This window comes from Vibrio sp. SS-MA-C1-2, from assembly GCF_021513135.1.
Lineage (GTDB): Bacteria > Pseudomonadota > Gammaproteobacteria > Enterobacterales > Vibrionaceae.
This window is the reverse complement of sequence record NZ_CP090980.1, coordinates 749,729-807,399: the sequence shown is the minus strand read 5'-3', so window position 1 is coordinate 807,399 and position 57,671 is coordinate 749,729. Positions and strand designations below refer to the sequence as shown.

The window sequence follows — 57,671 nt, the reverse complement described above, 5'->3', positions numbered from 1 at the left end:
CATTAAAAGGTAAACATTTCCTTTGCGCAATATCCACCGGCGGTAAAAAAGAAGATTACCAAACAGGTGGCAGTAATAATTATCCACTTGAAGAGTTGTTACGACCTTTAGAACAGATGGCGAATATGACCAAGATGACCTACTGTAACCCTATCGTTTTATACAGCGCTCGGGCACATAATCGTGATGAAAAGTTAGATCGTCATCAAGATAAGTGGCAAGCACTATTAGAAATCATGGTTAAAGAAGGAGTTCAGCGATGACCGGCTATTTTTTATATGCCTTTATTTACCTTGCCGCAGCCATCATTGCTGTACCTATCGCGAAAAGACTAGGGTTAGGCTCCGTCTTAGGTTATTTGATTGCAGGGGTCGTGATTGGCCCGATTATCGGCATCGTTGGTAATGAAGCCACCAGCATCCAGCACTTTGCAGAATTTGGTGTTGTAATGATGCTTTTCTTGGTTGGTTTAGAGTTAGATCCTAAAATGCTCTGGGCAATGAAAAGTCGATTAATTGGCCTTGGTGGATTGCAAGTAGGTTTGACGATTGCTGCTGTCATGGGCATTGCACTCTTTTTTGATCAGCCTTGGACGATTGCTTTAACCATTGGTTTAATTTTCTCTCTTTCTTCAACCGCGATTGTTTTACAAACCTTTAATGAAAAGAGACTAGGAAAAACAGAAGGCGGAAAAAATGCATTCTCGATCCTTCTTTTTCAAGATATTGCCGTCATCCCGATGTTGGCATTTATTCCGTTACTTGCATTACCCGAATTAATCGAGAAAGCAGCTAAAGTCGTCGAAGATAACCACGCACAACTCAGTTTAGTGGCAGGTTTGCCAGGTTGGGCTTATGGGCTCGCCATTATGGGTGCAATTGCGGTTGTCGTTGTGGGTGGGCATTATCTTAGTCGTCCCCTGTTTCGCTTTGTTGCAAGCTCAGGGCTGCGTGAGATTTTCACCTTAACCGCGCTAATGTTGGTGATTGGTATTGCAGCCTTAATGAGTCTCGTTGGATTGTCTCCTGCTTTGGGAACTTTTTTAGCGGGTGTTGTACTCGCCAACTCAGAGTTTCGCCATGAATTAGAGTCAAATATCGAGCCATTTAAAGGCTTATTATTAGGGCTTTTCTTTATGACCGTTGGCGCCAGCATCAACTTTACCCTATTGTTTGATCAAGCGGCGACGATTGTAAGCTTAACCATCACAGTGATGGTCGTGAAAGCAATGGTTCTGTTTCTACTTAGCCTTATCTTTAGAGTGAAGAAAAGTGATGGCTGGTTATTAACATTAAGCCTTGCTCAGGCAGGTGAATTTGGTTTTGTATTGTTAAATTTCTCATTACAAAGCAATGTATTACCGAGTGACCTCGCACAGATGCTCTCTTTAGTTGTTGCCCTCTCAATGTTTGCGACACCGGGACTGTTTATTCTGTTTGATAAAGTGATTTTACCTCGCTATCAAGTTCAATCAAATAACCGCGAAGCTGACAGCATTGAAGAGCAAGGGAGCGTCATCATTGCTGGTATTGGGCGATTCGGTCAGATCACTAACCGTTTATTAAAAAGTAATGGCGTGAAAACTGTCGTACTCGATTTTCAGGCAAATCAGGTCGATAATATGCGAAAAGTGGGGACTGAAGCCTATTTTGGCGATGCATCAAAACCGGATTTACTCCATACCGCAGGGATTGAAGAAGCCGAGCTATTTATTATTGCCATCGATAATCCTGAAACCAGTGTTGAGTTGGCTCACTATGTCAAACATACTTACCCTAAAGTCAAAGTATTGGCACGCGCTTTTGATAGAGGACATGGTTACCTACTTCGTCAAGCGGGCGCAGATGTGATCGAATCTGAAACCTATCACTCGGCATTAGAGCTGGGATCGAGTGCCATGCAAAAACTGGGTAATCATCCTTTTGATGTTGAGAAGAAAAAATCAATATTTAAAGAGATAGAAGCCAAGCAATCTGAAATATTGTATCAAGCATGGAGTAGCAGTTCAGAAGAAGATAGATTTGATAATAACTATATTGAGCTATTTTCCCAACTAGAGCAACAGATGTTAGTCGGTATGAAGAAAAACCGATTTGATATTGATGCGATTAATGAACGAGGCTGGTATCCACCTCCCGTCGATTACACTGAAAAAAGCTAATTTACCCCCTTCATATACCCAAAGTAATTGGCGTTGCTAGTAGGCGGCAAGTGAATGAGGCCCCATGAGTCTAGGTTTTCTATATGATTGGGGCGAATGAATATCACCAACAACCTAGCAACTTCAAGTAAGACAGGTATACTCTCCGCAGCCTTTGGGTTGCGAGAGTATAAAGTGATTGAATCAAGTCACCTAGAGACTACTCATCCACTTTAATACGATAACTCACTACCCCTTCCTCAGACGGTTTCAACTCATCATCTAACTGCCAACAAATTTTACCTCGGTAACCGATGTCGTTATCCTGCTTTAAAGGTAGGTTCAATTGACATTCGAGGCTATTCGATAAGCCACAATCTGACACCGGTAGCAAATTTGAAATTAATTGGCTATATTCAGGTACCGAATCAAAAATCCGCACATTTGAAATAGGATGTTTAGATAAGTTAGAAAAATAAATCTTATACTCTAAAATATCTCCGGGCTTTGCGCTATTATGGGTGGTTTCTTTGCCATTTTCAGTAATGTTCTTTACCGTCGTACGCAGCGTTAACTTACCAAAATTATTCGCCGTTAATCGATCTTGATTCTCTAAATTAAATGTTAATCCACTCTCTAATTCTTGGCCTGTTTCTGAAATATCACCAGAATCAGCGATCGCTTGATGGTTAATCGGTGAGACTTGAGCAGCGAGATAATAGAGGAAATCAAAAGCAACACCATGGCTCGGAAAAAACAACTCAACTTTACTGACGAGACAAATTTTCCGTTCAGGCTCAGTCACAATGATGGGTGTTGAGATGATCGGTTCATCTTGAGTCAGTTTTCCATCACAATTAAGATCTTGATAGATCGTAACAGGCCAAGGCGCGCTTTTTTCAACAATATTAAAGGTGACGATAGAAGGCGAGTGGAGAGATAATCGATGAGCAAAATAAGCCGTTGTTGCCTCCCCTTCAATACTTTTATTATTATTTTGATCTAAAATTGGGGACTTAATCTGACCAAATTGATAATGATCTTCCGCCTCTCCATTTTGCCCCCCATCGGTACTCGTAAAACTCAGATCAACGTGATGGTTTAATGATTCACTGACATTGTCCCACCCCGCCTTAGGTTTCACTGTTACGGTTACCGTCGAATCATGCCAAGAGTCAGGCAAGAGAATGGAGAACTCCCCCAACGCATTGGTTTGAGTGACGCGTTCCTCAATGCCATCTGTAATGATAATCGTCCGAGTCGCTAGCCCTTTTTCGCCTTGATCTTTTTCACCATTATGAGGGGCGTTTTTACTGTTGTCGTTAAACACCACACCAGTGAGCGGTGCATTAGGCTTAGGCGGACGTAGGCCAAATGTAATGGTGGCTGAAGAGGTTCCACAAAACGTCTCACCACTCTCATCTAATGCACAAGAGCGATAATAAAAGAGATCCTGATCGCCGGGTTGTTTACCAACAGGTGGACGATACTCAACTTGCCGATACTTTCCAGATCCAACAACTCGCAGCTCTCCTCCCTCTTTTGACACCCAATCATAAACGCCGTTATTAACGTCAATCAGATTGTCCCCAACACCATCAATATAAAGCGGAGCATCAAACAGATGAGTTGAATCATTATCTAAAATCGAATTCATTGGGTTATCTCTAAAACGAGAGCGAGGATCAACCAATAACGCATCAGTAATCAAGGCATCATCATGCTCAGCAAAGACCGCCATCACCTCAGCATAACATCCCCCGCCTGGGGCAATAACTTGAGATAAAATTTCTCTAAACTTCTGTTTATGCTTGTTATAATCTGTGATTTCCACATTTAAAATATTGTCTGTCATCAAGATAATACATGACGCTTGCCGAGTCTGTTCAGTGGCAGGATCTAAATAGTGAGTTTCATTAAATCCGAACATAAGCCCAAAACTTTCACCCTCATCGGTCATAAACATTTTATTTTGGATATGATCACCAATAATGGATTGGTAGGCGCTGAAATAGATTGGACTAGTTTTAGGATCATCAAGCACCACTCCATAAGGGCTCTTTGAATTGGCATGACCCACAAGATCATACTCTTTCTCAACACGCCGGCCCGGAACTAAATGATAGGGTAATACTTCATTTAGCTTATCTAAGGCTTTGGTTAAATTTAAGTCCGTCAAATCCGTGGTATTTTCAGACAAAACCAGCATAAATACTTCGGCTCGTTTCTCTTTAATACCTTTGGCAATCGTTGGCCAAACGGAATCATGAACATCGCCTTCTAAATGAAAAACTAACGCTCGCTTTCTGCCTAGAAAACTCAAGGAAAAATTATCACTTAATGCGCGCCACATTGAGTTAATTTCAGTATCACTTTGTGAAAAAATCGTTTCGAGCATGATTGAGTTGCCCGTTAACGCCTCCCCGTTACGAAACTTGGTACCAAAAATTCTCACATCATCGTTGGGTAGAGCGCCATAACTAACCGAACACGGCGCGATCAGCAGTAGCATCAATATACATAGTTGAAGTAGGTTAACGCTTTTCATCGACCATAAGCTGACGCTGTTGATTATATTCATTTTATTCATAGCGGATAGCGGATAGCGGATAGCGGATAGCGGATAGCGGATAGCGGATAGCGGATTAAGACTAAAATCCAATTAAAAAAATACAAGCACTTAACCATCTTTTTGCTCCTTATTTTTTTAAATTCTCATTTATTAGATAAGAAAACCCACTAAACTAGAATAAAAACTTAATAAATCATAACGTTAAATATCATAATCGAATAATGAATAGTATGAGGAAACGGTATAATCTGACAACCGCTAAGGAGCATTAATAATCTTATTTAATTTACCTGAATATCAATTAATTAAAAACAAAACCATTCACCACACTGACCAACCCTCTTTTAAATGCGCATAAAAAGGATTAAATCACATTAATATCCGCATAAAAATGTAATCAATCATCATAAAATTGCGCATGAATGTGACAAAATATACCTAAAGTCATTGGCGTTGCGAGTTTGACATGCTCACTGACTATTATTTTGTTGGTGGAATGCCGGAGGCTGTTAAAACTTGGTTATACAGCTGATTAATATCAATATTTATTTCGAGATAAAGAAAAACCTCACTATAACGACACATGCCAGAAGTTTGCAGACAACCCTCTGGCATTCATTATTATCACCTTACATTAAAGGAAGGTTACTTAGAAAAATCAACCGTTAACCAGACCATACGATGATCAGATGAAATATCTTTACCGTCACCATAATTACCAATGCGTTCATCGTTCATCAGTAATCGACCTTGTTCTGATTCACTCGGCCAAAATACCGCAGAATCAACAACATTAAGATCATGGGATGGAATAACATGGTCAACACGTAAGCCAAATGTACTGGTCACACGTTCAGGATAAGATTTTGAGCCATCTTCCATCACATTCGCTTCATAAGCCCCTTTACTTTGAGGAGCATGTTGACCAATGCTCGCTTCAATATTGACTTTCTCATGTCCCAACAACGCAGCTACCGTTTCTATATAACCATCACCATCAACAGGATCGGCATTTAAATCGCCCATAATAACGAAAGAAGCATTATTTTTCAGCCCACCCTTTTTACCATGGTCATCATAAATGAATTTTTTACCATCGATGTACTCAGCCCAGAACTGAACTTCATCACGATTAAGTAGTTTATTATGCTGTGAAACTGTATCGAACACAGGTGGCGTAGGATGAGATAGTAAAAGGTGTACCGTTTTATTCCCTTTCACGGTAGGAATGATCACAGGGACATCAACATGATTCTTTGACGATAAGCGGCGCTGTTCCCACTCTGCATCGGTGTACCAATTATCACCACATTCCATCCCTTCTGGAATTGGATTTTTCTCATCATCACAATTGGTAATCGTTGGGTTGATTGAACCCGGCAGATCTTTCCATAAAAACTGTTGGAAAGTACGAATTTCCGTTGTATCAAGTTCATAACGAGACATTAGGGCAAACGCATATTGTCCATGATAAAAACCAAAGCCCCACGCATCACCAGGACCACCACCAGCTTGACCATCATTATCTAAGTCTAAGCCACTATTCAAACCGGTATTAGTTGCAAACGACTCCATGAATGGGTACATAATTGGCTCTAGCAGATCCCCGCCATCAATACTATTGAGACTTTGAGGTACGCTTAAGTAATTATTTTGAAAGCCCTTTAATGCCGTTAAATCTTTACCCGTACCATCATTATTAAATTCACCCATTAACATCACATCAGGGCGATTTTTTTGAATGATTGCCGCAACATTACGGATTTGAATCACTTTTTCCGCTTTAATTCGAACCGACTCTTCCATTGCTATTTTGTCTTTTTTATATGCGGCAACTAAAGTGTCTTGTTCTGCTTTTATTGTTGTCATTTCATCGCTTAACTGTTCGAAAGTTGAACGATCAAAAGAAAGATTAAAAGAGGCAATTTTCAGTGTATCAACACGAACTTGCTCCTGTTGATGAGATGGATTAGATTTAGCCATCACTGGTGCTACGCCAGATAAAAGAGCAGAACCAATTAATAGAGCAGAAAGTGTTTTATTAAATTTCATTTTATATGTCTCTCAAGTGATATTCGCAGTAAATTCTAACCACTTAATTTTCACATACAATGAACTAGCAACAAATTCTAACAATTACATAGATTTACAATCAAATACATAATCTAACCGCTATTTTTAAAATATAACAATGGAAAAGCCTTGATTATAAAACAATAATAAAGCTAGAAAATCACGTTTCCTACCGTCTTGGTTATGCGATGCTTAATCATGATTTATAAATTTCACAGTCATAGTAAGAAACGGTACAATACTCAAGTTGTGTGATAACGCATCATAAGAATTCATTCATAGAGACCGTAAAGTAGCCAAATATGACCAAAGATTTTAATTTCACCACAGAATATATTCTCAACAAGACCTTTTTTGCTGAGTGCTATGATCAAACAAGCCTTCCGACTAAATTTCCAAAAGCGTATTTGAAAAGTGTTCTTTTGTTTATTTTTGGTGTGGTGTTATTAAAATTTGAGCTAGCACCAAGCAGTTATGTCGGTTGGTTCTTTATCGCGTTGGGTGTTATCGAAGCGTTAAGTGTCTATTTTAAGAGAACCTGGTGGTTATGGCGACAAAACCTGAGTATGGGCTCTGGCAGTACAGTAACCTTTAAAGTCAGTAATACGGGTGTGAGTTATGACAGCGGTAAAAACAAGCGTGATATTACATGGTGTGAAATTGATAAACTTGAACAGAGTGATTTAGGTTTTATTTTACACATGGGTAAACAACGTCAGTATGTGAGTAAATCTTGCTTAAATGATGAAGTCATTACATTTATGACGGAACAACACGCCGCCTCTAAAAGCGACGAGCATTAATACCTAAAGTAACTGATGCTGCTAATGCCCTAAAGTGTGTTAAATCAATAAAAAAGAGACTACATTAGGGCAAGCAATTACGCTTTCCTGTGGTAAGTTTTTCATGTTGAGCCTTCTATACGCAGTTAGCGTATAAATCTGCCATTTGTACGCTAACTGCGTATGATTGATAAATGAAAAGTATATTTATTGAATCGACCATGGTTCTATATGATTGGGGTGAACGAGCGACGCCAACAAACCTAGTAGCTTCAAGTATGAGGGGTATATAGATTAATCATTATAACTAAAAAACACATGGGTAATAATTAGGAGAAAAAATGCAAATAATCATTGATGATTTATGTGACGGAAAAGTCATAGGGCTATTAAATCAACACCTCAAGAAGATGCATGAATACTCACCACCAGAAAGCATTCATGCATTGGATGAAAATAAACTAAAAGATCCAGCTATTACATTTTGGTCTGTTCGTATTGATGGTGACATTGCTGGGTGTGCAGCATTAAAGGAATTAACACCTCATACTGCAGAACTCAAATCAATGAAAACAAGTGACAACTTCTTACGTTGTGGGATCGGCTCTACAATTTTACAAGTCATTTTATTCGAGGCGAAAAAACGCGGTTATCAAACGATAAGTCTTGAAACTGGTACGAATAAAGCGTTTGATCCTGCTGTTCGATTATATGAAAATTTTGGTTTTAGACAATGCGCTCCATTTGATAACTATAGTTCTGATCCATACAGTCGCTTCTATTCAGTAACCATCTAATTTTATTGATTAAAACTCATTAAAGAAACAAGCGTTAATTTCTTATCATTTCAAGGATGACCTATGAGCGATTCAAAAGTAGTATTAATTACCGGTGGAGGCAGGGGGATCGGCGCGGCTACGTCAAAATTATTTGCAGCCAAAGGATACTCTGTATGTATTAATTATAAATCTAATTCAGTTGTAGCTGAAAAACTTGCTCAAGAGATTACTAATACCGGAGGAAGATGCATGACAGTTAAAGCTGATGTATCAAAGGAGGCTGATGTTTTAAGAATGTTCAAGAAAATTGACGAACAACTGGGTTGCCTATCTGTTTTAATTAATAATGCAGGAATTCTCCACAAACAATCTCGTCTAGAAGATATGACAGCGGATCGTATTAATACTATCTTATCAAATAATGTAACTAGCTACTTCTTATGTAGTCGAGAAGCAATCAAACGCATGTCTACTCGTCATGGTGGGGATGGCGGTGTGATTATAAATATTTCTTCAGGCGCATCGAGATCAGGCTCTCCTGGAGAGTACATTGATTATGCAGCATCAAAAGGTGCTATTGACACATTAACAAAAGGTTTATCGTTAGAGGTGGCCGCAGAAGGGATTCGAGTTAATTGTGTACGCCCAGGTTTTATTTATACAGAGATGCATGCTGATGGTGGAGAACCAGACCGCGTGGAAAGGTTAAAAAGTATTATTCCCCTTCAACGAGGAGGGGAACCGAAGGAAGTAGCAGAAGCTATTTTTTGGTTATCATCTGAAAAATCATCATTCTCAACAGGTAATTACTTAGACTTATGTGGTGGGTTATAAAACCCCTATTGGTTACTATGCTGTTTCTCACCAGTTATAAGTTAGCCTCTTTGTTGGCGGCTAACTCATTTGTGTCCCAATGTGAGTTAGCCATTTATATTGTTGAAGCTTACTTGTAAACATTTATCATGTTCGGCTTTTCTATTTGTTGATTTGGAAATATTCATCATTGATGAATTAAAAATCAAAAATCTTTGCTATAGATCTTATAATACCCTTTATGGAATAAACACTTCAAAAATGATAACTTACGCTTATTAGTGTAATAGAGGTGTATTTTGCACTCTAATAAATGTTATATGCCAGTCGAAATGATAAGGAACATCATGCAGTTAGAATTAGATAATTATTACTTGAGATCGCTGGAAATTTCAGACAGTGATTCATTTTACAGGTGGTCGCGAGATCGTGAAGTCACGCTATATAGTCTATCTTCTTATGCTTACCCTCAATCGAAATCCGATATAGAAAAATGGTTGAGCACCATCAACTCAAGCTCCAAGACCGTATCTTTTGGTATATGCTCTAAATCCAATGACCAACTAATTGGGTATGCCGGTATATCAGCCATAAGCTCTCTCAACCGAAGTGGGGAGTATTTCATCTTAATTGGTGAAAAGGAATATTGGGGTCAAGGTATAGGCACTGAAGTGACAAGGGTCGTAACTGATTATGCAATTCAAACTCTTGGTTTACATAGAGTTCAGTTAACAGCAAGTTCACGAAATGAGGGGGCAATAAAGGCTTACGAAAAAGCTGGCTACGAACATGAAGGTCTTATCCGTCAGTCTGGTTTTCGTAATGGAGAGTTTGTCGATAAGGTCTTAATGTCAGTCCTATCTAGTGAGTGGAAAGGCATATAACAGACTAATTGTTGTCCATTTTCGAGTTAGCTGGAGAGATCTTAGCTAACTCGTTTTTGCCCAATAGTTTGTTAGAGAAAAAAGGGCTATCTACCATTTAACCTAGTATTTTAGTAAATATTTTTGATGTCTCGATAGAAGTTTTCATGGGGGCCAAAAGCCATTAATTCAAGGGTCACAGTACCATCTTCATAGCTATATCCGATTAAAGTCAATTGCTTAACCATCTTGAATTTATACACTCGCAAAAAGGACAGATCCCCTTTTTTCTGTTCACCGATATAAGGGTCTTTAAGTAATTGACGAATTATATCATCTAAATCAGATTTCTGATTTTTATGTAATTTCTTTACGGCCTTCTTAAAACTTGGTGTTTGAAGAACATGAGTGATCTTAGTCAAAGGTGTAAACCTCTAGTTTACCCGCCTCTTTTTCTGCTTTAGCAATTATTGCTTGCTTAACCAACTCATAAGGTAAATCGGGATTATCTTCCATCATTTCGCCTATCTTAGCCCAGTATTCAATTTGTTTTGGTGTTGTACGATTCAGCGCTTTTGCTATGATCGCTGCTTTATCAAAAAGCTCTTGGTCAATACGCACACTTGCAGTAGCCATAATAATTCTCTTAGTTTGTTTATTATCCCACAACTGTAGCAAACAACCACAATTGTAGCAAGTAGCGCAAAACCTATTGGTATCTGGATAGTTTAGTTAAAAGTGAATCTGTATTCACTCTGAGCAGGATATTCTTAATCACTCAAACCCTATAACACGCTTCTGTCCAAAAGTATGTTAGACCTAATTTAAATTCATGGCATTCTTCGTAGCCTACGTATGATAAATTTAATTGGTGTATATACCCAAAATAATTGACGTTGCTAATAGGCGGTAAGCAAGTGAAACCCCATGAGTATAGGTGTACGATATGATTGGGGCGAATCAGCGACGCCAACAACCTAGCAACTTCAAATAGGAAGGGATAAATCAAAATCACAGCTAGGCAATCTTACATTCTATTTTTGATGGCTCAATTTCTCAAATTAACAGATATAGTTTTCTTATATTTCTATTTGAGTAAAAAGATGCACTATTTAAAACTCGCTATCAAAGATGTTTTTTCATCACTACCAAACAATGAAAAAATACTACATGGATTCACTCTCGCTTGGGTCTTGTTCCAAATATTATCATCTGGATTGATGCATGTTAGTCACCATGGTCGTTGGGATAATATTTCCACCTTAGATTTAATTCATATTTATAGTGGTATCTTACTTCTCCCTCTGAGCTTGATATTTATGACGATTGTTATCAAACGTCGTAAATTCAACGATCTGTTTCCATGGGTGTTTAAAGATTTCCATCAATTACGCCTTGATTTAATGTTATTAAAACAACGTAAATTACCACCAGCTCATCCAAAAGGCTTAGCTGCCATTGTTGAAGGATTGGGGATACTCGCGTTATTAATGGCATTATTAACGGGGTTATTGTGGTTTATTACCATAAAAGCAGGATCAGATGCATCTCTTCTCCTTAGTATCCATAAGTCTTCAGTGGGATTAATAGAAACCTACTTTTACGCTCATGGTTTTATGGGGTTGTTACATATTTTCTTCGCATGGAAGAAAGTTAAAAACTAAAAAAGGCCAACGTCAGTTAGCCTTTTGGGGGTTGCTTTTATTGCTTATCTTTTATGTGGTGGCCAACTTAATCATCTAATTTTATTTGATAAGTCACACTGCCGCCTTCACCCGCTTCAAGTACGCCAATTTCCCAATGAATAAGGCCTTCATAACCCTTTTTATTGTCTGCCGCAGCCGGGGTAACAAGGGTGCAGGCACCGGTAAGATGTTCGCCATTACAATCAACGGTAGCATTCAATTTAGAAAAGGCAGGAACACTATCCTTAATCACCACATCTCTAATTTGATAGATAGAGGGGTTATTGTAGGTCATGCGGTAGGTTAAGACCTCACCCGGTTTGGCTTGATTATTTGTAGTGAACACGGTTGAATCTCCCCCTTTCACCTCTTTATAGAGCGTCAACTCTCCCTTTTTGAACTCATATTTAATGGTCGCTTGACGGGTTAACGTTTCGCTCACATCATGATAAGTCGGAACGGGATCGGTGGGGGTTACCGTGGCTTGTAAGGTTGAAATAAAGTGCGGGGTTTTACCATTAATTAGCTGAGGTACATCAACGCCAATTAAAATACAGACCTCTTCTTGCTCGGTTGTTGTGGTGATTTGGGCTGAGGATAATTCAGGATCTCCCCCCACCTCTTTTTTTCCATCACAATTGAGATCTTGATAGAAGGTAGATGTCCACGCGGGAGTCGGATTGATGATATCCAGCGCAAAGTCCACTTCTGAAGGCGAGTTAACCATTAACTTAAATGGGAAGTACTCAAAATGGTCATATTGATATCGTTTATCGCCATCTATAACCGATGTTTTAATTTGACCGAAAAGGAACTGGGTTTGCTGATCTAATAAACCGCTAAATTGGCTATCGGTAGTCTCAACGCCTTCATTCCCTGCACTATCTTGGGTTGATACACCGTCGATAGATTCACTGATCGCTTGCCAGCCTGCGGTAGGTTTAACGGTTAAGCTAATGGTTTTGGTTTTCCATTCGCTAGGTAAGGTATAAGAAAAATAGCCACGTCCATCGGTAACGGCACTTAAGGTTTCAGTGGGGTTATCTGTATTCGTTAAAGTCACAACGCGGTTGGCTAACCCCTCTTCCCCAGCCTCTTGTAAACCGTTATGGGGGGCGGTGGTACTATTGTCGTTAAAGGCATTGTCATTGAACACATAACCGTCAAGGGTGATGCTTTGATCTGGTGGCGTCCCAATAAAAACAGTAATCGCGGAAATACTACATAATGTACTGCTTTTCGAGGTCACAGATTGGTTTGGGGGTTCGCCAACCAGATATGAAACCGTATTCTCAGAGCAAACCTGATAAAAAATACGATCCTCACCTGTAATTGAACCTGGGGTATAAATGATATTTCCAGAGTTTCCGACTTTAACGGTTCCACCTTTTTCACTTTGCCCATCATTTCCAACCTCTATATCACTGACCCCTTCAACTGAGCGTTCAACCTTATCAATCACCTTAGGCGAAGATGCCGACTCAGCAGAAAAATTAGATTGAATATCATTAGCCACAATCGTCGCAGATTCAATCTCAAAGTCTCCGCTAAAGGGCTGCGAAATAACTAACTTGTCGAGGTGGTCTTTATAGTGATCAGGGTAAGCGACGAAGGAAGGGATCGGTGCACTACAACCTTGTTCAGGGGTATTGAGTAATAAATCAATATACTGTCGCATATCTCCTTTATTGTACTCGTAAGCTTGCGAAGCCCCCCCCCCATTACTTTTATATTCAGTAAAAAGATCAGCAGACAGTAACACCATCACACATGCTCCTTGCGTCGTGGTATTTGTAACAGGATCATAAAACTTGTTTTCACCATAACCCCACATCTGTAAAACTGCGTTACGGTTAAGCTCTAGTATTCGATTTTGATCGGGAACATGAGGGTCATAATAACCAGCAGGACTCCACCCAGATAATAATGTAGGGTCACCAGCATCAAAAAGTGGTTGAGTATAAATAGATCGCTCTACACGTGTTACCTGTACTGACCTATCGGCTGTGTAGTTCATTCCAACAGGCTTGCCAAGAGCCGAAGGCGGATAAGCAAATAATTGCCTCAGTGCATCTAGGCCATCCTTAACATGTCGATGGTGTGTAGCACCCGATGTTGGTGGATCGTATCGTTGATCAAAAATAAAAAAGTAAAGTCTGATACTACCTTTTGGATCTCTAATCCCTCTCCTTATCGGCTCCCAAATATTAGAACCTACCGGAGTCCCAGCAGAAAGATAGATGATATTCACTTCTTTCCCCTGAATACTTAAATCAGCTTCAGTAAAACCACTAGCCCCCCAAGCCCCCCATCACCTAATATTTGACGAGGTACTATGACGTTATCGTCAGACTCAGAAAACTCTTTAAAGATGTTGTTATTAATGGTGTTATTACCTAAAGTGTTTGAATTATACAAACGATTTGTCATGAAATTAATTTTATCATTCGGGATGGCTGAAAAAGCCGAGGATACCCCCATCATCAATAGGCCAAAAAACAGCGCCCCCAGTTGAAGCCCCTTATAACGAATGAGGGTATTTTCCCGCCTGTTTCCATTAACCCCCATGGGGAGCCGAAGGGAATAATCAGGTAATAATAATTTGGTTAAACGATGCGGATGTCTGTCACTGACGGCAGAACTCGCTATCGCTTTATTAAAAAAACTCAAGAACTTATTCATTAAATTCCCTCTTTTTTGTTCTCAATTCTCAATATCAACACATTCCTAATCCATTGATACGCAATGAAATATTTTGTTTTTACTGTTTACAAGAGACCTAGTATGCGACGTTAAAGAGGGATTACAAGAGATGGGGAGATTAATAAGAATTGATAATAATCACTGATGATAAAAAATAATTCATATATCATACAAATAGAGCGTATATCTATTTGAGTATGAGTAATGAGCCGTGAATCAACAATAAAAAAACCAGAAATTCTCCAATTTATTGATCGAGAAAATTCCGCTCATCATACATTACGAACCTTAACGTTATTTGGGAAAAACTCGGCGACGTATAAATTTGCCCTTTCTCATTCATTAATGCAATTATCAGGCAGTGAGAGTAAGGTTCACTATTCAGATCTGCAACACAACTTTCTTAAAGAAGTGGTTAACCATTACGCGATTAACCCTCATCAATTTGTTAAACGAGAGAACGAATTAACTCGCCACATTGACCTTTACTTACACAGCGAACAGACCGATGCGGATTGGCAACAGTTAAATAAAATGGCAGAAAAGAAAATATTTAACGACGTATTTAAAGCGTTTCAAAATGTGGGTTCTGGCACGATTGCAGAAAGCCATCGACTGTTTATTGACCATAGAAAAGAAAAAGCCATTACCTTAACAGACAATTTGTTATCGCTGTTAGAACAACCTAATTTAAAGCAAGTCATCACGGATGAGAACCAAGCAAGATGGAATATTGTTGAAGAGGCATGGCGAGCAGGGTTGTCTCCCAATATGTTGGTGTATAATAGAGAGGATCAGACCTTCTCCTCAGAAACCCAAAATCAACGAATTAACTTACGTTCGGCTGTGGATACATTATTACCATATCAGAATGGTTGCTGTTTTTATTGCAATCGTAAGGTGAGTAAGTTTGTTTTAAGCGATGATGATGACTTTGCAGATGTTGACCACTTTTTACCACACTCACGATTACGCAATAGCCAACTTTCTCCTGATGGCGTTTGGAACTTGGTGATTGCCTGTAAAAAATGCAATCGTGGCAGTGACGGTAAGTTTGATCTTCCACCCGCTACGCCATTTTATGATAAGTTATTAACCCGGAATGTTCTCTTTTTTGAGGAACATAAACACTCTTTAAAAAATTCAATTTCTTTGAGCTTACAGATAACAACAAAAGCGGGGATCAAAAAAAGGATGCAAGCGATTTACAACGAGTTTGAATCTGAAAGTAAATGGCAACCAAAAGAGTTTCACCCTCTCTGATCGTGATGATTATCAAGTTCAATCCCTGTAAAACTGACGTATAATACGCAATAAAATGATATCCCCAAAGTCATTGGCGTTGCTAGCAGACGGCAAGTGAATGAGCGTAGCCAACAACCTAGTAACTTCAAGTAAGAAGGGGATAAGACTTGAAAAAGGATAACATGAACTATTACAACCAACATGCTCAACAATTCTTTGATGGTACTATCTCTGTGGATATGTCTTCACTCTATGATGAGTTCTTGCCCTTATTACCCAGCCAGAGCCTTATTTTAGATGCCGGTTGTGGCTCTGGTCGTGATAGCGATGCCTTCAAACAACTCGGTTTTCAAGTTGATGCTATCGATGCCAGTGATGAGTTAGCAAAACTTGCAGAACAGTTAATTAATCAACCCGTCCAAGTCACCACTTTCCAAGAATTTAAGACAGAAAAACAATATGATGCCATTTGGGCATGTGCTTCCCTACTTCATGTTCCGATGTTTGAATTAAAAGAGACCTTTGAAAAGCTATCATCTGCGTTAAACGTTGGTGGGATATTCTATTGTTCATTTAAATATGGTGATAATGAAGTTGAGCGCGGCGGTCGACAATTTACCAACCTCAATGAAACGTTATTAAATGACGTTATTTCTACCTCGTCACTCTCTGTCATCAAAACCTGGTGTACTGCCGATTTGAGAGAAGGCCGAGAAGATGAGAAGTGGTTGAATGCGGTGTTAAAGAAGCAGGAGTGATTAAAATCGTGCTCTCTTTGTGATACTAACAGTATATAATCCAAAGAGAGCGTCAGTCTTCTACCTACTCATCACTGATCACAAGTTCTTCTTGGAGATCACGTAAGATCATTTTTTGAATATCTAACCCTAAGTGCATTAAAATCAAACAGAAGTTTAAGAATGGGATATTATCTTTTGAGATACTATCGTCAAAATGGCTCTGCTTCCAATTAAACGTTTGAGCTAGCTCTTCATAAGTTAAACCCGTAAATGCGTTATCACCTACGACACGGTTTAGCTGCTTTTGACTTGGTGATTTATAGGTATTTGCAGGTAAAAAAGCATTACGACTAAATGCAGAAAGCACCTTTGGAATATTCACATTTTTTGGCTTACCGTTGATATTTGGACGACCAACTAAAGCCACCAAAAAACACCAGCAAGTATAAGGAATATTTGAACGCTCTAACGGCTCTTTTTTGTAACCCGCTGTCCAATCAGAGAAACGACGGTCAGAAATACCGGTTAACTTCACTAAGGTCGGAAGATCGTAATCATACTCTTTTAATAATGCTAACACTTCTGCGACTTCAGAAACGTTAGGTTTAGACCAAACATCTGCCGGGGTTAAGGTACTGACTCTAATCATGATATTCCTTTGTTTGATAACACGGCTGAATCTTCTATTTTGGCTCCCTATTTAAGATTGCCAATTAGAAGCATCGTATTATTCGATAAATTTTATAAAAGTTAGCGCTAGTATACACCAATTATGACAACAGATTGATCTTCTCTATTTAAAGCTAAAAAATGGAATATAAAAAAACCTCGCCTTCTATTTTATCAATTAAGATTAAATAGAAGGCGAGGTTTAAATTTCAAGGTTGAATCAAATCTTAGCGAGACTCTAATGGGTATGAACGATAACTCCACATACCATAAGTTCTTAATGCATCACGATAAATACCTAATAGTTCACCTTTACTTGGTACTTTTAAATCAGCTAATGGTTTATCTGGATAGGCGACGGTATCAAACGTAATTCCTGTTGGTCCCGTCTGCCAACTTGCAATTTCAAACAAGGTTTGACCACGACGAACATGACTTGCTGAACTGATAATTGTCGCATGCTGAATATGATGTCTTGCTAGTGCATAGCTGCTATATAATGCATTCCCAACGGTGCTGGTCGCGTAGTTTTCTTCAATGATACGATCACGACTGATGCCTTTATTTACTAACCAGTCAGCCATTAATTTCCCTTCTGTTTTGTTATTCTTAGGCACACCACCTGTCAGAACAATCAATGATTGAGGGTATTCATTTGCCATTTCTAATGTTGTTTCTAAACGTTTAAGTAAAATCTCATGCATCGAGCCATCTGGGTTTAATGCATAACCTAACGTTACAATGGCTGAATGGTCTCCAAGTTTCACCGCAGGATCCGCTTTTAATGGTTGGCTAACGACATTATCAACGGTTGCTAGAATCTTCTTAATGTCATTCGCTTTACCGGTGTTCAATTTCTCTAACGCAGCTAACTGCTTTTGAGATGCTTGTTCATTCCCATTAAAATGCTGCCATACCGCTAAATAAGCATGAAGATCCAGATCATCAGGTGCAACAGATTGAGCTTGTTGGAAAAGCGAAATAGCACGGTCGATATTCTTATTATAAACCTGAGCATTTGCGGCAGAAATTAATAAGTCAGTACGATAAGGTTCTAATTTATACGCATCTAATAAAAAGTTAGTCACCATTTCCATATTACTTGGCATTTTGGCCGTAAAGCCAGCATGAGAAATACGAGCAGGAGATTTAAAGGCTTTTAATGCATCGTGGAGTAACATATCAACGACTTGTCTTTTCGTGACATAATCGGCGTAATTCACTTGAGACTGAACAGCGGGACTACTTGGCGCATCAACCGATTGTGCCGAAGCCGCAAAAGGAATAAGCATTGAAACTGATAGTGCTGCTGCAACAAGGGTTTTATTAAAAGATCGCATTAAATATTCTCGTCATATAAATAAGATGAATAAATCTTAACGATTAAACAAATAATGAATTGAGACAAAAGTCACATTCTAAAAAGATAGTACCCATTGAAAAATGAAATTTATTTTTTCAGATTTATAATTATTTTTATCCATTTAAATCAATGTCTTTTATCACCTGAAAAATAACCCTCTATATAATGATCAACGCTATTCTGTTTATTTATCCTCAGTAACTCGATACTTCTCATCTTAAAACAACAGACCATTAAATTAACTTAGTTAATAATTAGCGAAAATAACCATTGACAACCTATACCATACTCTATAGAATCCCTCGCCGACAAACAGGGACAAAGAAAAAGTTATTGTTTATTAATAACTTAATTATAATATCAGCTGATCTTTTTCAGTTGTTTTTCTATTTTTATAAAAGTAGGAACACAACAATTTTGAGATCAGGTATGACGACGAAAACTTCAACAATCCCAGCTTCACAACACGATACTTCATGGCAGAAAAAAGCTATTTTAAGTGTCGCTTTCTTAATGGCTACCACCTCTGTTGGCCCTGGATTCTTAATCCAAACCTCTGTTTTTACCAATATGTATCAAATCGACATGGCCTTTCCGGTTTTTGCTTCGATCTTTATCACTTTCGGTATCGTGATGAACCTTTGGCGCATCGTTGGTGTTTCGGGATTACGAATTCAAGATATTGCGAATAAAGTTATCCCGGGAATGGGATACGTTGTCGGGATATTACTGGCTTTAGGTGCGGTTGCATTTAACTTTGGTAATGTCAGTGGTGCAGCGCTGGGGTTAAATGTGTTAACCGGGGTTGATACCATTTGGGGCTCGCTTTTCACGGGTATTGTCGGTTGTTTACTGTTTGTTGTTCATAATGCATCGAAACGAATGGACCAAATGGCACGCTACCTTGGACTCTTACTGATAACATTGATTGCTTATGTCGCGATGACAAATCTTCCCCCAATGGGAGAAACATTAACGGCAGCAGTGTTACCCTCAGATATTGGGAATTTATTACTACCAACACTCACCATTGTCGGCGGTGCTGTTGGTGGATATTATACCGGCGCACAACGCTTAGTTGATATCAAATTAAGTGGTAACGAAAATATCTCTACAGTCAAACAAGCAGCATGGGCTGGAATCTCCATTGCTGTTGTTATTCGTATCTTACTATTTTTAGCGGTTTTTGGTGTTATCTCTACAGGCGCAGTGTTAGATAGTTCGAATCCAGCTGCCGATGCTTTCCGTCAAGGTGCGGGTGAAACAGGTTACTTTATCTTTGGTTTAGTGTTATTCGTTGCTTCAATTACATCGGTTGTGGGCAACTCTTACATGGCGATATCACTGATTAAAACCTTATTCCCGATTGTTGCTCGCAATGAAAAAGCATGGTGTGTCGGGTTTATTATCGTGACGACCTTAGGGACTGTCACAATGAATATGCCAATCTTATTATTAATGTTAGCAGGTCTTGTAAACAGTATTATCCTTCCTGTCGTATTAGGAACAATATTGGCTGCCACTCGTCGTAAAGATATTATTGGTGATTATAAACATCCTGTCTATCTAACGGTTATCGGTGGATTGATTGTCGCTGTTATGGCCATTGCTAGCTTCACGAATATTGGGAACTTTATTGGTAAGTTTATCGGGTAACGACCAGTATTAAGTGGTGATGTTCGGTTATTCATCATCACGACATTCTATATATACCTAAAATAATTGGCGTTGCTAGTCGGCGGCAAGTGAGTGAGGCCCCATGAGTATAGGTGTACTATGATTGGGGCGAACGAATACAGCCAACAACCTAGCGACTTCAAGTATGAAGGGTATAATAAGGCCTTGCTGAAAACTCTTCATTTTTTGTGAGTATTTAGCAAGGCTTATCCATTTAATAGATTAAATCAAACCTTCTGCCACCAGCCAATCTAAAACGGCTAATGTGGCTAATGAACAAACGTCTCTATCATCTACGCCTAAATATTTCAATTCTGCGATCTCTGATGCTGGTTTTAATTCACCACTATATTTTGAGAAATACGCGGTAATTTGAACGTCAACGCCTGAACTTTTACCGTCAGCTTGCGCTAAAAATGTCGATGCTGGCGTTATCGTTTCTGGTATTAATTGAACAGAAAGTTCTTCATCAATTTCACGAAGTAATGCTTGTTGGTCACTTTCGCCCACTTCACGCTTGCCACCTGGAATATAAAATAACTCTTTTCCATGTGAACGAACACAAAGTAGTTTCCCTTGTTGAATATCAATCCAACCTAATTTATCAATTATTTTATTCATCATGACCTCCACTGAACCAAATTTTTGTTTTTTGAACTAAATACAGAGAATTGAAGAATCTAACAATTTTATCGATTCTTTGCATTTTTTATTAACCTCAGCAGAAAAAATCCTAAAAAAATCCCCTTCAATACAACAATAAAGCAAAAAAGCAAAAAACAGACTTAACGTAAATTTAGATCTAAAACTTAGAACCTCTTATGGTATGAAGGCTCAAGAACTATTATCTAAGTTAGATTAAAAACACCATCGAATAATCTAACTTTTATAAAAGAAGAATACCAGCTTGACCATTGCGACAATTTGTCGGCAATGTTATTCGTGTAATATATAATAACTAAGGTGACTAATTATGGCTATTAGTGTCAGACTTGATGAAAACTTTGTCAATCAAGCTAAACTTCCTGACATTTTGTTAGCCGTCGTTGAAGATGAAATCGAAAGGATCATAGAGAATCCAGAGATTGGAGAGCTAAAAAAGGCGAATGATCTTATCCTCTATAACTACTTGGTCAGATGCATGAAAGAGTTAGCAAAAGCTGAACCAGATATTGATGCACTTCTACCTTGGAATTTCAAACATTGACAAATTGCCTCGTGGGTTCATGGGGCGCATACCGTCAATTTCCCCTGAAGGCTTCCTACATAGCTTTACCCTACTTCCCATCTTATTTATTCGTGATGTTCAATTCGAACATAAATGAATATTCAAAACAAGCTTGGGTAAAAATGAAGACGAACTGAATGATATTGAGGCGATATCAGCTAACTAACCGATTGATAAATATGGCATTAGCTCATTTAACGATTAGCTAAAGCAATAGTTTCATTTTGCTTTTTTGTTGCAGCCATAATGACTTTTTTGTAGACCTTTTTCTTCTCTGTTGAAGATGCTTGTTTTACAAAGCGCGATAATGGAGAAGATTGTACTTTAGTGATTTCAACATTTTTCATAATATTACAACTCCTCATTATTTAACAATATGTTGTAACTCTTCCATGATATAAGGTGGATCAAGATACGGTTTCAAGCTACTAATATTAGCATGATAGGTACGTGTTTTTCCATCACCAGGAGATCCATACATAAATACAGATACAGGTTCATTTTCAGGAAGATAAATTGACTGATCTGTTAGTCTTCGACAAATTGCAGTTCGATTTTTCTTTGCGAATGTTATCGCTTCTTCTTCAATTTGCTCGTCACTTTTATCCGACATTACTTTTAGACCTTGATACCGTATATAAGGTAAGATTAACGATTAACGATTAACGATTAAATTAACATGTTTCATAATAAGGTATCAAGGTGATTTAATTTATGAATCAATACTTTCTGAAAGGTTAAGTGCATCTTCTAATTCTACACCAAGATACCGAATTGTATTGTCCTCAGCGATACCGTTATTTAGTTGAAAGCCAGTAACACCTATCTTTTTATTTGTTGTAAGTTCAGTAATAGTAAGACATAGCCAGTGTTCAGAAGTGTTTTTCCAAGTAGGGATCCTTGATTCAAAGCGGTCTTTTATCTCTAAGTTAGTTGGCTCATTTTTAGTCTTTCAGTGAGTATTTCCATGAGAAGCTCCGTTTCATAGTCCCTTTCTAAACAATATGTAACACTAAAATATTTATACATGTTAAACAAGCTTACTGTTCACCATTCAATAAACACCTTACTAATCACTAACACGCTTTTGTCCATTTCCTTTTTAGTTAGATGAGTCAATAACGGACAGTTAGCTTAATTAATTTTAAAGAAAATAAAAGAAAATAAAAGGACACACACCAAATAAGCATCAGGATTAATCCATATTTAAAAAGTTATTGATAGTAGTTGTTCATGACAGCATAAGCACACACATCAATATAGTATGAGTAGGTAAGAGATTCTATTTTGGATTCGATCCACTCTCTGCAGTGCTCATGGTTTTTTTGAGTGAGAGGATCTTCACCACATAAAAAACTGTGACGCACAGCGTGAGACACAGCGGTAATAGGGCGTAGCATCAATTAAAAAATCAGATTGCGAGTGAGAGCACCATAATAGTGAAACCAGTCAAACATCATACTTTTGGTGTGTGTCCTAAAATGATATTTCATTTGCGCAAGCAAAAAAACACCTTAAATAAGGTGTTTTTGAGGGGTTAAATATATAAGGTTATCTCTATGCAGGACTTTTAGGCGCTATAACCACGATAATTCCTTCAAGAGACATAACTTCAATGACCGTACCTTTCGGTATGTCAATTTCCGTGCGAGCACTCCACTCACTACCATCTAAAGTAATTCGTGTCGTGCCTGCGGTAATATCTTTATCAAGCACAGTAGTTTTGCCGATTAACCGTTTCGTGCGTTGGTTTAATGTCGTTTCTTGTTCTGATTGTTGATCTTTTCGATTTTGATAACGCCACCAGACTATTGTTGTGAGGAGAGACAATAGCCCAAACAATATCCATTGGCTTTGCCAATATAACGGAAAAAATATCATAATGATTCCGACGATAAGCGCAGCACAACCAGACCACAATGTATAACCAGAAGAGCCTAGCATTTCTGCGCCAATCAGGATGAATCCTAAAATGAACCAATGCCATAAATTAATTTGCGAAAGCAAATCTATCATTCACTTTTCTCATTAGTTGATTTAAACATCTCGGAAATACCGGCAATCGATCCCATCAGTGCACTGGCTTCTAACGGCAACATAATTATTTTACCATTCTCTGCGGTACCAATAGACTCTAGCGCTTTGGTATAACCTTGAGCAATAAAGTAATTTACTGCTTGCATATCACCGTCACTAATCGCTTTAGAAACCATCGTTGTTGCTTCTGCTTCTGCTTGCGCTTGTCGCTCTCTCGCTTCTGCAAGTAGAATCGCGGCTTGTTTTTCACCTTCTGCTTTTAATACTTCTGATTCTTTGTGCCCTTGAGCGCGTAGTACTTGAGCTAGTTTCACACCTTCTGCTTCTAAAATCTCTGCTCGTTTATTACGCTCTGCTTTCATTTGAGCGTTCATCGCTTCGACCAATTCCTTTGGCGGTTGAACATCTTTTATTTCAATACGAGTAACTTTTACGCCCCAACCATTCGTAGCTTGATCCACAACCATCAGAAGCTTTGAGTTAATTTCATCACGCTTACTTAGCATTTCATCCAGTTCCATTGAGCCCAATACTGTTCTGATATTTGTCAGCGTTAAATTTCTAATTGCGTGATCTAAATCATTCACTTCATATGCGGATTTAGCTGCATCAATCACTTGAATAAAGCAGACTGCATCAATTTTTACATTAGCATTATCTTTTGAAATTATTTCTTGTAGTGGAATGTCTAAGACTCGCTCCATCATATTAACTTTCTGACCAATAACTTCAATGAACGGGATGATAATATTGATCCCTGGACTTAATGTTTTGGTATAACGTCCAAAACGCTCTATTGTCCATTGTTCTCCCTGCTTTACTGTTTTAACGGCTGCTAAGATAAAAATCACAACCACTACGACAAATAATCCTATCGCTATCACACCGCTTAATGCATCCGACATACAATGATTCCTTTATTCTTCGATCTGGAGATTGGTGCTCTCTATTTATAATTTGAGTGAAAAACACAATCTCGTATAGTTATTTCGCAAAAGTAACACGTATGAAGCTGCTACGTCTTAATTCATGTTTAATAATGAGATTCAGACGATACTTTATTGTCTAGCCACAACGATTACTTCCTTATTTTAAGGTTTGGTGCAGCCCCTCTTGTCTACATATTGTAGTGGTTCAATAATTCTGGCCACTGATATAAAGTTTCTTCCATCGCTTTGGTTAGGCAGCCTAGTTTTGACTCATATCATTCGCAACTCAGAAATGTCCAGTTATGAGTTAGCTGATTCCTTTACTGGCTAACACACATTTCTTCCCCGTTGCTTGTTAGTACCAGAGAGCGGATGTGCTAGCCCAAACTAGCTCGTAGATCTGCAATGGTGATGAAAAGTTTGTTTTCAGCGTCTTAAAATGTTTGAGATCCATAGCGTTTATAGCATTGCTTTACACTGTCTTTAGCATCAACGATAACAACTGGAAATGCAACGCTATCACTAGCAGCTCATCGCTTTTTGAGTGCGTCGAAACGTTTACTCGTATAATAAAAAAAGCACTTAATCATACCTAAAGGCTAGTAAAGGTATAAGAAAAGTGCCCTGTGTTAATAAGTTAATAATTGCAACAAGGATGTTTATTTCTGATAGAAAAAGTCATTTACCGCTTGCTCTAATTCAACGGGGTATTGTTGTTTAGGGAATGCTAATGCATAAGGTTGGTGCTCAACAAAATATGTCTCCCCTTCTACCACCATTTTATAGGTAAACATTTCGTTAGTGGCTTCGGTGACAATACGTTGACCACCAAACAGTTTACGAACGACGTCACCATTTTCATTCAACTCGACACTAAACTCACCATGAACGAAACCTTTTGGATCGGATCCTTCGATTGTTGCTTCAATATTTGATGCGATATTTTCATTAAATGTGCCTTTATGGTGATCTGACATAAAGATAAACATAAACTTACCATCTCGATATTGTGCAGAGCTAATGGTGCCATTGGCGATATCAGTATCGATATAATTTACTGAAGTATCCATTTCACCATCAACTTCTTTATAAACAGCCGTAGTTGCCCAAGGTGCATTTAACGTTAACGCTTCATATGCGGTATCTGAAGCATCTAATTGGTGCTGATAAAATGTATTTACCGTTGTTGCTAACTCAACAGGGTAGCTTTGCTCTGGGAAAGATTCGGCATAAGGCTTATGTTCAACATAATAGGTATTGCCATTACTGTGCTGAAAAGTATAACCAAACTCGTCACTGTCAGCTTTAGTGACAACTCGATCTATGACAGCGGAAGTATTAAATGACGGATTACTTAAGCGACGAATTAATTGATCATCATTGTTATACATGATCTCAAAGTTACCAAAACTAAAACCTGATGGTGCAGCATTGTTGGTATAAACATTTTCGATAGAAGCCGTTAACTGACTGGTATTAAATTCACCACTATTATGATCAGCCATGCCAATAAACATAAACGTACCATCTCGATATTGTGCAGAACTGATGGTTCCATTTGAAATCGTTGCATCATCGATAAAATCAACACTACGGTCAACTTTACTACCCACGACTTGATAAACAGAGGTCGTTGCCCATGGAGAGTTTGCTTCTAAAACATTATTTGTCGCAAGCTTTTCAGACTCTGTGGTTTTACAACCAACTAGCGCAATAACCGAACCTAACATAACGAATTTAATTGTATTGTTCATTGAATAACTTCCCTGCTGCTATACTTTCTTATTAATAGATATCCGATATGTATTATCGATACCTTAAAAGGTAAGTATATTTTTGTTGTGATTAAAAATGAGGCACAAAATATATTCCGTGCTGACGTTGTAAATACAATAGCGTAAGGGTAACGCTAGAAACAATAGGGCGAGGATGGTTGTAATGAAAATGTAATCTTATTGTAATTAATGGCTACACTTGCCTTTCGCCAACGAGCAAACTCAATGATTTAGGTGTATAAAAAATGAAACCCTATGCATTTAATAAGCACTTTTTCGCTATATGCTTCTTAGTTGAAGTATAAAATAAAACAAACATCTCTATTTATGTGATCAGTGTTGTACATATTTTCATCGTTTAGGCGTAATCTTTAAAAGACAAACTAAATTTTTAATCATCAGGAATAATTTCAATAGTGAGGTTCGATCATGAAATACCGACATATTTTAGTCGCAATCGATCTTAATGACGAAAGTAACTTATTAATTGATAGAGCAAAGTATTTAGCGAAAGAACTCAAGGCAGATATCTCTTTAATCCATGTAGATGCAAGCCATGGTAAGTTATATCACGATCTTTACGATCTTAATGATCCGGAAGTAGAGCCACCATTAAACAAGGAGATGCTTGACCATTTACAACCTTTTATTGATCACTGTGAGCAACCAGTTAAACATATATTTGTTGGAACGGGCATGTTAAGTGACACTTTTGTCAATGGTATTATTGCAAGTGAAGTGGACTTATTAATCTGTGGGCACCATCATGATTTATTTAGTCGATTTATCTCTTACTCAAAAGACATTATTGATAAATCACCGATTGATATTTTAGTGATTCCTATCATCAATTAATATTTATACCCAAAATAATTGAAGTTGCTAGAAGGCGGCAAACAAGTGAGGTCTCATGAATATAGAGGTATGAGGCGAACAAGTACAGCCAACAACCTAGCGACTTCAAGTATGAAAGGTATCATATGCACACGGGTCATCATTTTACTTGTGGGCATCAATAATACAATTGTAAATAAACTGCATGAGCTATTAACAATTAATGTGAATTGACACATACCGATTAGTTATTCGAACAACTTATATACAACCGTGAAATATAAGCTTTCATTATTTGGTAGTCTCTTCTCTAGCTGGCTTGTAAGAGATTGACCATAGCACGCCGATGCATATCTCCTTAAATAGAACATGCAGATTAGTTAAGTAACTGAATAAAAAAAATTTAAAAATATCGCTCTTATTTTTAGTCAATAATATTCAATTTCCACACTTGTTTCTCTGCCTTCTTAATATAAAGTATACCTCGTTGACAAGGACATCAACTCAAGGAAAAAAGCTAGGAAAGCTTAGGAACAACATGGAAGTAAAGCTTATGGTTGAGCTTGTAGACATTAGGGAAATCAAGGACCACCAGGACTGTGTTTGCTAAAGGATATTAGCGCAGTGTGGATAGGATATTCATACTAACAAGGACGGTTGAACTCTTTATCTAGATTGATAAAGTCATGAGATGGATATCAAGGACCACCAGGACGGTGTTTGCTAAAGGATATTAGCGCAGTGTGGATAGGATATTCATACTAACAAGGATGGTTGAGTTCTCTATCTGGATTGATAGAACGGCGAAATGGATCGCCAGTCAATGATTGACTGAATTAACATGGAAAGTACACGGAAGATAAAAACTCATCAGGATGATGAATAAATAGATAACGCCAGGAAGCAACAAATAATAATCGGATATAAAATCACCGGGAAGTGATTAACTAATTATGGATTGATTAACAAAAATTTATTAATGTCATCGACTTGATGATTAAGGCACTAAGTGAAAGCTTAGTGCCTTTTTTTCATTCAATATTGGTAAAACGAATAAATAGTGAGACAATATAAAAAATTATTATGGATGTAATTAGGATCAACAATGAAACGGCTTTTACTAACAACAACACTTCTCGCGACTCTTAGCTCAGGTGTTTCTGCTGCAAACTTTGAATTAACTGTTTTGGGTTCCAAAGGTGGAATTGAAGATGGCAATTTAACCTCTTTTCTACTTCGTTCTGAAATGGATAAAAACTACGTCACTTTAGATGCCGGTACCATTATTAACGGGCTGAATGTTGCCAATAAACAAGGAGCATTCGATCATGTAGACGTTCCTAATAACAGTGAATACGGCAAAGTTGGCTATATCCTTCGAGAAAAAATCAAAGGGTATGTTATCACTCATAGTCACTTAGATCATATTAGTGGTTTAATTATTGCATCACCTGAAGACACCAAAAAGAACATTTATGGTTCAGAGAAAACCAACAAGGCGATTGCTGATACCTACTTTAACTGGACAGCTTGGCCTAACTTCGGCAATACTGGCAAAGGATATAAGATTGGTCAGTATCAATATGTTAATGTTGATGGCAGCACTCCAATATCGATTGCTGAGACGTCATTGAATATCAGTTCATTAGCTGTCAATCATCCTGCTCCCTCTTCTGCTTTTTTTATCACTGATAATGAAAATACAATTGCATTTTTTGGTGACACTGGACCAGATAAAGTAGAAAAAACAGAATCACTTAAAAAAGTTTGGACTCAATTAGCGCCGATTCAAAAATCAAGTAAATTAAATGGTTTAGTTATTGAAGTTTCCTTTGCTAACGCAACACCAGACAAAGCCCTATTTGGTCATCTAACACCAAATTGGTTAATCACTGAACTAAAACGTTTCGAGCAACTTTCTGGCGGCAAAGGAAGTTTGAAAGGTTTAAAAATCGTCATCAGCCACATTAAATATGGTTTAAAAAAAGGTGAGGATCCAAAAGCGATAATCAAAAAACAATTAGATGAACTGAATGATCTTGGTGTTGAATTTATTATTCCAACTCAAGGGGAACAATACAGATTGTAAGTCACCTCTAGTCAATATTCCTAGAGTGATTATTGTTGCGAATAAGCGACGAAAAATGAAGCCCCATGAGTATAGATTCTCTATATGATTGGGGCGAATGAATATAGCCAACAACCGAGCAATTTCCATTCACTTTATGTATATCTTGTTTTAATTCAATATACTTTCCATCATTTTATTAAAAATCACATCCACTTTTCATAAAATTTCTCAAAGCTCACATATACTTTTAGAAGAGATCAATAAAATCTCCTTCCTGTTGAAAGGGCAGATTTCTAAAAAATTATTTTGATAAATGGATAACCTATTAATAATAATGAAAAAACATGATCAATATAAAGTAGACAATTGGATTTTTGATCCAAATGAAAACAAAATTATCGTTGAAGGTGAAGAGTTCTTTATTGACAATCGCCTATCTAAGCTATTGCTATTTCTAATTAAAAATGAGGGTGTTATCTATAGCCGTGATCAAATCATCAATAAGGTTTGGCAAGGTGCTATCTTAACAGATCAAGTGGTTACTCAATCTATTTTTGAATTGAGAAAACAGCTGAAGCAGGTCAGCACAGAAAACAAAAGTTATATTAAAACTATATCTAAAAAAGGTTACAAATTCGAAGGGGAAGTCGACGTTGTTAGTGGGCAAAATTCCACATTAAAGAACACTAAATTAGTAAAAAACTTACCTGCAGAAGTCTTGTCCAACAATAGTAATGTTGCAGTAAAATATTCACCTTCTCCCTCTAATAAGAAATGGAAAATATATAAAAGTTTACCTCTTTTTCTTTTAGTTTCCGCGATCATTTTTGGGTTTGCTCTTTTTGGCTATGATGAGTATAAACAGCAAACTACCCCAGAAGAACAATACACCTTAAACCCCTATTTAATCGAAGTTCACTTTGATGAAAATATTGGACAGTACGAGCTCCAACGAGGGATTGTTGAGTTAATACTTAGAAATCTAAGAAAGAATACCCAACACTATTATATCTCTGCAGAGATTAATAATAATGCCGCTCAGCGCATCAATATCACGATTAATGGTGAAACGTCATTTAAGCTTAAATTTATTGATAAAGTATCAAAAACGACCAAGCTTGATCGTACATATACCATCAATTCTATTGATATTTCAAGTACGTCAATACAAGTATCAGCAGATTTAGCCAAACTATTTAATATAAACAATAACAAGAGGTTGTTAACGCCTTGGGTATATAATAACAAAGAACTAAGCTTAATTGTTCAAACTTATGGCAGGATCGTTTCTGGCCATTTTGATCAATTAATAGATACAAGAAATGAGATAAAACAACAAATTAGATTGGGAAATGACACTGATACTTTAGTCTCTTTAGATTATATGTTGGGTATTTTAGACCTCTACATGGGGGAAAATACTAAACATAAAGAGAGTATTGAAGAATTAAATAAATACTTTGAATCGTATGATTTTGATGCGGATACATTTGAGACTAACGTTGCCGCAAATGAAGCTCTCGCTGTCTATTATTTAACAAAACAAAATGCTGATGGAGCACTGATTGCTTTAAGAAAGCATAACCATTATCAACGTTCATTAATGAGTACGATTTTACTTGGTAAAGCCTATGAGATGAAAGGAAAAAAAGTAGTGCTGCAACTCTTTATTATGAAGCGCTTTATAGCCACTTAAATCCATTAAGTATTATGTTGATTGAGTCACTACTGTTTAAATCAGATATAGAAGAAGTAAAAGCAAAATTTTATTATAAATAATGTTTTTATTTTTTCACCCTGTTCTTCTATCTCTGCCCCTAGTTTTTCTTTTTCATTAAATTAATGAATATTTCTCTTATATAACTAAAATAATTGGAGTTGCTAGTAGGCAGCAAGTGAGGCCCCATGAGTGTAGGTGTACTACATGATTGGGGAAAACGAGTGCAGCCAACAACCTAGCGACTTCAAGGATGAAGTATATACGGCGATTGATTTGGGTCTCTCACCAATGACCTGATCTTATAAGTTAGATAAAAAATGTTTACAATCAGTCAGTTAATAACTTCCAGCTAAACTAAGATGACACTACGCCTCTACAGCAGCAATATTATTAAATAAACGATTTTTAAGCATCGACTTCACCAATTTCTTGATAAAAAGATTCTCCCCTTGAATATAACCTTTTAACGTCTCAAGCAGATGTACTTCTTCTGAAATCAAAATATATTGGCAGCTTGCAGCGACAAATTCATGATCATTATCTAGTAAATGATTGATTTCGTTTTTGTGATTTGGGAACTCTTTGATGAGAGACTGTAATTCGTTAAACATATATGTACCTACCAATAAATTTTATAAGAATAAGTTAAAAGCGAATAAAGAAAGATTCGACAAAAAAGTAAAAATTAAGCCGCAATAGCATTGATATTATTAAATAAACGGTTTTTCAGCATCGACTTCACCAATTTCTTGATAAAAAGATTCTCTCCTTGAATATAGCCTTTCAGTGTCTCAAGAAGATGTACTTCTTCTGAAATTAAAATATATTGGTAGCTTGCTGCGACAAACTCTTGATCATTATCTAATAAATGATTGATTTCGTTTTTGTGATTTGGGAATTCTTTTACTAATGACTGAACTTCATTAAACATACTATTTACCTTCGGATGAATTTTAATTAAACGGTTAAAAACTAATATTGCTTATAAATACCCTCAGTTGGGTATAAGGCGAATGAACTAATATAAGCCCAAACCAATAAAACAAACTGCAATTAGACTGATAGGTGCTAATAGTACGGGTAAAAGTGATTGTAAAAGTGTGTTTTCTATATCAGCTTTACCTATCAGAGCGTTACGATTAAATATATCTAAATCATAATCATATTTACTATGACTTGATGAGAGCACCTTATAGGCTAACGTTGCTTCGTTTAACTCTTCTAATGTAATTGAACTAGGAGTCTTTGTATTCTGTCTAACAATATTTTTATAAGACTTTCGAATCTCATTAATCGAGCTACTTGGGGAGATACCAAGTACATCGTAATATGTTCTTTCAATCATTATCTACTTCTCAACCTTAACAATAATAATTAAGTAGTGAATCGTTAATCGCTCTATAAAAGGGCGTCTTCGTTTCGATGAGTGCATATTAGATATTTGTGTCTAGTTAGGCATAAACTAATGAAAAAAAATCGATGAAAAAACACTGAACAAAAATAATTTGATAAAAAATTTATAAAATAAGAGCAATATAAAAAATAAATACAATAATTACAGTGAGATATAGGGGATACACAAAACCCAACTTAAGAGCAAACAAAGATAAATTTTATAAATAAAATAGATTAAAAACTCATTTTATCTCTTTATTTTACTAAAATAACGTGAATAAAATATAAAGTATTCATCAAGTCGATAAGGATTGCATAAATTTTGGAACAACTTTGCGGAGTGTGGTTTTTTTTACCCAATAAAGGCTGAACTTTTACCTTGTCCAGCCTATTTTTTAGAAATTAATATCAATCAAATAAATTCAATAATGTTTGAGAAAGCATAAAATAATTCGTTCCCGTTTTTGCTTCAACAAAATCAAGTAACCGATCATAGTTACCTAACTCGTCAGCATAGATCATTTGCTTTAATGATAATTGAATCACTTCGGGCTCTGAACAAAAGCCAATAAACATCGTGCCATGTTCAAGTGCATTTCCATATGGTCGATTTTGTCTCAGTATTTTCTGTTCAACTCCATCAATAAAAACTTTGCTTTTATTATTATGAGCCCAAGCCGGTTTATCATTTTCATTGAGTTCTATATCGTCAAATTTTGTTCTGCCTATCACTTTTTCTTGGTAGGCAACAGATTGTGATACCCAATTTCTCTCTTTTGTTACGTACCGTTGTACCGTTAAATAACTTCCACCGACATGAACTTTTCTTTCATCTTTCACTAATATAGATTCTAAACGTAGTTCAGATGTTGGATTCTCACTTCCATCGACAAAATCGACCATATCTCGGTTATCCAAATAACGGAATCCTTGAATATCTTCGACCAAGGTAGAAAAATTCCCAAATACTTTGAAAATATATTTCGCTAATTGAAAATTCAGATCTATTCGATCTGATTTAATCATAAAGAAGAGATCTCCATCAGTTGCAGGAAATGATCTCGACCCCTCTTCCATTGCAGTAAAAGAAGCTAATTTAACTGGTTTATATATATTTGGTAGTACAATATTCCAACCATGATTAGAGACTCCAATACTGACAGTCAAATTTGCGGTGAGATCTTTTTGTGAAATAGAGCGTTCAAACATAGCTACTTGATTAAGTGCTTTTTGAATAATCGTACAATCGGTTCCCCGATGAATCATAAATGTTAAGTATTCAACAAATTTATTGGCATCAGAAACAACACCAGGTTGCGCTAAAGCTTTTATATTATCTATCATTATTTTCTTTCTATGTTCAAAGGTTTAAAGGTTTAAGTTAATGTAAACACTGTTTTTTGACTGTTAGCCATTCATTATTTAGAGACGACAACCATAGCTGGGCGTATTAATAGTCCATTTAATAAGAACCCTTTTTGTAACACAGAGATAATTTTATTTGGTAATTCATCAATGGTTTGACAACGCTGTGTTGAAACCGCTTGATGAAAATTAGGATCAAAAGTCATCATTTCTGGATTAATAACTGTCAATCCATGCTTTTCTGCAATACTAATTAATAGCTTGTAAGTCATTTTCAAACCTGACGTCACATTTGCTACGTTGTCACATTTTTCTTGTTTCTCTTCAGCTTCGATTGCTAACTCTAAACTATCAAATACAGGAATAAGATCTTCAGAGAACTTATCAATTGCATAACTTTTTGCTTTATCGGCAGAAGTAAGTGCTCTTCTTTTGCTATTTTCAGCATCCGCTCTTACACGTAATAATTGCTCATGACTCTCTTTTAATGCTAACTGTAACTCTTCTATTTGTTCTTTTAATGACAAAGATTTATCATTACCTTTCACCATCAACTCTTCTTCATTAATTAAATCATTGCTATTTTTATGGTTATTCATTATTAATCCTATCTTTATTCAATGTTTGTTATTTATTTAATAAATCTTGTAGTTGGGTGATTAAGGCTTTTTGCTCTTCAGTCTCTAGCTTAGGTATTGAGATATTAATCTCTACATAAAGATCCCCGAACTGCCCTTCTTTTGTTGCTATACCTTTATTTTTTAATTTGAATTTTTTGCCATTTTGGGTAGTAGACGGAATTTTCAGCTTATAATTTTTATCTAATAAACTGATATTTATCTCTCCACCCAAAACAGCAGTAAACATATCAATCGTCTTTTTATAGGTTAAATCATCACCGTTACGACTCAATGTCGCATCATCATCAACGGTAATATGTATAATTAAATCACCTGATTGACCTTGATTGAAACCCGGTTCGCCTTTGCCTGCATAGCGAATTTTTCCACCCGATTTTATTCCCTTCGGGATTTTAACTTTAATCGTTTTATTTTGATTATTAATTGGAATATTAATGACTTTCGTTGCACCTTGCAGTGAATCCAAAAGATATATATGAAGATTAAATTCTAAGTTTGAACCTTTTTGTTGCTGTTGACGGGAGTTTTGTCGATCGAATCCATGACCAAATAAATCTGAGAAATCAAACTGACTAAAACCATTTGCAGAATTATGATGCTGTTGTCGAAATCCTTGTGATTGATACTCTCTTCTTTGACGATGATTTGAACTTCCTTCTTCACCGTACAAGTCATATTCTCTTCTCTTTTCTTCATCATAAAGAGTTTCATATGCTAATTTTATATCTTTAAACTTTTCTTCTGCTTGGGGATTATTGGGATTTTTATCTGGGTGATATTGATTAGCAAGTTTTTTGTATGCTTTTTTTATCTGTTTTTTTGTGCTTGTTTTAGTCAGACCTAAAAGAGCATAATAGTCTTTAGCCATGTGTGAGTTAGCCTTTATTTACAATATAACTAATAGTGCAAATGAATAATAAAGAAAAACAAAATAATGTTCATTGGAATTAATATAAATGGGAGTGTTAAATATTTAAATCGAATACAAACACGTCTTTTTTATTAACTATTTCATTATTAATATCCCTATCATATTTCATTTTAGTTTCATGACAGGAGAGAACATCATAAGCTAAAATTATTTCATTAAATTCCTGGTAAGATAATTTCCCACTTATTTTGCTATTCTTATTAATTAATTGCTTAAAAGAAAGATGAATATCATCAATAGAACTATCGTGGTTAATACCTAATATTTCATAATGTGTTTTATCAATCATAATCAGACCTGAATTAGGTATTCAAGTAGGCTTGCAATACGATCTATACCTTTCATACTTGAAGATACTAGACTGTCGACTGGGCTTATTTATCCCAATGAAATATTTCACCTATACTCAAGGGAATCATTCACTTATCGCTTACTAGCAACTCCAAATATTTTAGGTATAAACCGAGTTGTCGCTTTAATTAAATTTCATCTAACTATTTTCTTTCGTCTTCCACTTCTTCAAACTCTGCATCAACAACATCATCATCTGACGAATTTGATTTTTCTGAAGTTGCATCTGTCGTTTTATTTTCAGATGCAGTTTTTAGTATTTGAGCAGCAGAAAGTAACGCTTGAAGTTTACTTTCAATCTCATCTTTTACATCGCTATTTTTTACATCCTCTAAGGACTTAATCGCTGTTTCAACGTTTGATTTATCTTCTGCTGAAATAGTCCCTTCAAGCTCGGCTAATTCTTTATTTGTTGTGTGGATTAAATGATCAGCTTGATTTCGTAATGCGGTAATTTCTTCAAATACTTTATCTGCATCTTTATTTAATTCAGCCTCTTGTACCATTTTTTCGATATCAGACTGATTTAAACCACTTGATGCTTGAATCGTGATTTTTTGTTCTTTACCTGTCTGCTTATCTTTAGCTGAGACATTCAAAATACCATCGGCATCTAAATCAAATGTAACTTCAACTTGAGGCATTCCTCGAGGTGCAGGCTCAATACCTTCTAGATTAAATTGACCCAATGAATTATTCAATTTCGCTTGCTTACGTTCACCTTGAAGTACATGGATAGTCACCGCATTTTGGTTATCTTCAGCCGTTGAAAAGACTTCGTTTGCACGAGTTGGAATCGTTGTATTCTTATCGACTAACGTTGTCATCACCCCGCCCATTGTCTCAATACCAAGAGATAAAGGGGTAACATCTAATAATAAAACATCTTTAATATCGCCCGCTAATACCGCACCTTGAATAGCGGCACCTAGTGCAACAGCTTCATCAGGATTAACATCATGACGTAGATCTTTACCAAAGAAAGCTTTAACTTTTTCTTGAACTAATGGCATACGCGTTTGCCCACCAACCAGAATCACTTCTGAAATATCTGAAGGTGAAAGATCTGCATCTTTTAATGCAGTCTTTAATGGTTTCAATGACTGTTCAACCAATGATTCTACCAATGCCTCAAGCTTTGCACGAGTAAGGCGAATATTCATATGCTTAGGCCCTGTAGCATCGGCTGTCACATAAGGTAAGTTGATATCTGTCTGCTGGGCTGAAGAGAGTTCAATTTTTGCTTTTTCTGCCGCTTCTTTAACACGCTGCATCGCTAACGAGTCATTACGCAGGTCAAACCCTTCATCTTTTTTAAAAGTGTCAACTAAGTGGTTAATCAAGACATTATCAAAATCTTCACCACCAAGGTGAGTATCACCATTTGTAGCTAATACTTCGTAGGTTTTTTCACCTTCAATTTCATCAATCTCGATAATAGAAATATCGAATGTACCGCCACCCAAATCATAAACAGCAATCGTGCTATCTTTTTTATTTTTATCTAAACCATAAGCAAGTGCAGCGGCTGTTGGTTCATTAATAATACGTTTAATTTCTAATCCAGCAATTTTTCCGGCATCTTTTGTTGCTTGACGCTGAGCATCATTGAAATAAGCCGGAACAGTAACAACAGCAGCTGTCACTTTTTCACCTAGATAATCTTCCGCTGTCTTTTTCATTTTCTTTAAAACTTCAGCAGAAACCTGTGGCGGCGCCATTTTTTTACTTTGCGCTTCGACCCAAGCATCACCGTTATCTGCTTCAACGATGTTATAAGGCATGATTTGAATATCACGCTGAACTTCTTCATCAGAAAAACGACGACCAATTAAACGTTTAATCGCAAATAGCGTATTTTTTGGATTTGTAATCGCTTGACGCCTAGCGGGCTGTCCTACCAAAATCTCTTGTTCTGTATAACCAATAATAGAAGGTGTTGTACGCTCACCCTCTGCATTTTCAATAACGATTGGAGTATCACCATCAACAACTGCAACACATGAGTTTGTTGTACCTAAATCAATACCAATAATTCTACTCATTACTTTCTCTATATTTTTTAATTTTTAAATAGTTTTATTCTTTTAGTGCATGATTGAAGGTCCATTTAAATCACATATTATTTCAATACCACAATAAATAAATTTTTGTAGGTATTTTAGTTACATTGAAACAAGTCAAATATAATCAACACGACTAAAAGTGCTCATAAGATAAATCATTCATTCAAATAACTTTAATGTTATTAAAAATTACTTATTCATACCAATTTTTACATCCATATTTAACTGATGTTTAGCCAGCATTTTATGTAATAAAGAACCGTTCTTTCTTGTTATTTCTAGCTCTTTTAGTTTATTTAATTCTCGGCCTTTGATACTTCCTAATCCTAGAAATAAAATTTCAGCATCAATATAATCATTTCCATTGGCAATTTTAGAAAAACTTGGGTATAAATTAGCGTTTTCATACATTGCTTTGCAAAGTGTATGCTCTAAAATATTTTTCGTTGAAAAATTCTCTCTGTGATTAATATTCTCATGAATAAAAAAGGCGTTCTTAATGTTTGATTGTGATAGATCTCGATAATATTTAGCTAATTCACTATCACCTTCACGTTCGACAATATTTGCAAAGATCTGATTTTGAACATGTGATATTGCTTCCATCTGGAAGGATTTATTTAAATTGTCTTCCGTTAAATCATAAGTAACACAACTCATTACTTCAGAACAACAGCTTAATTCACCACCACCATGATTTTTTATTTCTACTTTATTACCACACTTTTTGCATAAATATGTTTCAAAATTGAACATCGTCACTTCCTCTTTAATCATTTATTTGATGTAAGTCGACAATCAAATAAAGATAATTTGATCATTGACTCTCTTGAAGAAAACATCAATGACAAGAGTAAATGAAAAATCCACTTTATTATCGGCATTGGCTCGGAGTTGAGCTTTAAATTGTCGATGAAAAGATGGTAGGACTAAAATGTCATTTCAACATAAAATATCAAAAAAATATTGATGAAAAAGTCATGACAATGGAGAATTTTATAAAAATTTTATATAAATTGGTGGAAACTTACGCTAAAACAACATATTGAGTACAATGTTTATTTTTTTATTTAGTTAAATTAAATGGCGTGATTAATCGTTGCCCTGTCGTTCTACTTAATCAATAACGGATTTAAAGAAGAGTTCTTGATAGATAACTTGTGATCATATTAATTCAGAAGATCCGTATATGCTCAAGTCTTTTTGAAAATTAAACTTATTGTCGGCATCTCGCCCTTTATACCCAGAGTAGTTGGCGTGTTGTGGTAGGCAGCAGTGAATGAGGCCCCATGAGTATAGATGTACTATATGATTGGAGCGAGAGTGGCCAACAACCTAGCAACTTCAGGTAAGGCGGGGGATAAACCTCTACAACAGAAGCTTCATTTTTTGAATGTATGTGGATAACATCAATTAGATCGATTGCCTTGTTTATCAAAATGAATTGACGATTGTTTTTTTCCAGATTTATAAACAGACTTTGACTCCATATTACCGTTTTCATAAAACATAATGGCAATACCATCAAGCTGACCATTTTGGTATGTTACTTTTGATTTAATTGCACTGCCTTCATAATAGCTAACAATTTCTCCTTGTAATTCACCTTGCTTAAACAAGCCACGCTGTTGAATTGATCCACTTTCGAAAAATCGTGAATATTTACCATCCGGGACACCATTCTGGTACTGCCCTACTTCTTTAATGCTACCATTTTCATAATAACTTTTTATTTCTTCCGCGGATAAATTGAAACTAAATATCATGAAAAAAATGTCATAAAGACAGAGTGAAATAGTTTACATCTTGTATTTAATAGAATCGGCAACATAGGTATCCCCTCAAACAATATACATTCATTATAGTCCAAGATTTAATACAAATTATTCTTGCATAAACTATACTCAAAGCAATTGAAATGACCAATATACCCAAAGTACTTGGAGTTGCGAGTAGGCAAAAAATGAATGAGGCCCCATGAGTCAGGCGAAAAAAGACAGCTATGACTGTAGTAAACATAGCCTAACGACATCAAATAAGGCTATATACTTGATAGGCATCAACGGAGGTTCATGTCACGCAATATTTCTGAGAGGTAAATAGATGATTAATCAAAAATTATGTCAAATTCGGAAACGCGATATTCGAGCAAATCTATTAACGTTCCAGCAAATTGTTCATCAACCTCGATTTATCTGTAGTAGTTGTGCACGAGCCAGTGAATCTGAACGTAACCTATGCTCGCCCATCCTATTGAGTTCAAGAGATACGCCATCAGAATTAACACCACTTTCACCTTGCATTAATTTCCAACCTTGTCATGATTATCAACCAGAGTTTGATCTAAAAAAGAGTCAAACTAATACGGCATTCATACTTCAAGGAAAAGAGAAAAAAATGAAAGATTCCGAAAATAGCAGAGAAAAACTACTCAAAAAGAGAGCAAAACTAGTTAAAAAGTTAGAAACGATTGACCAACTATTAGCTCAAACTGAAAAACAACCTACAGCCGTTAATTTTGTTAATCCAGCTCCACTTTGGTCAGATGTCACAGTTTTAAATGGCACTGCAAATTTTGTAGAAGTCGCTGAGTCAGACCAAGATGCCGATATGCAAGGGCAAGTTCAACAGGTTTTTGCTCAAGCAGAAGAGATGTTAGCACTTGTCAATAGTAACAAATCTCATATTAGTGCTGTGACTATCTATATTACCGATTTTGCTAATATGGAAGTGTTAAATCAAGAGTGGCAAGCTTGGTTTCCTGAAGGCTGCTCTCCAAGCCGTGCATGCGTCAAAGTAGAATTAGCAAATCCCAAGCTTTTAGTTGAAATGGTATTTACGGCCTCTGCAGGTGTTTAACTATAGTTTATTTAAATAAGTAAAAAACTTAATTTATCATCAAAATATTTTAGTACCCAATTGATAAAACTAGATATTACAACTAAATTTAAACAGATAAAGAGAATGATACCAACTGTTTGTGTCATTCGTTTAAAGGGTATATGACAAATTTTTATGGTGATTAATGCATAACTTTAACGATTGGCGACTTTTCTGTTTAGTTGCCAAATTTGGCGGCTTTAATCAAGCTAGTCGTGAATTGAATATCCCTTCAGTCACTCTTAGTCGTCGAATAGCAAACTTAGAAAAAGAGATTCAGCTATCACTTTTTGTTCGACAGGGTGCAAAGTTAACGCTTACAGAGAGTGGCGAGCGTTATTATCATCAACTCCATCGCTATTTTGATTCACTCGAACAAAAGATCAATAATGTAAACGCTAACTTTCAAAAAATCAAAGGTTCAATTAAACTTCATATTCCTCGCCTTCTATATAGAACTTTACTCGAAGATAAAATTAACCACTTTATGCTGCAGTATCCATTAATCAAATTAAATATTGAGTTAAAAGATAGTCATAGTGATGAGCTTGATGAAAGCATTGATATCGCCATTATCTTTGGCGAGCCAAAATCGCAATCTTTAGTCGTCCGTAATATGGGTCAGATTAATCTTGTTACCGTTGCTTCCCCTTCTTTTATCAAAAAATACGATGCCGCAAAAGATATCTCAACATTAGTCGATCTTCCTTTTATCGCTTACCAAAGAGGAAGTGAACACCATTACCATCAAGGTGATAAAAACTTCACTTTAGAACCTAACAGTAAAGTTGCGGTACAAGATATCAGTTTTATTAAACTTTTTTTACTACAAAATATGGGGTTTGGTATTATTCCTGATTATAGCGTTGAACAAGAACTCGCAACTAACCAATTAGAATACCTTCACCCGAAATGGCAACTTGACCCTCTTCCAATCCATCTTTTATACAAGCATCGCAACAAAATCCCCAAAACCCATCGCTTATTTGTCGATTTTGTTTTGGATGTGGTCAACCAACGCTACAATTAACTTTATATTCACACTCCCTAACAATAGTGAAAGCGATCTATCCATTTTTGTGGGTAGATATGAATGTTTTAAATCGTTATATTACACTCAAGCAAACAAGATGAATAAGGTGGGAAACAAATGATAATTTCATTATTGTTTATATCTTTATCTATATATAGCGTAATAAGTATATTTTTATAACTTCTTTTATTACACATTTTTATAAAACTCACAAAGTAGAATTTATATTAAATCTCATTTAGCATTCTATTTAAATAGTGGAAATTATTTATGTCCGAAATTATATTTTTTGATGCCTATTATTTCCCAGGTATTTTACAGCTATTTATTCTCTCAATTGGAATATGGCTAATACTTAGAATGGCATACTTACCAATTGCAAAGAAATTCAATATTATTAATACCTCTCTCTGTGATCTATCTATTTATATCATTATTTTTACAACAATCCTTGAAATTAAGATGGCTGCAATATGAAACATTTTCGTTTAATTACTCCAATTTTATTGATTATTTCTGCCTTCTTAATGGGAAGCAGTGCCTGGAATATCTACATGAATAAACCATGGACGAGAAATGCTAAAATCCACTCAGAAATCATTAAGATAGCACCCAAGGTTTCAGGTGAGATTGTTAATATTCATGTTCATGACAATCAAAAAGTAAAAAAAGGTGACCTGTTATTCACAATCGAAGCATCTGATTATCAACACAATGTTGATGAACTAACAGCTAATGTAAATAAATTAAACTTCCAATTAAAACAGAATCAAAGTACTTATCAACGTGATTATAAGTTATTAACCGGCCACCTTGTACCAGAAGAGCAAGTAACCAATGAAGGCTATGTTGTTCAAGCAAGTAAGGCGGCTTTAAATAATGCTAAAGCAGAGCTTTCAATGGCAAACCTTAATTTATCACGTACTAAAATTTATGCTCCTGCAGATGGTTATATCACAAATTTAAACCAGCGTATTGGTAACTATATTAATGTAGGCGAAACATTTGTTGCACTAGTTGAAAAAAATACATTTTATGCGATGGGATATTTCTCAGAAGCTAAAATTAAAAACATTCATCAAGGTGATGTTGCACGAGTAACACTCTTCTCTTCTGATCAAAATATTATCGGTTCAGTACAAAGTATTGGGCGAGCAATTGAAGATCAAAGTGCAGATCTTTCTGGTCTGGTTCCAGATGTAGAGCCAACCGTTCCGTGGGTTCGAGTTGGTCAACGTGTTCCAGTTAGAATAAAGTTTACATCAGAAGAAATAGCAAACCACCGACTCATTTCAGGAACAACGGCGTCAATCAATATTGAGCATTAATATGAAAATCATTAAATATTGGACAGATCCTAAATCTAGCCTCTTTGCACTGCGTCTTTCATTGACGGTCATCGTCACTTGGTTGCTTTGCCTTAAACTGGATACTTGGGCCACCAGCGCAGCAATGATAACGGTTGCTGCGATCCAGTTTACAGGAGGTCATGGGACTAACTTAAAGAAGTCTTGTGCTCGTATAGTCGGAACTTTATCGGCATGTCTCTACATCCTATTAATTTCTGGAATAGGTTTAACCGATGCTTGGCTATTCAATTTTTTTCTTATTTTAGGTATCTCATTGAGTGCGGGTTTGGCGTCATTACAAAAAAACTTTGCAGCATATGGTGCGGGAGTTATTGGGCTTACCTTATCAATTGTCGGATTTCCTATTGCTTACTCACCAGACTTGACCACCGTTTTTCATCAGGTAGAAGCCAGAGCATGTGGGATCATCTTAGGTATTTTAGCCACTCAAGTAATCTCATTTATTCTTCCTTATGAAGATGAGATTCATCGTTTCAAGGTAATAAAAAAAACAACTTATCGTTTTATTAAAAATATTTTACTTGGTTCGAGCATATCTGAGAGCCAGAAAAAAATGGCTGAATACCTATTTTTTATCTGCCGTAATAAAAGCTTACCTTCAGATACTATTATTGGAAGCCAAGCGTCAATCAGAGATATTCAATTACAAAGTAGTTCATTCTTAACCTGTATTTCTATCGCAATTAATACTGTGATTTTAAAATACATGTTGTTAGAAAGTAAAAAAGATAATAATCACGTTGACTGGTCACTGTTTTTTGAGAAACTAGAATCAGGGGAAGAGGTGACTAAATTACTCGCACCTTTAGAAATTTCAGAACCTATCCAACAACAGGTCATCGAGAGTTATTTAGTTGAATTAAAAAAACAATTAACTTGGTTAAATATAAATACATTACAAGAAGAACCACCTCAATTCAAACAGCAAATTGAACAGATAAAAGAACAAGAACCAGATCTTATTTTTTGTTTAACAAATGCGGTGAGAACGCTGTTATTAATGTGTTTTATTTCATTTTTATGGACACAATTAGAGTGGCAAGGTGGGTTATATGCAATGATGACCGTAGGTCCTATGTGTTCAATTTACGCAGCGATGCCTGGTGTGAAAATGGCTAACAGTGCAACACTCCAAGCACAAATAACACTGGCAATTGTTGGAATTGGTATCAGTTATGGGATTATGCCTTTTAATGATCCGGTAATGTTTTTTCCATTTATGATGTTGTTTGTGTATATTTGCGCTTATCAATTTCATCATACTGCACCACCCATTAAATTATTTTGGATGTTTCTCCTCATCTTTTGGTCTTCGTATGTAAAGTTAGATAATGTACCGAGTTTTGATTTCCCTAGCTATTTAGATACTGCCTACTCAACTATTTTTTCAGTTATGGTTGCTATTGCTGGTTATATGGCCATCCCTGAAACAAGTAACGTGGATATTGCAAAACGCTTTTTGAAAAAGTCATTAAAAGAAGCCAAACGTTCACATAAAAATAACGGTCAATTCTCCATTGAAAACCAAAGGATCTTAACCATCTATCCAACCCTGTTCAATTCAGGAAATAGAAAACAGTTATACCAATTTATCTTTATTAAGTCTGCGGCTGATATACTAAACGAGGATCAATTAAGCGTAAAAGAGCAAGATGAATTAGAGCGTTATACTCGCCCTTTAATTGACCATAATGAGTTACTATTTAAACAGCAAAGCGCTAAATTAAATGGATTGATTCAAGAAAAGCTAACCCAATATAAAAACGAAAATAACAGATCAGCCTATGAACAGTGGTGGACGATTGCGCTTTATTTTCCAATGTTGACCGATTAAGTAATCAGTTCTCTTTCACTATATTCGAGCTTAAACCTTTCAATTTCAGTTAAAATAACTTCCTTGAGTAATTGTTGACAACGGGGAGTTATTTCTGCCTTTTTCGTTAACATATAGAGCGGCAAAGGTTGTAAATACCACTCAGGCAATATCTGTTCTACGACACCATCTTCAATCTCATCTCTTACTAACATATGAGGAATAACCGTAAAACCCAAATGAGATAACATGCTTTTTTTGATAGAAAAGGCATCATAAATATTAAGACGTTTATTTACGAACGAGACATTTATGGGCTCATTGGTCTTGCGATTCAACAGTTGATAGCGATCTAGCGTTGGGTCTTTTGATATAAAAGGTAAATTATGTAGATCATCCGGTTTGGTAATCTCTGACTGCTTTCTCAAAAATTCTTTTGTCGCGACAAGGGTTAAGTGATGCTCGGCAATCTCCTGATCATCAAAAAATGGTGAACTTTTTTTACTCATACTGATGATCAAGTCAAAATCAGTATTAATATCCTGATATTTATCATCATACATATTAATTTCAATTTGAATATGAGGATGCTGCTGAAGAAGTCGCTCAAATCCTCGTTGAAAGATAAGCTTATAAATTAACCGAGGAATGAGAACCTTAATAAAACCTTTAACGCCAGTAATCTCTTCTGAAATTTGATCAAATTCATTTTCAATCCTACCAAGAGTTTCTTGTAATTCTTGATAATAACTAAGCCCTTCATCCGTTAAAGTTAACCTGCTCGCATTACGATTAAACAGTAAACAGCCAGTTGTCTCTTCAAGGCTACTGACTCTGCGGCTAATTGTCGCGGTTGGGATAGCCAACTTTTCACTCGTTTTAGTAATGCTACACTCTTCAGCAACACGACAGAATAGATACCAATCATTTAAGTTATGCAAAACAGTTCTCCTTATTCTCTTTTCAGGATAGTTGATTTTTGCACTAAATTAGGGAAATGAAGATGAAAAGAGAGTATGAATCTATACCCAAAGTAATTGGCGTTGCTAGTAGGCGGCAAGTGAATGAGGCTCCATGAGTATAGGTGTACTCTATGATTGGGGCGAAGAATATAGCCAACAACCTAGCAACTTCAAGTAAGAAGGGTATAAAGTTTATGATAACAACGTCTATTTGACATAATTAGAATTTAAAACAACGTAAAAATATAGTCTTGGAACAGTACCGTCAAAACAGCAACCACGATAAACCACAATAACTTATCGATCTTTTTATCAACTCGTTCTATTTTTAGATCTATTTTGTCAAACTGCTTGTCTACCTGTTCAAACCTTTTCTCCACTTGCTCAAAGCGCTTATCTACTTGCTCAAAACGATTATCAACCTGTTCAAAGCGTTTATCGATGCCCAGAAACTTTTCATTCATGCGCTCTCGTAAGTTATCAACGGACTCTTGGCTCGCATAATGTTGATCGATCGGCTTATGATTAATAATCGCTTCTAATAGTTGTTCTGCCGTAATTATCACTCTATTTTCTACGCCCATCTTATCCCTCCGAAATCACACTCTTTTTAAGACGAAAACAAGGTGAAAATATAGTCTTGGAACAGTACCGTCAAAACAGCAACCACGATAAACCACAATAACTTATCGATCTTTTTATCGACTCGTTCTATTTTTAGATCGATCTTGTCAAACTGCTTATCTACCTGTTCAAAGCGCTTATCTACTTGTTCAAGGCGTTTATCAATGCCCAGAAACTTTTCATTCATGCGCTCTCGTAAGTTATCAACGGACTCTTGGCTCGCATAATGTTGATCGATCGGCTTATGATTAATAATCGCTTCTAATAGTTGTTCTGCCGTAATTATCACTCTATTTTCTACGCCCATCTTATCCCTCCGAAATCACACTCTTTTTAAGACGAAAACAAGGTGAAAATATAGTCTTGAAACAAAACCGTCAAAACAGCAACCACGATAAACCACAATAACTTATCGATCTTTTTATCGACTCGTCTATTTTTAAATCGATCTTGTCAAACTGCTTGTCTACCTGTTCAAACCTTTTCTCCACTTGCTCAAAGCGCTTATCTACTTGTTCAAAGCGTTTATCGATGCCCAGAAACTTTTCATTCATGCGCTCTCGTAAGTTATCAACGGACTCTTGGCTCGCATAATGTTGATCAAACGGCTTAGGCTGAGTGATAGCTTCCAATAATTGTTCTGTTGTCATCGTCACAGTATTCTCAACACTCATATTATCCCTCCGAAATCACACTCTTTTTAAGACGAAAACAAGGTGAAAATATAGTCTTGAAACAAAACCGTCAAAACAGCAACCACGATAAACCACAATAACTTATCAATCTTTTTATCGACTCGTTCTATTTTTAGATCGATCTTGTCAAACTGCTTATCTACCTGTTCAAGGCGTTTATCGATGCCCAGAAACTTTTCATTCATGCGCTCTCGTAAGTTATCAACGGACTCTTGGCTCGCATAATGTTGATCAAACGGCTTAGGCTGAGTGATAGCTTCCAATAATTGTTCTGTCGTCATCGTCACTGTATTCTCAACACTCATATTATCCACCACAAAGTTTTTTCTTCAAATTAACCTATCTGCACATCAGAGTTAAAAGTCCACTAATGTCAGTATACAAGCTCATCCTCATCTATGAATTAAAACAACTTAGTTCTCGGTCGAGATCTCAAAAATCGATTCTTATGTTTCTTTGTTTCAGCTCTAATAAACCAAAATCTAATCAAATAAATATTCTCTTACTCCGCATTCTGTGGATACCTATCAAGTCGAGAAGGTTTTATGGTATCTTAAGCCAATAGACAATATTGAGAGAATTTTAAAACAATGAATAACCCAAATAACAACCATGAACCCACTCTCTATTGGATTGATTACGAAACATGGGGAGTTAACCCAGCAACAGATAAGCCGTGCCAATTTGCTGGCGTTCGTACTGATATGGATCTCAATATTATTGGTGAACCTTTGGTTATTTACTGTCAGCCTCCCAATGACTATCTACCCTCGCCTGAAGCATGCCTTATCACTGGAATCACGCCACAAATTGCAGTGCAAAAAGGCTTATCTGAGCCTGAATTTATGGCTAAAATTCATCAAGAGATGGCAAAACCGAATACCTGTGTCGTTGGATATAATAATGTTCGCTTTGATGATGAAGTGACTCGATATGGCTTATACCGTAATTTTATCGATCCTTATGGCTGGGCTTGGCAGAATGGTAACTCTCGCTGGGATCTTCTCGATGTACTTCGTACTTGTTATGCTCTGCGTCCAGATGGGATCAATTGGCCACTCAATGAAGACGGTTTCCCCTCGTTTAAATTAGAAAAACTCTCTGTTGCTAATGGAATTGAACATGCTAATGCTCATGATGCAATGGCAGATGTTATTGCCACCATTGAGATGGCTAAATTAATCAAAAATAGTCAGCCGAAACTATACTCTTTCCTATTTAAACATCGTAATAAAAACCCATTGAATGCAATGATCGATATAGTCAACATGACACCATTGGTCCATATATCAGGAATGTTTGGTTCTCAATGCGGCAACACCAGTTGGATTATTCCTATTGCTTGGCACCCAAAAAATAAAAATGCCGTTATTGCTATTAACCTTGCGCAAGATCCGTCGCCATTATTTGATTTAGATGCAGAGCAGCTACGTAACCGCCTCTATACTAAACGTAGCGAACTGAGTGAAGGGGAACTTCCTACACCTTTAAAACTGGTTCACATCAATAAATGTCCGATCCTTGCACCAGCTAAAACGCTAAAAGCTGAAGATGCTCAACGTCTTGGAATTGATCGCGAACAGTGTTTACGGCATTTAGCACAAATTAAAGCGCATCCAGAACTGCGCGAAAAATTAAATACTCTGTACAGCAAAGAGCCTGATTATCCAAAAAGCGATAACGTGGATACCCAACTCTACGGTGGATTCTTTTCTCCCGCAGATAGAGCGACCATGGATATTATTTTAGAGACTAAGCCCGAGAATTTACCGGCATTAGAATTAAACGTTAAAGATAATCGCATTGAGAAATTGCTCTTTAATTATCGCGCTCGTAACTTTCCAATGACATTAGATGAAAATGAAATGCTCAAATGGAATCATCATCGTCGAGACTATTTTGATTCTTACGGTCACGAATTTATGTTTAAACTAGAACAGTTAGCCGAAGAGCATCAAGAAAATAGTGACAAGATGGCAATATTAAAAAAACTCTATCAATATGCAGAAGGCTTAATGTGATTTGTTTATGCTAAAAAGAGTAGATATCCCCTTCTTACTTGAAGTATAACGCTAATTTTAGGCTAGAATTTAAGCTATAGAGCCAAATGAAGTGTCCATTATTTAGGCAATGAGTAAGAATTTGTATGATATCACTCTAATATCTGAGCAATCGACCAAATGACATCATAGGTATGTGATCTAGATCACTCAATTAAGCCAATAACTTATTAAAATGGTTTCCCCTTTTGATAATAGGAGCAATAAAATGCGTCCAAGTGTCACTACAGCATTAAAAGCATTACCGATCGAGATTCAGAACTACTTAACACCTATCATGGATTCTGAAGACTTTGATGCCACAATTAGTGTCGAGCAATTTAATCAACTATTAGCCCTATCTCAGCTTTCAGACGCTGACCTTCGTGTGCTTTTATTGCCCCTTGCTGCCGCGTATTCGGTGACTCCGATTTCAAATTTCCATGTGGGTGCATTGGCTAGAGGTTTATCTGGAAAAATTTATTTTGGCGCAAATATGGAAATGACCGGTATCCAGCTTGGACAGACCGTTCATGCTGAGCAGTCTGCAATTAGCCACGCTTGGAATAAAGGTGAGACCGGCATTAGTGATATTACGATCAACTATAGCCCTTGTGGTCACTGTCGCCAGTTTATGAATGAGTTAACGATGGCAAGCAAGCTTAAGATCCAACTTCCAAAGCGTGATCCAAAATTACTGCATGAGTATTTACCAGAAGCATTTGGTCCTGCTGATTTAGGGATAAAAGATGGATTAATGACAGTTGTCGATCATCAGTTAAAAGTAGATTCCGATTCAACGCTATTACAAGCGGCTTGTAAAAGTGCCAATATTAGCCATTCACCCTACACGAAAAATCCAAGTGGTGTCGCCATCAAAGCCAATGATGGATGTATATTTACGGGGATGTACGCAGAAAATGCAGCATTTAATCCTAGCCTCCCCCCATTACAAGTCGCCTTAAATGCGATGAATATGGCCAATTATGAATTTGATCAAATAGATCGTGTTGCATTAGTTGAAACCTCAACAGGCAGCAGCTCACACTTACAAGGGACACAAGATGTGGTTAATGCTATAAAGCAAAATATTACGGTTGAATATAGGGCTGTTTGAGTATTGCCTGAGCACTTAGCTTAATGATTTTATCAATGAGTGATTTAACTGTATCAACTTAATCTCGCCCCATTAATTAGAATGACAGGAAGCGACGTAGAATATGCTACCTGTCACGCCAATCCCTTCAGGCAAATAACCATTAATGGGAATAAGCCCCTTTTCATCTTCCCTCTTGACGAAAATTGTTGTTATTTTATCTATTTATCTTCTGAGCTATTGTCAATAGTTGCCGGTAGCGGTATAACTAAGTGATGATTTATGTACAACAAGGATGAATGTCAATGTTTGAAAAAATAGCCCTCGCTCCAGCAGATCCAATTCTTGGTTTAACTGACGAATTTAAAAATGATACTCGCACTGATAAAATCAATTTAGGTGTCGGTATTTACAAAAATGAATCAGGTCAAACGCCAGTCTTAAATACCGTAAAAAAAGCAGAAGCCATTTTATTAGAAAAAGAACAATCTAAATCTTATTTAGGTATTCAGGGTCTTGCTGAGTATGATCTTGCGGTTCAAAAGTTACTGTTAGGCAGTGATTCTGCACTTATCGGCACAGGTCGAGTTCAAACTGCGCAAGCTCCCGGTGGAACAGGCTCTTTGCGTATTGCGGCTGAATTTATTAAACGACAACTGCCAAGTAATAAAATTTGGATCAGTAATCCTACTTGGGCAAATCACCGTGGTGTTTTTAGTGCCGCAGGTTTAGAAATTGCTGAATACCGTTATTACAATGCAGAAACCAAATCAATGGACTTTGCTGCGATGCTTGAAGACTTAGCGACCGCAGAAGCCGGTGATGTGGTTCTATTCCACGGCTGTTGTCATAACCCAACAGGTATCGATCCAACGCTAGAACAGTGGAAAGAATTAGCTTCTCTTTGTGTTGAGAAAAAACTTCTGCCTCTTTTCGATTTTGCTTATCAAGGTTTTGCATCTGGTGTTGAAGAAGATGCGGCAGGTCTACGTCATTTTTCAACTCAAGTCGATGAGTTATTAGTTGCGAGCTCTTTCTCTAAGAATGTGGGGCTGTATAGCGAACGTGTCGGTGCATTTACACTTGTTGCAAAAGAAGCTGACAGTGCTGAAGCGGCATTTAGCCAAGCAAAAGCGATTATTCGTTCTATCTATTCAAACCCACCTTCACACGGTGCAAAGATTGTTGCTGAGATTTTAGAAAATCCAACACTTCGTAGCGAATGGATACAAGAAGTCGCTGAGATGCGTGTTCGTATTAAAGAGATGCGCCAACTATTTGTCGAGAGCTTAACGGCAAATGGCGTAACACAAGACTTCTCTTTCATTAATGGTCAAAATGGCATGTTCTCATTTTCTGGTTTAACCAAAGAACAAGTATTACGCTTAAAAGAAGAGTTTGGTGTTTATATTGTTGGCTCAGGTCGCATTAGTGTTGCGGGAATGACAAAAGACAATATGCCAGCACTTTGTAAAGCGATTGCCGCCGTCTTATAAAGTTAGGTCAGTGGTATTTGCAAAAAAAGTGAATACTTAAATAAAAAGAGAGGCAATTAAGCCTCTCTTTTTATTGGTGATTAAAGTGCTTTATAAAGCACTCGGTTACCACCCAACTGAACTCTCTCAACTAAAGAAAGTTCCACCAGCTTTTTCAAGGCTCCAGTCGCCCAAGATCCCGCCTTCGCGTCTTCTTGTCCTGCTTCTAGTCCAATACCTTTTGGATTTAAGCCGTCATCCTGCTGTTTTAAGATATCTAAAACCTGTTGTTGTTTTGGTGTCAACGCCAGATCACTTTTAGGTACATCTTTCGTTACAGCTTCTGCAACTGGTTTTGTCACTTCAACTTTAACTTCAGCTGTTTTCTCAACAACCACTTTTTTAGCTACCGTTTTTTTAGCTACGGCTTCTGTTTTATCAACAATATTCGTTTTAACAGAAGATTTAACTTTAAAGCTTTTATTAAACTTTGCGACAACTTTACGTTTATGACTGATTTTCATTAGCCTTTAAACTCCACGATTTTTTAGATTCGTAATAAGATAAGTATAGTCCTATTACTCGGAGAAAAAGTAATCGCGTTTTATAGCAAAATTATTGTCAAATTTATATAAAAAAGGCTTTAAAACCTGATTAAAGTCATAATTGGCGTGCTTATTGCTTGATTTATAGTCATGTATTGTGAGCTTAAACCATTTTAAATAAGATGGAGTATTACTTCATAACGGCCTTGCCACCAATGAATTTAAAGGCAGGTGTCCCGCGAACTAATGTATCCCTTGCAAATTGTTGCTGACAAGAAGGACAAAAACATGGCACATCAGTATAATCGTTAACAATTCGCTCTTTAAAGCATTTAACTAATGCACCCTTGCCGCCTTTTCGGTACTTAAACAACTGAGCCTTACACTTCGCACAGTAAATATCGACACATTGAGTTGGGCCTTTTTTATTCGGTTTTGCCATCACATATCCAAAATGAATGAAGTTGCCAATGAATAAAAATCATTCAATATATACCTAAAAGAAGAACGGTTAGAAGATAACGCTAATTAATACAGTGGCATCTCATCAGCAACATGTGGATTGGTCTTTCTTTCATGACCAAATGTCGATGTGGGCCCATGACCAGGAATGAAAACCATATCGTTTCCTAATGGCCAAAGCTTAGTCTTAATAGAGTTGATTAATGTTGCATGATCCCCTTGTGGGAAATCGGTTCGACCAATACTACCTTGGAAAAGAACATCACCCACTAAGACTAATTTGACTTCTTGATTAGCAAGAACAACATGCCCTGGAGTATGACCTGGTGTGTGGTAAACATCTAACTCGTACTGACCGACTTTGACTGTATCGCCCTCATCTAACCATTGATCCGGTGTAAATGCTGGAGTGTTAGCAAAACCAAACATTTGGCTCTGCTTTGGTAGATCTTGTAGCCAGAAAAGATCATCTTTATGCGGGCCGATAACAGGTACATTCAGTTGTGCTTTTAATGGCTCAGTGCCACCCACATGATCAAGATGACCGTGAGTTAACACGATACTAGTTACATTGACACCTAACTCCTTGATACGCTTTAAAATTCGATCAATATCACCACCGGGATCAACCACAACCGCGTCTTTAGTTTCTGCACACCAGACAATTGAACAATTTTGTTGAAATGCCGTGACTGGAACAATATCTACTTGCAAACCAGTTGTATTATTACTCATGATTATCTTTCCACATTATCGAAATATCTACGCATTTTATCACGGGTTTAATCGGACAAAAACAACTCTGTAGATTAATTCGCTTTACTTCCGTATAAGGTGCCAAAAGCAGTCTAACCACGCCAAGAACGGACAGGGCCTGTATCAATATGAATAAAATTACTATTAGGGTAATATCCCACTCCCCCCATTTTTAACTCCAATGCAGCTTCATGTACCTTTGAAAGTGCAACACCATCAATAGAGATATCCATCGCTTGCCCTTTCATATGGTAGCTTTTCTTCGCCACACTCTTTGACTGTGCACGTTTCGCTTTATTGGTTTCTGGAGAACGGTAAGCTGAAATAACATACACTTCTCTCTGTACCCCTAAATACGCTTGAATTCGAGCAATTTGGTCGAAGAGTTTTTCATCCATATGACTCTGCTCATTTCGACGATGATCACGACAAAAAGTATCTAGCTTAGAGAGTTCGCGATTATTATAATTACCATCAAGATAATAAGTGGTACTGATATTCTCTAACGTATTAACATTATGTAAGGTTAACTTTCTCGATATCGGAGAAGAAAATGCTTTCGTCATTGGTAGCATAGCTAACCCCGTTAACATGCTTGCTCTGATTAACCATTTTCTCTTGTTTTGATCAATTGTTTCCATAATTAACTCGTATCTGTTCCTATTTATTCATTACTGAGTGATTGATATCTTGATCACTTTTCTTTTACAACTATTTATAAATATACTTATTCGCTTGTGGGTGTTGATAAGCAATTTTGTCATACTTATATATATCATCTCGATACTGAATTCTTCCTTGCTCATCAGCCCAAGCTGTTTGATAGATCATCGAGACGGGAAGTTTCTTCTTCACGTTTAAATATTTTGTCTCTCTATTTTTAAGAAATTGAGTATGTTTATTTTTATTTAATCCGTTATAGTTCATAACAACATCAACCAATTGACGTGCTTTTTCTACACGAATACAACCTGAGCTCAGCGCTCTAGAGTCTCGTTTAAATAGACGCTTTCCGGGAGTATCGTGCAAGTAGATCGCCTGATTATTTGGGGTATTAAATTTATAACGACCTAATGCGTTATTACTTCCCGGTCTTTGACGAAGTCGGTAATTGGTATTCCACGGATCTAGCGTGTCCCAGTCAATAAATTCTGGTGGAATTTCGATAGCGTTATTACCCCAACTATCTAACACTTGATAATTATTATTCTCTAAATAACGATAATCTCGTTTTGCTTTCGGTAAAATATCTTCTCGCATCAATTTTCGAGGTACATTCCAATGTGGGTTAAACACAATACTCGCTAACTGAATATCTAATAAAGGCGTTTTTCGGCTTGGGCGTCCAACAATAACCTTACTCTCTAATACCGCTTTATCGTCAAGGCGCAAGCTCAATTGATAAGCCGGGATATTGACCACTAACTGACTTGACTTGTTATTTTTCCAAAATCTATTTCGCTGAATATTCAACGCTAATAATGCAATGCGCTCTTTGGGAGACTTATTAAACCATTCACGTGTTTTAGGGCCAATAACCCCATCACTGTTTAAACCATGCTGTTGTTGAAAGTCTTTAACCCAAGGTAACAATATTTTGTCATAGTGACTCAAGTTTAACCCTGTTAGTTCTTCAGCTTGAGATCCACTGACCACACCGCTTTTTTCAAGGGAAGTAATGATATTGTTTATCTCATGACTTGGATTTCCGACTCGTAACGTTTTCGTTGTCGCTATTTTTTCCCACTCTTCGACTGATTTTAATTTTTTTATCTCATTTTTCATCGCAATGGTATTTGAATCTTTAGAATCAAGGTTATCAAGCAGTACCGAGAGTTTATCCTCTTCAATACTCATTAATACACGCTGTAAAGATTCTTTATTAATACTGTTACTTTGATAATCAAAACCACGGCCAAAAAGCCATGCGTCTCCCTTCTGTTTCAGTTGATCAATAAAATTCATATATGCAAGCAGACTGTCAGTCGCATAGAAATCATACTCTTGCAACTGTGTAGACAGCCTTAATTGCTTTAGTTGGACATATCTATCCGTGAAGTCGCGGCTTAATCCAGATAAGGTCAATAACTCGAATTGCCATTCCAACCTATCTTTATTGGCATTATCCTGCCAAATCAACTCAAAATTATTTTGATGATAAAGGGATGGTAGCTGATCAATATAAGTTAAGTTTGGGTTAATATTGAGTTGCGGTTCAACTTTTTTTCTATTGGACTCTCTTCAACAAAGGCTGATTGATTTGTTGCCGTTACCGTCCCTTCAATCGCTATCGTCGGAAAGGATATCAATGAGATCACCCAAATGACCACATAAAAAAAGTTTTTATTGTATTATATAAAGAAGATGTTTCAGGGTTATACATGGTATGTCGTCTCATTAAAAAATTAACTTAAGCACCATATATGAAATTAAAACTTAGGATTATCACATTTTTGAGAATATGAATCAGTTGATGATAATTAATCTGTAATGTAGATATAACTTATATTTTTCATTTATAAGTCTTTATTTTTATATACTTAAACTACATTAAAAATGTAAACGATTACACCTCATAAATGGAATCAATGATTCACAATTTGGGATAATATCCCTTAAAATCCATAATCATACTTAATAATGGATATATAAAATAATGTACAACATAAAATAATGTAAACGTTATCACACTTTTCACTATTAATTTGTGAATCATTGAATTTGCGTGATAGCATTATTAAATATTAACAATGGATATTAATGATGAATACTCAATTAATTAGTTTTGAAAATAGTCAACTCGCCATAAATGGAGTCTTGACATTTCCAACCCAGATTGACTCTCCACCATTAGTGATTCTTTGTCATGGCTTTACTGGTGATTGTAACGAGTCTCTTGTTGCAACAACTGATAAAGGAATGTTTCAACTAACTGCTGAGCAATTTGCTAATGCTGGAATCGCAACATTACGATGTGATTTTAGTGGCAGTGGGGAAAGTAAAGGTGACTGGTTTAACACCACCATTACAACAGAGCTAAATGATTTAGCTTTTATACTGAGCCAGTTAGATGAACTCCCTATCTCTTTCACCAAGGTAGGGTTGTTGGGATTAAGTTTAGGAGGCTTAATTTCAGCAATTACAGCGTCAAGTAATGAAAATATTGATTCTCTGGTCTTATGGAATCCAGTGAGCAATCCTTATGCAACATTTAGTCAAATATTTACCCCTGAAGCGGTTCATCAGGCGGTAAGCGGAAAAACTGATCAGGTCGCTCTTCCAGCGCGCTGGGGAACAAAGTACGGACCTCTTTCATCAGAATTCTTTTTTGACCTCTATGAGTATGATCCGATTGCAGCAATAGGGAGCTATACCCAGCCATTAATGGTCATTGTCGGTACTGAAGATGATGTGGTATTACAACCACAGAGCAGTAATTTATACATCAAGTATCATCAATATCAACAGGCGTTCGTCACTTTGAATGCAGACCATTCATTTGACACCTCTAAATCAATAATAAAACTTAATCAAGCCATCGAATCCAGTCTCGAATGGTTTAAAAAAACGCTAAAATAGTCGGAGTTACAACATGCAATTTGTTACATTGCTCTCCTTTCTAGCCTTTACGGGGCTAGTTGGGATTATCACATTCTTAAAGATAAGAAATAATAAAAACGATACTCAAGATAGCTACTTCCTTGGTGGACGAAGCTTAACGGGGATCGTTATTGCCTCATCACTTATTTTAACCAACTTAAGTGCCAGTAACTTTGTTGGCATGAGTGGTCAAGCTTACAGCAGCAATATGAGTGTGATGGGCTGGGAAGTGGCATCCGGTGTGACACTCGTTATCGTCGCCCTAATGTTAGTTCCTCGCTATCTTAAGCAAGGGATCACCACAGTACCTGACTTTTTAGAAAATCGTTATGACAAAGCAACTAAACAGTTCGTTACATTACTGTTCTTATGTCAATACGTCATCAACATTTTACCGACAACCCTTTATGCTGGTGCGGTAATCATTAACCAAATATTCCAAGTTGATGCGTTACTCGGAGTAACTAACTTCCAAGCTATCTGGATTATTTCTGCAGCTATCGGTTTCTTAGGCTTCTTTTATGCGATTTATGGTGGTTTAAAAGCGGTTGTTATTGCCGATACCATCAATGGTGTCGGTCTGGTTATTGGTGGTCTAATGATCCCAGTGTTCGGTCTAATGGCATTAGGTCATGGTAGCTTTGGTGACGGTCTAAACCTCATCTTGACTCATGCACCTGAGAAACTGCAATCTGTTGGTTCTAGCAGCGATCCACTGCCGTTCTCTACCGTATTTACTGGTCTATTACTAGTAAACTTGTATTATTGGGGTACTGACCAATCCATTATTCAGCGTGCTTTAGGGGCTAAAAACTTAAAAGAAGGCCAAAAAGGGGTTATTCTTGCTGGTTCAATTAAAGTTATAACTCCGTTA

General features: G+C 36.6%; 58 protein-coding genes and 2 pseudogenes (2 of these 60 running past the window's edge). 23 read left to right on the top strand and 37 right to left on the bottom strand.

Features of this window, described 5'->3' with window-relative positions:
- Together L0B53_RS03550 and L0B53_RS03545 are read left to right on the top strand one after the other, a co-directional pair.
- A protein-coding gene (locus L0B53_RS03550) for an NAD(P)H-dependent oxidoreductase (protein WP_235059100.1) crosses the window boundary here: on the top strand, positions 1 to 263 show its 3' portion. Its footprint begins 292 nt before the window's first position; 263 of the gene's 555 nt are visible here — the last part of the coding sequence; its start codon lies beyond the left edge, outside the window; the stop codon is at positions 261 to 263.
- On the top strand, positions 260 to 2,161 hold the full coding sequence (locus tag L0B53_RS03545; protein WP_235059099.1) for a monovalent cation:proton antiporter-2 (CPA2) family protein: 1,902 nt from the start codon (positions 260 to 262) through the stop codon (positions 2,159 to 2,161). The genes L0B53_RS03550 and L0B53_RS03545 overlap by 4 nt, the downstream gene beginning before the upstream one ends.
- 199 nt (positions 2,162 to 2,360) lie before the next feature.
- Here L0B53_RS03545 and L0B53_RS03540 read toward each other — a convergent pair whose 3' ends face one another.
- Together L0B53_RS03540 and L0B53_RS03535 are read right to left on the bottom strand one after the other, a co-directional pair.
- Entirely contained in the window at positions 2,361 to 4,721 is a 2,361-nt protein-coding gene (locus tag L0B53_RS03540; RefSeq protein ID WP_235059098.1) for a hypothetical protein, read from the bottom strand.
- 636 nt (positions 4,722 to 5,357) lie between these two features.
- Positions 5,358 to 6,764, bottom strand: a complete 1,407-nt coding sequence (locus tag L0B53_RS03535; RefSeq protein WP_235059097.1) for an endonuclease/exonuclease/phosphatase family protein — start codon at positions 6,762 to 6,764, stop codon at positions 5,358 to 5,360.
- Between the two features lie 323 nt (positions 6,765 to 7,087).
- Between L0B53_RS03535 and L0B53_RS03530 the strand changes: the two genes are divergently transcribed.
- The 4 genes from L0B53_RS03530 (at position 7,088) to L0B53_RS03515 (ending at position 10,043) form a co-directional block, all read left to right on the top strand.
- Entirely contained in the window at positions 7,088 to 7,588 is a 501-nt protein-coding gene (locus L0B53_RS03530) for a DUF308 domain-containing protein (protein WP_235059096.1), read from the top strand.
- A gap of 320 nt (positions 7,589 to 7,908) precedes the next feature.
- A complete protein-coding gene (locus L0B53_RS03525) occupies positions 7,909 to 8,364 on the top strand; it encodes a GNAT family N-acetyltransferase (protein WP_235059095.1) in 456 nt (151 codons plus the stop codon).
- Positions 8,365 to 8,427: 63 nt separating this feature from the next.
- Positions 8,428 to 9,180 (top strand): SDR family oxidoreductase, encoded by a 753-nt coding sequence (locus L0B53_RS03520; protein WP_235059094.1) that lies wholly within the window; start codon positions 8,428 to 8,430, stop codon positions 9,178 to 9,180.
- Between the two features lie 326 nt (positions 9,181 to 9,506).
- Positions 9,507 to 10,043, top strand: coding sequence for a GNAT family N-acetyltransferase (locus L0B53_RS03515; protein WP_235059093.1), 537 nt, complete (start codon positions 9,507 to 9,509; stop codon positions 10,041 to 10,043).
- Positions 10,044 to 10,153: 110 nt separating this feature from the next.
- Here L0B53_RS03515 and L0B53_RS03510 read toward each other — a convergent pair whose 3' ends face one another.
- Both L0B53_RS03510 and L0B53_RS03505 read right to left on the bottom strand, forming a co-directional pair.
- The gene (locus L0B53_RS03510) at positions 10,154 to 10,444 is read right to left on the bottom strand and encodes a type II toxin-antitoxin system RelE/ParE family toxin (protein WP_235059092.1); all 291 of its coding nucleotides are present in this window, start codon (positions 10,442 to 10,444) and stop codon (positions 10,154 to 10,156) included.
- On the bottom strand, positions 10,437 to 10,658 hold the full coding sequence (locus L0B53_RS03505; protein WP_235059091.1) for a ParD-like family protein: 222 nt from the start codon (positions 10,656 to 10,658) through the stop codon (positions 10,437 to 10,439). Before L0B53_RS03505 ends, L0B53_RS03510 begins: the two co-directional genes overlap by 8 nt.
- A gap of 467 nt (positions 10,659 to 11,125) precedes the next feature.
- Between L0B53_RS03505 and L0B53_RS03500 the strand changes: the two genes are divergently transcribed.
- Positions 11,126 to 11,686 carry a cytochrome b/b6 domain-containing protein gene (locus tag L0B53_RS03500; RefSeq protein ID WP_235059090.1) on the top strand — a complete coding sequence of 187 codons (561 nt, stop codon included), beginning with the start codon at positions 11,126 to 11,128 and terminating at the stop codon, positions 11,684 to 11,686.
- A gap of 67 nt (positions 11,687 to 11,753) precedes the next feature.
- On the opposite strand, the gene L0B53_RS03495 is transcribed toward L0B53_RS03500, so the two are convergent.
- The gene (locus tag L0B53_RS03495) at positions 11,754 to 13,958 is read right to left on the bottom strand and encodes a hypothetical protein (RefSeq protein ID WP_235059089.1); all 2,205 of its coding nucleotides are present in this window, start codon (positions 13,956 to 13,958) and stop codon (positions 11,754 to 11,756) included.
- A 17-nt stretch (positions 13,959 to 13,975) separates the two neighbouring features.
- The gene (locus tag L0B53_RS03490; RefSeq protein ID WP_235059088.1) at positions 13,976 to 14,389 is read right to left on the bottom strand and encodes a hypothetical protein; all 414 of its coding nucleotides are present in this window, start codon (positions 14,387 to 14,389) and stop codon (positions 13,976 to 13,978) included.
- A gap of 225 nt (positions 14,390 to 14,614) precedes the next feature.
- Between L0B53_RS03490 and L0B53_RS03485 the strand changes: the two genes are divergently transcribed.
- On the top strand, positions 14,615 to 15,673 hold the full coding sequence (locus L0B53_RS03485; protein WP_235059087.1) for an HNH endonuclease: 1,059 nt from the start codon (positions 14,615 to 14,617) through the stop codon (positions 15,671 to 15,673).
- A 164-nt stretch (positions 15,674 to 15,837) separates the two neighbouring features.
- A complete protein-coding gene (locus L0B53_RS03480; protein ID WP_235059715.1) occupies positions 15,838 to 16,413 on the top strand; it encodes a bifunctional 2-polyprenyl-6-hydroxyphenol methylase/3-demethylubiquinol 3-O-methyltransferase UbiG in 576 nt (191 codons plus the stop codon).
- Positions 16,414 to 16,477: 64 nt separating this feature from the next.
- Here L0B53_RS03480 and L0B53_RS03475 read toward each other — a convergent pair whose 3' ends face one another.
- Positions 16,478 to 17,044, bottom strand: coding sequence for a hypothetical protein (locus L0B53_RS03475; RefSeq protein WP_235059086.1), 567 nt, complete (start codon positions 17,042 to 17,044; stop codon positions 16,478 to 16,480).
- Positions 17,045 to 17,291: 247 nt separating this feature from the next.
- On the bottom strand, positions 17,292 to 18,404 hold the full coding sequence (locus tag L0B53_RS03470) for an ElyC/SanA/YdcF family protein (RefSeq protein WP_409202777.1): 1,113 nt from the start codon (positions 18,402 to 18,404) through the stop codon (positions 17,292 to 17,294).
- A gap of 452 nt (positions 18,405 to 18,856) precedes the next feature.
- Here L0B53_RS03470 and L0B53_RS03465 point away from each other — a divergent pair, with 452 nt between their 5' ends.
- Complete coding sequence (locus tag L0B53_RS03465) at positions 18,857 to 20,083, top strand: NRAMP family divalent metal transporter (protein WP_235059085.1); 1,227 nt, start codon at positions 18,857 to 18,859, stop codon at positions 20,081 to 20,083.
- A 243-nt stretch (positions 20,084 to 20,326) separates the two neighbouring features.
- On the opposite strand, the gene L0B53_RS03460 is transcribed toward L0B53_RS03465, so the two are convergent.
- Positions 20,327 to 20,725, bottom strand: a complete 399-nt coding sequence (locus L0B53_RS03460; protein WP_235059713.1) for an NUDIX domain-containing protein — start codon at positions 20,723 to 20,725, stop codon at positions 20,327 to 20,329.
- Positions 20,726 to 21,077: 352 nt separating this feature from the next.
- Here L0B53_RS03460 and L0B53_RS03455 point away from each other — a divergent pair, with 352 nt between their 5' ends.
- Positions 21,078 to 21,311 (top strand): type II toxin-antitoxin system RelE/ParE family toxin, encoded by a 234-nt coding sequence (locus L0B53_RS03455; RefSeq protein ID WP_235059743.1) that lies wholly within the window; start codon positions 21,078 to 21,080, stop codon positions 21,309 to 21,311.
- A 215-nt stretch (positions 21,312 to 21,526) separates the two neighbouring features.
- On the opposite strand, the gene L0B53_RS03450 is transcribed toward L0B53_RS03455, so the two are convergent.
- The 7 genes and pseudogenes from L0B53_RS03450 to L0B53_RS03425 form a co-directional block, all read right to left on the bottom strand.
- The gene (locus L0B53_RS03450; protein ID WP_235059084.1) at positions 21,527 to 21,679 is read right to left on the bottom strand and encodes a hypothetical protein; all 153 of its coding nucleotides are present in this window, start codon (positions 21,677 to 21,679) and stop codon (positions 21,527 to 21,529) included.
- A 17-nt stretch (positions 21,680 to 21,696) separates the two neighbouring features.
- Entirely contained in the window at positions 21,697 to 21,945 is a 249-nt protein-coding gene (locus L0B53_RS03445) for a zeta toxin family protein (RefSeq protein WP_235059083.1), read from the bottom strand.
- A 607-nt stretch (positions 21,946 to 22,552) separates the two neighbouring features.
- Positions 22,553 to 22,781, bottom strand: a pseudogene (locus tag L0B53_RS19530) (hypothetical protein); the annotation flags it as partial.
- A gap of 108 nt (positions 22,782 to 22,889) precedes the next feature.
- Positions 22,890 to 23,276: an NfeD family protein gene (locus tag L0B53_RS03440; protein ID WP_235059082.1), complete on the bottom strand. Its 387-nt coding sequence runs from the start codon at positions 23,274 to 23,276 to the stop codon at positions 22,890 to 22,892.
- A 68-nt stretch (positions 23,277 to 23,344) separates the two neighbouring features.
- On the bottom strand, positions 23,345 to 24,274 hold the full coding sequence (locus tag L0B53_RS03435) for an SPFH domain-containing protein (RefSeq protein WP_235059081.1): 930 nt from the start codon (positions 24,272 to 24,274) through the stop codon (positions 23,345 to 23,347).
- 458 nt (positions 24,275 to 24,732) lie between these two features.
- Positions 24,733 to 24,849, bottom strand: a pseudogene (locus L0B53_RS03430) (N-acetyltransferase); the annotation flags it as partial.
- A 108-nt stretch (positions 24,850 to 24,957) separates the two neighbouring features.
- Positions 24,958 to 26,052: a hypothetical protein gene (locus tag L0B53_RS03425; protein WP_235059080.1), complete on the bottom strand. Its 1,095-nt coding sequence runs from the start codon at positions 26,050 to 26,052 to the stop codon at positions 24,958 to 24,960.
- Positions 26,053 to 26,502: 450 nt separating this feature from the next.
- Here L0B53_RS03425 and L0B53_RS03420 point away from each other — a divergent pair, with 450 nt between their 5' ends.
- The 3 genes from L0B53_RS03420 to L0B53_RS03410 all read left to right on the top strand — a co-directional run bounded on the left by L0B53_RS03420 (position 26,503) and on the right by L0B53_RS03410 (position 30,674).
- Complete coding sequence (locus tag L0B53_RS03420) at positions 26,503 to 26,928, top strand: universal stress protein (RefSeq protein WP_235059079.1); 426 nt, start codon at positions 26,503 to 26,505, stop codon at positions 26,926 to 26,928.
- Positions 26,929 to 28,012: 1,084 nt separating this feature from the next.
- A complete protein-coding gene (locus L0B53_RS03415) occupies positions 28,013 to 28,996 on the top strand; it encodes an MBL fold metallo-hydrolase (RefSeq protein WP_235059078.1) in 984 nt (327 codons plus the stop codon).
- Between the two features lie 316 nt (positions 28,997 to 29,312).
- Entirely contained in the window at positions 29,313 to 30,674 is a 1,362-nt protein-coding gene (locus L0B53_RS03410) for a winged helix-turn-helix domain-containing protein (RefSeq protein ID WP_235059077.1), read from the top strand.
- A gap of 389 nt (positions 30,675 to 31,063) precedes the next feature.
- Here L0B53_RS03410 and L0B53_RS03405 read toward each other — a convergent pair whose 3' ends face one another.
- From L0B53_RS03405 to L0B53_RS03360, 10 genes are all read right to left on the bottom strand, one after another.
- A complete protein-coding gene (locus L0B53_RS03405) occupies positions 31,064 to 31,309 on the bottom strand; it encodes a hypothetical protein (RefSeq protein ID WP_235059076.1) in 246 nt (81 codons plus the stop codon).
- Positions 31,310 to 31,383: 74 nt separating this feature from the next.
- Positions 31,384 to 31,629: a hypothetical protein gene (locus tag L0B53_RS03400; protein WP_235059075.1), complete on the bottom strand. Its 246-nt coding sequence runs from the start codon at positions 31,627 to 31,629 to the stop codon at positions 31,384 to 31,386.
- Between the two features lie 87 nt (positions 31,630 to 31,716).
- The gene (locus tag L0B53_RS03395) at positions 31,717 to 32,043 is read right to left on the bottom strand and encodes a J domain-containing protein (RefSeq protein WP_235059074.1); all 327 of its coding nucleotides are present in this window, start codon (positions 32,041 to 32,043) and stop codon (positions 31,717 to 31,719) included.
- A 458-nt stretch (positions 32,044 to 32,501) separates the two neighbouring features.
- The gene (locus tag L0B53_RS03390) at positions 32,502 to 33,437 is read right to left on the bottom strand and encodes a Dyp-type peroxidase (RefSeq protein WP_235059073.1); all 936 of its coding nucleotides are present in this window, start codon (positions 33,435 to 33,437) and stop codon (positions 32,502 to 32,504) included.
- A gap of 74 nt (positions 33,438 to 33,511) precedes the next feature.
- Positions 33,512 to 34,057, bottom strand: coding sequence for a nucleotide exchange factor GrpE (locus tag L0B53_RS03385; protein ID WP_235059072.1), 546 nt, complete (start codon positions 34,055 to 34,057; stop codon positions 33,512 to 33,514).
- Positions 34,058 to 34,085: 28 nt separating this feature from the next.
- A complete protein-coding gene (locus L0B53_RS03380; protein ID WP_235059071.1) occupies positions 34,086 to 34,967 on the bottom strand; it encodes a DnaJ C-terminal domain-containing protein in 882 nt (293 codons plus the stop codon).
- 97 nt (positions 34,968 to 35,064) lie between these two features.
- Positions 35,065 to 35,319: a DnaJ domain-containing protein gene (locus L0B53_RS03375; protein WP_235059070.1), complete on the bottom strand. Its 255-nt coding sequence runs from the start codon at positions 35,317 to 35,319 to the stop codon at positions 35,065 to 35,067.
- Positions 35,320 to 35,524: 205 nt separating this feature from the next.
- Positions 35,525 to 37,426, bottom strand: coding sequence for a molecular chaperone DnaK (gene dnaK / locus L0B53_RS03370; RefSeq protein WP_235059069.1), 1,902 nt, complete (start codon positions 37,424 to 37,426; stop codon positions 35,525 to 35,527).
- 210 nt (positions 37,427 to 37,636) lie between these two features.
- On the bottom strand, positions 37,637 to 38,203 hold the full coding sequence (locus L0B53_RS03365) for a hypothetical protein (protein WP_235059068.1): 567 nt from the start codon (positions 38,201 to 38,203) through the stop codon (positions 37,637 to 37,639).
- A 653-nt stretch (positions 38,204 to 38,856) separates the two neighbouring features.
- Entirely contained in the window at positions 38,857 to 39,213 is a 357-nt protein-coding gene (locus L0B53_RS03360) for a toxin-antitoxin system YwqK family antitoxin (protein WP_235059067.1), read from the bottom strand.
- A gap of 703 nt (positions 39,214 to 39,916) precedes the next feature.
- Between L0B53_RS03360 and L0B53_RS03355 the strand changes: the two genes are divergently transcribed.
- The 4 genes from L0B53_RS03355 (at position 39,917) to L0B53_RS03340 (ending at position 44,564) form a co-directional block, all read left to right on the top strand.
- Entirely contained in the window at positions 39,917 to 40,306 is a 390-nt protein-coding gene (locus L0B53_RS03355; RefSeq protein WP_235059712.1) for a RidA family protein, read from the top strand.
- A gap of 166 nt (positions 40,307 to 40,472) precedes the next feature.
- Positions 40,473 to 41,357 carry a LysR family transcriptional regulator gene (locus L0B53_RS03350; protein ID WP_235059066.1) on the top strand — a complete coding sequence of 295 codons (885 nt, stop codon included), beginning with the start codon at positions 40,473 to 40,475 and terminating at the stop codon, positions 41,355 to 41,357.
- 476 nt (positions 41,358 to 41,833) lie between these two features.
- A complete protein-coding gene (locus L0B53_RS03345) occupies positions 41,834 to 42,688 on the top strand; it encodes an HlyD family secretion protein (protein ID WP_235059065.1) in 855 nt (284 codons plus the stop codon).
- Between the two features lies 1 nt (position 42,689).
- The gene (locus L0B53_RS03340; RefSeq protein WP_235059064.1) at positions 42,690 to 44,564 is read left to right on the top strand and encodes an FUSC family protein; all 1,875 of its coding nucleotides are present in this window, start codon (positions 42,690 to 42,692) and stop codon (positions 44,562 to 44,564) included.
- Here the strand turns inward: L0B53_RS03340 and L0B53_RS03335 are convergent.
- The 5 genes from L0B53_RS03335 to L0B53_RS03315 form a co-directional block, all read right to left on the bottom strand.
- On the bottom strand, positions 44,561 to 45,484 hold the full coding sequence (locus L0B53_RS03335; RefSeq protein ID WP_235059063.1) for a LysR family transcriptional regulator: 924 nt from the start codon (positions 45,482 to 45,484) through the stop codon (positions 44,561 to 44,563). The genes L0B53_RS03340 and L0B53_RS03335 overlap by 4 nt on opposite strands.
- Positions 45,485 to 45,732: 248 nt before the next feature.
- Positions 45,733 to 46,089, bottom strand: coding sequence for a hypothetical protein (locus L0B53_RS03330; RefSeq protein ID WP_235059062.1), 357 nt, complete (start codon positions 46,087 to 46,089; stop codon positions 45,733 to 45,735).
- Between the two features lie 26 nt (positions 46,090 to 46,115).
- Positions 46,116 to 46,436, bottom strand: a complete 321-nt coding sequence (locus L0B53_RS03325) for a hypothetical protein (RefSeq protein ID WP_235059061.1) — start codon at positions 46,434 to 46,436, stop codon at positions 46,116 to 46,118.
- A 70-nt stretch (positions 46,437 to 46,506) separates the two neighbouring features.
- Complete coding sequence (locus L0B53_RS03320) at positions 46,507 to 46,803, bottom strand: hypothetical protein (RefSeq protein WP_235059060.1); 297 nt, start codon at positions 46,801 to 46,803, stop codon at positions 46,507 to 46,509.
- A 26-nt stretch (positions 46,804 to 46,829) separates the two neighbouring features.
- Positions 46,830 to 47,129, bottom strand: coding sequence for a hypothetical protein (locus tag L0B53_RS03315; protein WP_235059059.1), 300 nt, complete (start codon positions 47,127 to 47,129; stop codon positions 46,830 to 46,832).
- A gap of 285 nt (positions 47,130 to 47,414) precedes the next feature.
- Between L0B53_RS03315 and sbcB the strand changes: the two genes are divergently transcribed.
- The 3 genes from sbcB (at position 47,415) to L0B53_RS03300 (ending at position 51,455) form a co-directional block, all read left to right on the top strand.
- On the top strand, positions 47,415 to 48,845 hold the full coding sequence (sbcB, locus tag L0B53_RS03310) for an exodeoxyribonuclease I (protein WP_235059058.1): 1,431 nt from the start codon (positions 47,415 to 47,417) through the stop codon (positions 48,843 to 48,845).
- A 247-nt stretch (positions 48,846 to 49,092) separates the two neighbouring features.
- The gene (gene cdd / locus L0B53_RS03305) at positions 49,093 to 49,980 is read left to right on the top strand and encodes a cytidine deaminase (RefSeq protein WP_235059057.1); all 888 of its coding nucleotides are present in this window, start codon (positions 49,093 to 49,095) and stop codon (positions 49,978 to 49,980) included.
- A gap of 284 nt (positions 49,981 to 50,264) precedes the next feature.
- Positions 50,265 to 51,455, top strand: a complete 1,191-nt coding sequence (locus tag L0B53_RS03300; protein WP_235059056.1) for an amino acid aminotransferase — start codon at positions 50,265 to 50,267, stop codon at positions 51,453 to 51,455.
- A gap of 80 nt (positions 51,456 to 51,535) precedes the next feature.
- On the opposite strand, the gene L0B53_RS03295 is transcribed toward L0B53_RS03300, so the two are convergent.
- From L0B53_RS03295 to L0B53_RS19350, 6 genes are all read right to left on the bottom strand, one after another.
- The gene (locus L0B53_RS03295) at positions 51,536 to 51,958 is read right to left on the bottom strand and encodes a MarR family transcriptional regulator (protein ID WP_235059055.1); all 423 of its coding nucleotides are present in this window, start codon (positions 51,956 to 51,958) and stop codon (positions 51,536 to 51,538) included.
- A gap of 211 nt (positions 51,959 to 52,169) precedes the next feature.
- On the bottom strand, positions 52,170 to 52,421 hold the full coding sequence (locus tag L0B53_RS03290) for a hypothetical protein (protein ID WP_235059054.1): 252 nt from the start codon (positions 52,419 to 52,421) through the stop codon (positions 52,170 to 52,172).
- An 86-nt stretch (positions 52,422 to 52,507) separates the two neighbouring features.
- Positions 52,508 to 53,176: an MBL fold metallo-hydrolase gene (locus L0B53_RS03285; protein WP_235059053.1), complete on the bottom strand. Its 669-nt coding sequence runs from the start codon at positions 53,174 to 53,176 to the stop codon at positions 52,508 to 52,510.
- Between the two features lie 113 nt (positions 53,177 to 53,289).
- Entirely contained in the window at positions 53,290 to 53,838 is a 549-nt protein-coding gene (locus L0B53_RS03280) for a YcbK family protein (RefSeq protein ID WP_235059052.1), read from the bottom strand.
- A gap of 70 nt (positions 53,839 to 53,908) precedes the next feature.
- On the bottom strand, positions 53,909 to 55,336 hold the full coding sequence (locus L0B53_RS03275; protein WP_235059051.1) for a murein L,D-transpeptidase: 1,428 nt from the start codon (positions 55,334 to 55,336) through the stop codon (positions 53,909 to 53,911).
- A 47-nt stretch (positions 55,337 to 55,383) separates the two neighbouring features.
- The gene (locus L0B53_RS19350) at positions 55,384 to 55,506 is read right to left on the bottom strand and encodes a hypothetical protein (RefSeq protein ID WP_260115524.1); all 123 of its coding nucleotides are present in this window, start codon (positions 55,504 to 55,506) and stop codon (positions 55,384 to 55,386) included.
- A 451-nt stretch (positions 55,507 to 55,957) separates the two neighbouring features.
- On the opposite strand from L0B53_RS19350, the gene L0B53_RS03270 reads away from it, so the two are divergent.
- Both L0B53_RS03270 and L0B53_RS03265 read left to right on the top strand, forming a co-directional pair.
- Positions 55,958 to 56,776: a S9 family peptidase gene (locus L0B53_RS03270; protein WP_235059050.1), complete on the top strand. Its 819-nt coding sequence runs from the start codon at positions 55,958 to 55,960 to the stop codon at positions 56,774 to 56,776.
- A 13-nt stretch (positions 56,777 to 56,789) separates the two neighbouring features.
- A protein-coding gene (locus L0B53_RS03265) for a solute:sodium symporter family transporter (RefSeq protein ID WP_235059049.1) crosses the window boundary here: on the top strand, positions 56,790 to 57,671 show its 5' portion. The gene runs 822 nt beyond the window's last position; the window shows 882 of its 1,704 coding nt (coding positions 1–882); the start codon lies at positions 56,790 to 56,792; its stop codon lies beyond the right edge, outside the window.

Coding starts and splice junctions, on each gene's coding strand:
- L0B53_RS03545 (WP_235059099.1), top strand. CDS start 260: ATGACCGGCTATTTTTTATATGCCTTTATTTACCTTGCCGCAGCCATC.
- L0B53_RS03540 (WP_235059098.1), bottom strand. CDS start 4,721: ATGAATATAATCAACAGCGTCAGCTTATGGTCGATGAAAAGCGTTAAC.
- L0B53_RS03535 (WP_235059097.1), bottom strand. CDS start 6,764: ATGAAATTTAATAAAACACTTTCTGCTCTATTAATTGGTTCTGCTCTT.
- L0B53_RS03530 (WP_235059096.1), top strand. CDS start 7,088: ATGACCAAAGATTTTAATTTCACCACAGAATATATTCTCAACAAGACC.
- L0B53_RS03525 (WP_235059095.1), top strand. CDS start 7,909: ATGCAAATAATCATTGATGATTTATGTGACGGAAAAGTCATAGGGCTA.
- L0B53_RS03520 (WP_235059094.1), top strand. CDS start 8,428: ATGAGCGATTCAAAAGTAGTATTAATTACCGGTGGAGGCAGGGGGATC.
- L0B53_RS03515 (WP_235059093.1), top strand. CDS start 9,507: ATGCAGTTAGAATTAGATAATTATTACTTGAGATCGCTGGAAATTTCA.
- L0B53_RS03505 (WP_235059091.1), bottom strand. CDS start 10,658: ATGGCTACTGCAAGTGTGCGTATTGACCAAGAGCTTTTTGATAAAGCA.
- L0B53_RS03500 (WP_235059090.1), top strand. CDS start 11,126: ATGCACTATTTAAAACTCGCTATCAAAGATGTTTTTTCATCACTACCA.
- L0B53_RS03490 (WP_235059088.1), bottom strand. CDS start 14,389: ATGAATAAGTTCTTGAGTTTTTTTAATAAAGCGATAGCGAGTTCTGCC.
- L0B53_RS03485 (WP_235059087.1), top strand. CDS start 14,615: ATGAGCCGTGAATCAACAATAAAAAAACCAGAAATTCTCCAATTTATT.
- L0B53_RS03480 (WP_235059715.1), top strand. CDS start 15,838: ATGAACTATTACAACCAACATGCTCAACAATTCTTTGATGGTACTATC.
- L0B53_RS03475 (WP_235059086.1), bottom strand. CDS start 17,044: ATGATTAGAGTCAGTACCTTAACCCCGGCAGATGTTTGGTCTAAACCT.
- L0B53_RS03470 (WP_409202777.1), bottom strand. CDS start 18,404: ATGCGATCTTTTAATAAAACCCTTGTTGCAGCAGCACTATCAGTTTCA.
- L0B53_RS03465 (WP_235059085.1), top strand. CDS start 18,857: ATGACGACGAAAACTTCAACAATCCCAGCTTCACAACACGATACTTCA.
- L0B53_RS03460 (WP_235059713.1), bottom strand. CDS start 20,725: ATGAATAAAATAATTGATAAATTAGGTTGGATTGATATTCAACAAGGG.
- L0B53_RS03455 (WP_235059743.1), top strand. CDS start 21,078: ATGGCTATTAGTGTCAGACTTGATGAAAACTTTGTCAATCAAGCTAAA.
- L0B53_RS03450 (WP_235059084.1), bottom strand. CDS start 21,679: ATGAAAAATGTTGAAATCACTAAAGTACAATCTTCTCCATTATCGCGC.
- L0B53_RS03445 (WP_235059083.1), bottom strand. CDS start 21,945: ATGTCGGATAAAAGTGACGAGCAAATTGAAGAAGAAGCGATAACATTC.
- L0B53_RS03440 (WP_235059082.1), bottom strand. CDS start 23,276: ATGCTAGGCTCTTCTGGTTATACATTGTGGTCTGGTTGTGCTGCGCTT.
- L0B53_RS03435 (WP_235059081.1), bottom strand. CDS start 24,274: ATGTCGGATGCATTAAGCGGTGTGATAGCGATAGGATTATTTGTCGTA.
- L0B53_RS03425 (WP_235059080.1), bottom strand. CDS start 26,052: ATGAACAATACAATTAAATTCGTTATGTTAGGTTCGGTTATTGCGCTA.
- L0B53_RS03420 (WP_235059079.1), top strand. CDS start 26,503: ATGAAATACCGACATATTTTAGTCGCAATCGATCTTAATGACGAAAGT.
- L0B53_RS03415 (WP_235059078.1), top strand. CDS start 28,013: ATGAAACGGCTTTTACTAACAACAACACTTCTCGCGACTCTTAGCTCA.
- L0B53_RS03410 (WP_235059077.1), top strand. CDS start 29,313: ATGAAAAAACATGATCAATATAAAGTAGACAATTGGATTTTTGATCCA.
- L0B53_RS03405 (WP_235059076.1), bottom strand. CDS start 31,309: ATGTTTAACGAATTACAGTCTCTCATCAAAGAGTTCCCAAATCACAAA.
- L0B53_RS03400 (WP_235059075.1), bottom strand. CDS start 31,629: ATGTTTAATGAAGTTCAGTCATTAGTAAAAGAATTCCCAAATCACAAA.
- L0B53_RS03395 (WP_235059074.1), bottom strand. CDS start 32,043: ATGATTGAAAGAACATATTACGATGTACTTGGTATCTCCCCAAGTAGC.
- L0B53_RS03390 (WP_235059073.1), bottom strand. CDS start 33,437: ATGATAGATAATATAAAAGCTTTAGCGCAACCTGGTGTTGTTTCTGAT.
- L0B53_RS03385 (WP_235059072.1), bottom strand. CDS start 34,057: ATGAATAACCATAAAAATAGCAATGATTTAATTAATGAAGAAGAGTTG.
- L0B53_RS03380 (WP_235059071.1), bottom strand. CDS start 34,967: ATGGCTAAAGACTATTATGCTCTTTTAGGTCTGACTAAAACAAGCACA.
- L0B53_RS03375 (WP_235059070.1), bottom strand. CDS start 35,319: ATGATTGATAAAACACATTATGAAATATTAGGTATTAACCACGATAGT.
- dnaK (WP_235059069.1), bottom strand. CDS start 37,426: ATGAGTAGAATTATTGGTATTGATTTAGGTACAACAAACTCATGTGTT.
- L0B53_RS03365 (WP_235059068.1), bottom strand. CDS start 38,203: ATGTTCAATTTTGAAACATATTTATGCAAAAAGTGTGGTAATAAAGTA.
- L0B53_RS03360 (WP_235059067.1), bottom strand. CDS start 39,213: ATGATATTTAGTTTCAATTTATCCGCGGAAGAAATAAAAAGTTATTAT.
- L0B53_RS03350 (WP_235059066.1), top strand. CDS start 40,473: ATGCATAACTTTAACGATTGGCGACTTTTCTGTTTAGTTGCCAAATTT.
- L0B53_RS03345 (WP_235059065.1), top strand. CDS start 41,834: ATGAAACATTTTCGTTTAATTACTCCAATTTTATTGATTATTTCTGCC.
- L0B53_RS03340 (WP_235059064.1), top strand. CDS start 42,690: ATGAAAATCATTAAATATTGGACAGATCCTAAATCTAGCCTCTTTGCA.
- L0B53_RS03330 (WP_235059062.1), bottom strand. CDS start 46,089: ATGGGCGTAGAAAATAGAGTGATAATTACGGCAGAACAACTATTAGAA.
- L0B53_RS03325 (WP_235059061.1), bottom strand. CDS start 46,436: ATGGGCGTAGAAAATAGAGTGATAATTACGGCAGAACAACTATTAGAA.
- L0B53_RS03320 (WP_235059060.1), bottom strand. CDS start 46,803: ATGAGTGTTGAGAATACTGTGACGATGACAACAGAACAATTATTGGAA.
- L0B53_RS03315 (WP_235059059.1), bottom strand. CDS start 47,129: ATGAGTGTTGAGAATACAGTGACGATGACGACAGAACAATTATTGGAA.
- sbcB (WP_235059058.1), top strand. CDS start 47,415: ATGAATAACCCAAATAACAACCATGAACCCACTCTCTATTGGATTGAT.
- cdd (WP_235059057.1), top strand. CDS start 49,093: ATGCGTCCAAGTGTCACTACAGCATTAAAAGCATTACCGATCGAGATT.
- L0B53_RS03300 (WP_235059056.1), top strand. CDS start 50,265: ATGTTTGAAAAAATAGCCCTCGCTCCAGCAGATCCAATTCTTGGTTTA.
- L0B53_RS03295 (WP_235059055.1), bottom strand. CDS start 51,958: ATGAAAATCAGTCATAAACGTAAAGTTGTCGCAAAGTTTAATAAAAGC.
- L0B53_RS03290 (WP_235059054.1), bottom strand. CDS start 52,421: ATGGCAAAACCGAATAAAAAAGGCCCAACTCAATGTGTCGATATTTAC.
- L0B53_RS03285 (WP_235059053.1), bottom strand. CDS start 53,176: ATGAGTAATAATACAACTGGTTTGCAAGTAGATATTGTTCCAGTCACG.
- L0B53_RS03280 (WP_235059052.1), bottom strand. CDS start 53,838: ATGGAAACAATTGATCAAAACAAGAGAAAATGGTTAATCAGAGCAAGC.
- L0B53_RS03270 (WP_235059050.1), top strand. CDS start 55,958: ATGATGAATACTCAATTAATTAGTTTTGAAAATAGTCAACTCGCCATA.